Origin of the sequence: Flavobacterium sp. AG291, from assembly GCF_003350375.1 — a bacterium.
In the GTDB taxonomy this organism is placed as follows: Bacteria; Bacteroidota; Bacteroidia; order Flavobacteriales; family Flavobacteriaceae; genus Flavobacterium; species Flavobacterium suzhouense.
Genome location: NZ_QQAR01000008.1, coordinates 115343 through 173013, shown reverse-complemented (window position 1 = coordinate 173013; position 57671 = coordinate 115343). Strand labels below are relative to the sequence as shown.

The window sequence follows — 57671 nt, the reverse complement described above, 5'->3', positions numbered from 1 at the left end:
ATATTTATCACTAAAACAATAAATATCTAACAAATAATATAATTTAAAATTATTTTTTAACATTTAATGCAAGAATAGAAAATAAAATGTAGGAATTAATCTCGAAGATTAATATTAAGTTTGCGGCCTTAATCCGCTTAAAATGAACAAACTTTATTTCTCTCTTATCCTGCTTTTAGCAGGTCTCTTTTCTAATTTGGCGTATGCCCAGCCTAAAAAGGGTGAATTTATTAATGTGTCTGCAGGAATGGGTGTGGTGGCTCCTAATGATGAGGCAGATGTAACGGGTAGTGGCTTTTATGCGCAGGGCGAGTATGTCTGGGCGCCACGCACCTGGTTTGCCCTAAGGCCGTATGCAGGAGTGATTATTGCATCGGGCGAATCGGAAACTGTAGAAGTAGCACCGGGTGTAAAAGAATATATCAAATCGAATGCTTTCCTGATTGGAGGGAAAGTGCGAATTGCAGCACCAATACCTTATGTTGCGCCTTTCCTGGAAACAGGTGTGGGTATGTCTTTCGGTTCTTTTGAGACATCCACGCAGTTTGTCCAGCTCAAAAAGAGTGGTGCATTGGTTCATATTCCTTTTACATTGGGACTGGCAATAGGGAAGAGACATGGCACAGAGGTTAAATTCACTTACTACTACCATAATAGTGTAGAGCAGTTCTCTGGAGCTGTGGCTGTAGGTTTCTCTATCCCGTTAAATGAGGATTAATCCGGTTACTTTTTTTAAGATAAATTATAACAAGCTTAGCATTTCTTTACCGTTAAGACGTTGTGGTATTTGGTACTTTTGAAATACCACAAGCCGTAATCTTTTGCAGAAACGTAGATGACGGGCTGTCAGGCTGCTGAGGAGGCTGTAAAGGGTTCATGTGCTTTCCGCCCGTTCGTACATGAAATACAACCTACGCCGGCGCATTTTGCGGAAACCGGTCAGCAACACAGCGGTATTGTATAATGATTACGGCTTTTTTAACCAACACCAATAAAGGCGACCATCAGGTCGCCTTTATTGGTTATTTAAGCTTACGTTCTTTTAAAAGAGCTTCTACTTCTTTGTTCTTGTATTTGGAATTATTAATTAGCTTATAGGCTAAAAATAAAGGGATAATTGTAAGAAAGCCCCAGGTATTCTTCATTACACTGTAAAATACGATTCCAAACAGGAACCCAACAAGTACAGCATTGATTACCGCTGCCGTTTTAAGTTTTTTTGATTCCTGTAATAATTCCAGGTCGTTTAGTTCGTTTAGGTTTTTCATTTGTTGGTTTTGTTTGATAAACCAAATATAGGAAATTACTTGTTTGCACGTAAGTTTGTGACCGGGAGTGTGATGTTAGTGCCGGGAGGTGTCGATTAATGATCTGATGTTTTTATTATGCTGTCATATTCTAATCTCATATTAAAAACCCTGTTTTCATTTATCCAGGTGTTTGTGCCAATCTTGTAACTATTGGCAACAATATAATAGATGCCTTCGTTACATTTGAATTCAAAGACTTTTTCATGTCCTTTATAGTGTGCGAATTTTTCGGGTATGGCTTCAATAAGTTGCCTTATTTCTATGTTGCTCATAGTCCACGGGATGTCGAGATAGGTGACTGAATCAAATTCAATGTCGATATTACAGGTATGATTTTCATCAAAATCGTCCTGATCTGGAAATTTCATCGGACTCCTGAGAATAAGGATGTGATGACTTATTGTACATACCCATATTCTAAAAACCCTGTCTGCTAATTCAGTCATAATGTTAAATTTTATATGTCACTAGCGTAAAGGTTGCGTAAACGATGTGTTGTCAAATAACCCATCTGCAAATAACCAAACTACAACCTCACATACCCCGCCAGCTGAATAATACTGTTGGAAATATCAAGGCTTCTGCCTACTACATATTGGTTCATGTAACCGGCTTCAAGGTCAAATTTAGAGGAGAAGCGCCATCCTAAAGCTACATAAGCCCTGTTTTGGTCAAAAACCTTACCGTTAGTTATCTTATCGTTGTTCTGTATATTAAAAAGAAGCTCATCCTGAAAGGCTACAAAAGCGCCTTTTGTAAAGTTATCAGTTTTTTGCAGCGGCATAACCATACGGGCAAAGTAGCGCAGCCTTAGGGCAAACTCAAAATCATCGCGCACCAGCTCGTTATTTTCAGCGACACCCATACCCACAAAGCGCTCCTCTAAACGTAAACGATGCTGTAATGATGTATTGCGTCCATCAAGGTTAAAGCCCTGCTTGTAAATGTACTGCTGCCAGATGCGGTGTTCCGGAATCCATCCAGCGATACCATCCTTACTTCTTTGTGTGTCTATGTAAGCATAACCCACAGTTGCAATACTCTTGCTGTTTATATTATAATTAAGTCCCGGACGCAACAACACGCTTTGGAATTTCTCCCATTCGTCTGAACTTCTGAGCTGTGCATCAAAGTGAATGCTCAACTTATCGTTAAGCTTATAAGAAGCAAAAACAGCTCCCCAACCGGTAAAATCCTTTCTGGTTTGAGCCGTTAAGGCACATAAATTCAATAAGAGTAAAAGGGATAAAAAAATCTTTTTCATGAGCAATAGATAGGTAATATCCGCAAATATAACCTATTTAAAACTTACAGAAAAGTTCGTACTATGGGGTTTGTATTACCTGAATTTCTGCTGCTTTTTTCTCTGCCGCTTTTCGTTCGGCTTTTCCCTTACCTATCGGAATGCCCACATTCAGATATAAGGAACGGTTGTAAATGTCAGGACCGTCGCCTTTCATTACCGGTACCAGGCCCATGTAGTAGGTAACGCCGATGTTCATTCCGTGGCCTTTCATTAAATGGTAGCCGGTTCCTACTGTAAAGCCTGCGTCTAAAAAGTTAACTTCGTCTTTAATCTTGTGTTTGTAGGTTAGTTCCTGTCCGTCTATTTCTTTTGTGAACATATCAAAAGCTTTGGCGCGGACACCAAGCTCGGGTCCTGCTTTAAAATAGATGTTGTTCTTAAATCGGTATTTTAGTAATACCGGAATATTGAAATAGCGAAGTTCACGGTTTACATGCCCACCTTCAAACGAGGTATCGAGTGTTTCGTTGTTTAAAGAGTAAACATCAAGATCTTTAGCTCCCATTGGAGATTTTACCAATACTCCTGTATTGATCATCCACTTAGGGTTTTTCTTCATCAGGAAATCAAAATAAAAACCAAGATTAAATCCAGAGTTCATTTTTGTGTCATCCAGATTCGCCAGATATGAAAAGTTAGCCCCTCCTTCCAGGCCAAACTCAATATATTCTGAATTAAGCTTGTCGCCAAATATCAACGAAATGAGTATTTGGGAGTGGGCGGTATAAAATCCCGAGAGAGCAATGATCAGAAGTAGTTTTTTCTTCATAAAAGTATTTATTACAGTCCAAAACGATATTGTAGGCTACCCAAAACCTGTGTTCGGCTGCCTAAAAAACCCACTTCGGCCCTAAACATATAATGCCTGTTAAACTGGTATTGGCTCCCTATGATAAAATTCCACATGTCTTTAGGTGATTTATGTAAGCCATACTGAACTGTTGAACTGCTTGCTGTGCTTAAAGCACCGTCCAGGCCATTAAGGAAGTTGCCGGCAGTTTCCAGCGCTCTGTTAGCAGCTGCATGTTTGGCAATGTTAGCAGGATTTGCCTGCTGTATAGGGGTTAATCCTTCCCACCAAGTATCTACGGATTCCTGCTTTTGTGCTACGGCTTCCAGTCCGTTGTCTACTTTTTCCTGCGCATTTTCAAGCGAAAAAATATCGGATAGTTTTATATTACCTGTAGTTTGCCCGTTGATATGCACCCTGAAGGCGCCTACCCAAACAACAATATTACTTTCAGGTTTGTTCAGTTTAAAGCTTTTTCCAAAACGGGGACCAAAAACATAGCTAAAAGCAGGTTTGTCCAGTTCGGGTATATCTGTCCACATCATATTCATGTCAAGGGCAAACCATCCTCCGGCAACACCTATTGTTGGGGTTATTCCCAGCCCCATACTTACCGCATCAAAATTGGCCTTGGTTTTAAAATTAGCTACTTCACTCCAGCTGTTGTTGCCGTCGGGAACCCAAATACCGGCACCAATATTGGTTTCCAGATGCGATTTTCCAAAAATTCCATATATGTTAAGAAATGGCAAAAGCCATACATCAGGCCTTACAGTTATGGCGGCGGCAGTGGCGCTGGCATCATTAAAGCGGACTACTTCGTCCAGATTGAACGTAGGTCCGTTGTTAAAACCAACTCTCAGGTTTTCTATGAGCAGATCCGACTTCGACCAAAAGTAGTTGACAGATACTCCGGCAGAGTAGGGTAACTGAAATCCTTTTTTAGTTGCTTTTTCTCCCCATATTGGCAAAACATAAGGGTACTCGCTGGTTTGAAGGCTGTCGATAAGGGCTTCGTTTTTTTTACCTACTACCTTATCGGTATATACCTGTGCAAAGGTTTGGGCAGAAACAATAAATAAGAACAAGGTCAGAAGTTTGGTTAGTTTCATGGTTGTAACATATAATTGTTGGTAAATGGCAAATAAACAGCTACATAAAGATAAGTTTTTTAGAATGGTTGTATTTTTTTTGCCTTTATTTCATGTATCAAATTATAAAACGCAACACATTTTATTCTTTTGGGTATCACAAAAATTAAATTTTTATGGATGAGGTAGCTTTGTTTCAGATTGAGGGTTATCTGAATTGTTTAGTAATAGGATAGAAAAAAAATAAGCTTCCGGAAGGAAGCTTATTAGTAATTATGTAATTGGATTTTACGGATGGTCTAACCTTGCATTTAAAAATGGTTGGTTGGGATATCGGCAAATCTATAACATGTGTTTTGATAAAAAACAGGTAAAAATACCTGATTTTAGTACATACGTTTATTTCTTACTCAAAAAACAGAATGTTATGTGTTAAAGCTCAAAGCGGTATTCATTTTTGCCTGTATTTCATTTAGGCACAAATTGTTTATGCTTCCTTCGTGAGAGTGTTTGGTGGCTTTTGGAGAGACAAAAGAATTGTTTTCTACCTGTTCGCCTACAATTTTGTATGCATCCCTGAATGGCACTCCGCTGGAAACCAATTCGTTTAGGGCATCTACGGTAAAGAGATAGTCATATTTTTTGTCGTCAAGAATGTCGTTGTTGGGTTCTATCTCCTTAATACTGAAAATAGCCATCTCCAGACATGATTTCAGGTTTTGCAATGCCGGGAACAAGCCTTCCTTTAATAGCTGCATATCACGATGATAACCACTTGGTAAATTGTTGGTTATAAGTGTGAGTTCATAAGGTAAAGCCTGTATTTTGTTGCATTTACCTCGTATTAGTTCAAAAATATCCGGATTTTTCTTGTGCGGCATAATACTGCTTCCGGTTGTAAGGTGCTGTGGCAGCTTGATAAAACTAAAGTTCTGGCTTAGGTACAGGCAAATGTCCATTGCAAGTTTAGACAGCGTTCCTGCTACCGAAGCCATGGCAAAAGCAGTTGTTTTTTCGGCCTTTCCTCTGCTCATTTGGGCTGCAACAGAATTGTATTTCAAGGTATTGAATCCCAGTTCCTGGGTAGTTAGCGTCCTGTTGATGGGGAACGAACTGCCATATCCGGCTGCCGATCCTAAAGGATTCTGGTCGACTACATTGAGTGCAGCATTAAGCATAACAACATCATCAACAAAACTTTCGGCATAAGCCGAAAACCACATGCCAAAAGATGATGGCATAGCTACCTGAAAATGAGTATAGCCGGGCAGTAAAACATCTTTATGCGTTTCAGCCTTAGCCATCAACAGCTCAAAAAGTTCTTTAGTTTGTTGTTTTATGGCTATAAGTTCAGCTTTAAGGAACAGGTGTACGTCTACCAGAACCTGATCGTTCCTGGAACGTGCTGTATGTATTTTTTTTCCTGTGTCGCCAAGCTTTTCAATAAGCAGGTATTCAACCTTGCTGTGAACATCCTCAAAAGATTGTTCAATTGTAAAGTCGCCTTTTTTTATGTCGGTCAGTATATCTTCAAGCGCCATTACAAGGTCCTGCACTTCATCTTCGGTAAGCAATCCAACGCTGCCCAGCATTTTGGCATGGGCCATCGATCCAGTTACGTCATATTCTGCAAGAAGCAGGTCAAGTTCACGATCATTACCCACCGTAAACATATCGGTTTTTACATCGGTAGGTATTCCTTTTTCCCAAAGTTTCATGGTAATTCTTTTAATGCGAAAGCCAGGCTTTCGTTATATTTACTGTTTCAGGAATTTGCTCAGTATGGTTATATAGAGTTCAATTCCTTCTTCAATTTCGTTAATATATATAAATTCATCTGCCGTGTGCGACCTTGGCGAACTGCCCGGTCCCAGCTTCAGCGACTGGCAATATAATACCGACTGGTCTGACAATGTTGGCGAACCATAGGTGGTTCTTCCTAATTCAATACCGGCCTGTACTATAGGGTGATTTTTGTCTATTGATGAAGAGTTGAGGTGTAGCGAACGTGCTTTTACAGTTGCTTTGCCTTCAAGTTCTTTTTGTATTATTTCTAATACCTCTGTATTAGAGTAGCAGTCATTTACCCGGACATCTACAACCAAATGGCATTCAGCAGGAATCACATTATGCTGTTTTCCGGCACTAATCCCTGTAACCGTCATTTTCATGGGGCCTAATACTTCGCTTACTTTTTCAAAACGGTAATCGCGGAACCATTCCACCACGCCCAGTGCATTGTAAATAGATACATTATCATTAGGGTGGGCAGCATGCCCCGGAGTTCCTTCTACAATCACATCCAGCACTAATAATCCTTTTTCTGCGATGGCGAGCTGCATTTCGGTTGGTTCACCTACAATGGCACAATCAAGAGTAGGCAGATGTTTTAATACACTATTCAGCCCGTTAGGGCCACTACTTTCTTCTTCGGCAGAAGCTACCATTACAATGTTGTAAGGCAGGTTTTCAGCGTCATAAAAATAAGTGAACGTAGCCATAAGCGATACCAGACATCCTCCTGCATCATTACTTCCAAGTCCGAAAAGTTTACCCTCTTTCACGATAGGTTCAAAAGGGTCTAATGTATAGCCCTGATTTGGTTTAACCGTATCGTGGTGAGAATTCAACAGTAGGGTAGGCAGTGCTTCGCTATAATTCTTGTTGAATGCCCAGATGTTATTGTTTTCGCGATTAAAAGGAATAGCATTAGCCGTAAACCAGGCTTCAATCAACAATGCCGTATTCTGTTCTTCAGATGAAAATGAAGGTGTAGCTATGAGTTGTTTTAGCAAAGCAATGGCTTCATGCGTAAGTTTCTGTATGGATGTATTGGCCATAAAATGTTTTGGTTATAAAGTGATAAGGGTATGGGTTTCTCCGGTTATCATTGCCGGACTCCCAATCCCTATTTGGGTTACACCCTTACTCAGGGCATCAAAACAGTTTTCGAGTTTGGGCAGCATACCACTATGTATGGCTCCATGTTCTCTAAGTTCACTGTATTGCTCAAAAGTAAGGCTTTTTATAACCGATTCTTTATCGTTTACATCAAGCAGTACTCCTTTTTTCTCAAAGCAGTATAACAGTTTTACATCATAATAACCAGTGCAGGCCACTGCCAATGGACTGGCAATGGTATCTGCATTGGTGTTCAGGAGCTGTCCGTTTCCATCATGTGTTACAGCACAAAAAACGGGAGCTATATCCTGAATTAAAAGGGCATTAAGCAATTCTGTATTTACCGAGACCACATCGCCTACAAGGCCGAAATCTATGGTTGTATTTTCTCTTTTTTTAGCACGGATGAGGTTGCCATCGGCTCCTGTAAAGCCCATGGCATTTTCCCCCAGAGCCTGTAATTTGGCCACGATGTTTTTGTTTATCCATCCGGCATAGGTCATTACCGCTACTTCAAGCATAGGGGCATCGGTAATTCTGCGTCCCTCATGAAAAACAGCTTTAATGCCCAGACTTTCTGCGGTTCGGGTAGCCAGTTTTCCACCGCCGTGTACCAGTATTTTGGCACCTTTTATAGTTGCAAAATCTTTAAGAAAGCTGTCCAGTGCTGTAGCATCATCAATTACATTGCCTCCTATTTTTACAACGGTAAGCTGTGGCTTATTTTTCATTTTCAAGTATTTTGGTAAGTATTGCCTGTGCGGCATACGTACGGTTATTCGCCTGTGGGATTACTATAGATGCATCACTGTCAAGCACCGCGTCGTTCACGATCATATTTCTTCTCACCGGCAGGCAGTGCATGAATTTCGCATTGTTGGTCAGTGCCATCTTCTCAGGTGTAACAGTCCACGATGGGTCTTTGCTGAGAATCTGTCCGTAATTATCATACGAGCTCCAGTTTTTAGCATAGATAAAATCGGCATTGGCAAAAGCCTCATCCTGATTGTGGGTAATGGTAACCCCTTGAGTAAATTCAGGGTTCAGGTTATAGCCTTCAGGATGCGTGATCACAAAGTCTACATCGGCTTTTTTCATCACTTTTACAAACGAGTTAGGCACAGCATGCGGCAAAGCCTTAGGATGCGGAGCCCATGTAAGTACCACTTTAGGCCTTGCAGTAGTTTTATATTCCTGTATCGTAAGGGCATCGGCTACAGCCTGAAGCGGGTGTTCGGTAGAGCCTTCAAGGCTTATTACCGGAACACTTGCATATTTTAGAAAAGCATTTATAACATACTCTTCCTCGTCTTTTTTCTTGTCGGTAAGAGTGGGGAAGCTTCTTATGGCTACGATATCGCAGTACTGCGAAACTACCTGTGCAGCTTCTTTAACGTGCTCGGCACTATTACCATCCATAATGGCGCCGTCTTCAAATTCTAACGACCATCCCTCTGTGTTAAGGTTCATTACTATGGCGTTCATGCCCAGGTTAAGCGCTGCTTTCTGGGTACTTAGCCTTGTTCTCAGGCTTGGGTTAAAGAACAAAAGCCCTAGGGTTTTATTTTTACCTTTTTCGGAATCGGAAAAGGGAGCCGCTTTTATTTTTTTTGCCAATGAAATCAGTTCGTCAAGATCCTGAATATCATCAACAGAAGTGAATTTTTTCATTGTATTTGGTATTATAATTCTGCATTTGCCTCAACAGCAATGGCTGTCAAAGCGTTCTTCAATCCTTTAAAAAATACATCTACATCTTCTTTTGTTATCGATAGTGGTGGCAGTATACGAAGCAGGTTCTTTTGCGAAGCATTGCCTGTAAAGATGTGCTCATTATAAATGAGTTTCTTTCTTAGTTCGCCCACTTCAAAGTCAAATTCAAGACCCAGCATCAAGCCACGGCCTTTTATATTTTTTACTTCAGGAATCTGGTTTGCCAATTCCTTAAAATAAGCGCTTACCTCGTTTACATTGTCGATAAGATTCTCATTTTCGATAATCTCGAGTACTGATAATGCTGCCGCAGATGCCAAATGGTTTCCGCCAAAGGTAGTGCCCAGCAAACCGTGGGACGCTTTAAACTTAGGAGAGATCAGTATTCCACCAATAGGAAAACCGTTGCCCATACCTTTTGCAAGGCTGATAATGTCCGGCTTTATGTCGTGGTGCTGATGTGCAAAGAACTTACCCGAACGGCCATAACCACTTTGTATTTCATCTAAAATTAATACGGTTCCACTGGTGTTACAGACTTTTTCTATATGTTTAAAGAAAAGGGTAGTGGCTTCATCAAGTCCGCCTACACCCTGTATGCCTTCAATAATTGCAGCGCAGATATGACCTTTAGAGATTTCTGCATCAAATGAGGCTGTATCATTAAGAGGCAGGAAAACCACCTCATGGCCTGCATTAAGCGGAGCTACTATAGATGGATTATCTGTAGCGGCAACAGCTGCCGATGTTCTACCGTGAAAAGCTTTTTTAAAAGCAATCACTTTTTTCTTCTGTGTGTGAAAAGATGCCAGTTTTAGTGCATTTTCGTTGGCTTCAGCCCCCGAGTTGCACAGAAAAAGGGTATAATCAGGGTAGTCGCACTGTTGTACCAGTTTTGTTGCCAGTGCCTCCTGTACAGGATTAGCAATGGAGTTAGAGTAGAAGCCTATTTTACCTACCTGTTCGCTCACTGCCTTTACGTAATGAGGGTGAGAATGTCCTGCAGATATTACGCCGTGGCCACCATAAAAATCCAGGTACTCCTGTCCTTTATCGTCCCACACTTTAGCTCCCAGTGCTTTTACCGGAGTTATATTATATATTGGATATACGTCAAATAAATTGCTCATTTTTCTTTGTTTTTTTGTGGTTAAAACCCTGCCGGTTTCAATTTCAGCCCTGTATTTTCTTCAAGGCCAAACATCAGGTTCATGTTTTCAATGGCCTGCCCCGATGCTCCTTTTACCAGGTTGTCTATTACAGAGGTTATCAGCAGGTATTTTCCTTTTTGCTCCAGACTGATAAAACATTTGTTGGTCTGAACGGCCAGTTTCAGGTTTATGCTGTCAGTTGTTACATTTACAAACGGCTCATTAGCATAGTACTCTTGGTATATGTGTAGTACTTTATCAAAATCAGCAGTAAGCGGAGTATAAAGCGTAGCAAATATGCCTCTCGTAAAATCCCCTCTGTTAGGAATAAATAACAACTCGCTTTCAAAACCGCTTTGCAGTTGCTTAAGGCTCTGGTTGATCTCACCCAGGTGCTGGTGCTCAAAAGCCTTGTAGTGCGACATATTGCCGGTACGCCACGGATGGTGCGATGTTGCCGACGGCTGAACTCCTGCGCCTGTACTTCCCGTGGTAGCATTTATATGTACATCGTTTTGTAATAAGCCCTTTTGTGCCAAGGGTAAAAGTGCCAGCTGTATGGCAGTGGCAAAACACCCGGGATTAGCAATGTAATTAGCTTTTTTAATAGCTTTTCTGTTTAGTTCAGGTAAACCGTAAACAAATTGTTTTCCGTCAAACAGGCTATCGCTTTCGAGTCTGAAATCATTACCCAGATCAATTATTCGGGTGTTTACAGAGAATGGATTTGCAGCTAAAAATGCTTTCGACTGGCCATGACCAAGGCATAGGAACACTACATTTACATTACTATTTATGGTGTCTGTAAAATTAAGGTGCACCTCTCCCAGCAGATCCTGATGCACAGATGTTACCGGTTTTCCGGCGTTTGTGGTACTGTATACAAAATCAATTCCTGCCTGAGGATGGTAAGCCAAAAGCCTTAACAATTCACCGGCTGTATAACCTGATCCTCCAATGACACCTGCCTTAATCATAACTCTCTGAGTTTACGTGAGCATAGATATTCTGGGCGTTGCCCACAATCTTGATGAAGCCTTTGGCATCGTCGGCTGTCCAGGCGTTGTTAATCTCTCCATACTGACCAAAACCACTATTCATAAGGTCGTGTTCCGATGCTATACCGTCAAGCGAAAAATGGTAAGGTTTCAGCGAAACAGTTACCGTTCCGGTTACTGTTTTTTGAGTGTCAGTAAGGAAAGTTTCTATGTTTCTCATAACAGGGTCAAGGTATTGGCCTTCGTGAAAAAGCATTCCATACCAGTTGCCCAGTTGCTCTTTCCAGTACTGCTGCCATTTGCCCAGTACGTGTTTTTCAAGCAGATGGTGTGCTTTTATGATGATAAGCGGAGCAGCGGCTTCAAAGCCTACACGTCCTTTTATACCTATAATAGTATCGCCTACATGAATGTCCCTACCTATGGCATAAGCCGAAGCAAGTTCTTCAAGCTTCTGGATGTTAAGCGACGGTTTTTCAAAAGTACCGTTAAGGCCAACAAGCTCTCCTTTCTCAAAGTGAAGCGTAACTTTTTCCTGTCCTGCTTTTGTAAGTGGGGAAGGATAGGCTTCTTCCGGTAACGGCTGACCAGACGTAAGCGTTTCTTTTCCTCCTACGCTTGTTCCCCAGATACCCTTGTTGATAGAGTATTGTGCTTTTTCCCACGAATATTCTACACCATTCTGCTGAAGGTACTCCACCTCCTGCTGACGGGTTAGCTTCAGGTCACGGATAGGAGTTATGATCTGCATTTCGGGAGCAATAGTCTGAAAAACAAGATCGAAACGTATCTGGTCGTTTCCTGCTCCGGTGCTTCCATGAGCAATAGCATCTGCGCCTAGTTTTTTGGCATGCCTAACGGTTTCCAATGCCTGGAAAACCCTCTCAGCACTTACTGAAAGCGGATAAGTGTTATTTTTAAGCACATTGCCAAATACCAGGTATTTGATTGCTTTTTCATAATACTTATCTATTATATCTAGATTGGTATGCTGTGCAGAGCCCAATTCATAGGCTCTCTTTTCAATATTAGTCAGTTCCTCGGGGGTAAAACCTCCGGTGTTTATAAGCAGGGTATGCACTTCATACCCAAGGTCATTTTTTAAATATTTAAGGCAGTAAGAGGTGTCAAGACCTCCACTGTATGCTAAAACTACTTTTTTCATGCTACTTTTTCTTTTTTCAGGAATAGTGCCTGCTTAATGCTCTTAAGCCTGCTAAGCACTTTTTGGTTAAAATTGTATTTCTCTTCTTTTTGTTTCTTGTCGTTGGGGTCATATAACATGCCCGTGCACAGGCACATTTTATATTCCTTACGTTCAAGTATGTCAAAATTGGTACAGCCACGACATCCGTTCCAAAAGGTAGGATCGTCAGTCAGTTCGCTAAAAGGCACCGGCTTATACCCCAACTCACTGTTTATTTTCATGACAGCCAGCCCGGTAGTTATACCAAATATTTTGGCACCCGGAAACTTTTGTTGTGAATACTCAAATACGCGTTCTTTTATTTTTTTGGCCAGGCCAAGGTTACGGAAGTCGGGATGAACTATAAGTCCGGAATTAGCCACAAACTTACCGTGTGACCAACTCTCGATATAGCAAAAACCTGCAAATTCTCCGTTAGCGATTGCAATTACGGCATCGCGGTTTTCCATCTTTTTGATGATATATTCAGGGCTTCTTTTGGCAATGCCAGTACCCCTTATGATGGCCGAAGCTTCCATTGTATCGCATATCTGCTGCGCAAATTTGTAATGCCCTTCATGGGCTATCACAATAGATACATCCATTGAGAAAATATAATTAGTTGTAAAACAATAGTGTAAAACGTGGAGGGAACCGTGCGGAACGGTTCAGGAATAACTATGCAGACCTATGGCCGGAATGACCGCGGACTAAAAAGAAAATTAAGGGAAGCAATGATAACTATGCCTGTATGTACAGGGCTCCCAAAAAAGGATTGTGATTTCAATTCAGGAAAATAAATAAAAGTGAATATTCGGGCAAAAAACGAGCGGTACTAGATAGACCGCACCATCCGGCTGGTAGCCTGGTTTTTTGTCCGTGACATATTAGTTATATGTAATTCAGTTTTATTCATCGGGTGCAAATGTATGATATTTTAAAACTACTGCGTGTTAAAATCCGTACATACCCTTAATTTTTATTAAAAACGAACTATATGTTCTTATCTGTTTCAAATTTAAAATCAAAATGAAGGAAAATAACGTGTTTACTATGATTTATTTCATAACATTCTATTATGTAAGGAAATAGCTTTTTACTACTAATGAGATTCTGATTTATCTTATAACTAACTGAAGTGTATTGTATTGATTATTTAAATTATTTCTAGTATGCTTTTGTAAGAATAGTTATCAACATTTTTATAAACTATTTTTTTGATCTCACATAGTATTCAATTTCCAACTAAAAATTCTTAAGGAATAATTATACGGAAAAATCTCATTAATTAATAAAAAAAGTTAATTTAGTATAAAGCTTTTCTGCCAAAAATTATCCCCCGGTTTTTTGCAGGTTCTTCAGTTTTTTGTGTTTAATGTGTTGATTTTCAGCTTGTATTATTGTTAATAACTGTATTGATAAAAAATATGGTTTTGACGCATTATAAGTGTTAAAATTCGCCTTTTTATGCACTTTACTAAAAAAAACTTACATTTTTTCGGGGTGTTTAATATTTAAATATTAAATAATTTAACATAAAATCGGCATAAAGTCTATCTGAAAAAATACAACAAAGAGTGTGAAAAAATGTAAATAAATCAAAAAACAAGTCATTTTTGTTATATATATAACATTAAAGAAAATGCTCATAGTTAATTAAATTCTAAAGTTTTGTAAAAAAACGATTTATAAAGTAATTATGTGGCATGATTTGGTCGTGTTTTTATTTCCTTTTATCGAATTTAATTTTTGATAAGAATTTGTTTACATAGGTTTAGTCTCGAAAGTTGATATTCGTGCAATGATCAAATACTGAAATGAAGAAAGGAATGAAAATAATTTATTTAATATTTAGCTTATTGGTAGGGCTCGGCTTTAGCGTATGCGGATATTCGCAGGTTGTGCTTTCCAAACCTACATTCAGTTTTACACAGGCATGCGCATCTGCTTCATTTAATAGCTTTTCTTTTAGCCTTACAGTTGCGCCAATTTCAAACCTTGGTGCAAACAACCAATTTATCGTAGAGTTGTCTAATGCTACAGGTAGTTTTGCTGCTCCTGTTACGGTTGCAACATTACCTAATCCGTCAACCACAGTATTAAGCGGTAGCTTTAGTGTGCCTACCAATGTATATGGTGAGGGGTACAGAATAAGAGTAAGAAGTACTAACCCTGTTGCAACAAGTTCTGCGAGTAATGCCTTTCCTGCTTATTATGCAGTGCATAACCAGCCTTTCTCAATTAATAATAACGTTGGTACAGTAAATATATGTTCAGGTACCAGTTATACACTAAGTATAGATAATACAGGAACGCCGGCTTCTCCACTTTATTATCCACAGCTTACTTATATATGGTATAAAGATATGGTTGCCATATCGGGTCAGACAGGGTCTTCACTTACAGTTAACCAGTCAGGAAGCTACCATGTGGTTACTAATTATGGAAGTTGCGTTTTAAATTCATACTCTAACATAGTAACAGTAAACATTCAAAGTATATTAACTCCGGTTATAAGTACTAATGATGGTAATAATACTATTTGTGCCGGCTCTACGAAAACACTTTCGAGTGATGTAACGGATAGCGGATTTACATATACCTGGTATAGGGATAATGTTGTTATACCTGGAGCAAACCAGCCAACTTATGCTACAAATCAGGGTGGGATATACCATCTGGTAATAACCGGAAGCGGCTGTACTTTTGTTACAAATGATTTAGATCTCGATGTTATAGACTTTAATCTTGATGTCGACCCTGCCGGGCCGGTTGTTATCATTCCGGGGCAATCGGTAACGCTTACCGCAATTAACGATGCTGTAAATCCAACGTATCAATGGTCTAAAAATGCAACGGCTATTTCCGGAGCAACCCAAATGACATACAACGTTACCCAGGCGGGTACTTATAAGGTAGCGGTAAATGAGCCTACACCTTGTAATACAACTAAAGAAGATACAGTTGTTGTAAATTATCCTAATAGTTTTAACCTGGCTGTTCAGCCAAATGTGGGTTATACTGCCTGCACAAGTTCTACTGTAACCTTGAGTATATCACAATTTGAAGCTGTAACAGGGACAGGAAATGTAAATCTTATTGGTAATTCGTATGGTTATGGCTATCAATGGTACAAAGATGGTGTAGCTGTTTCGGGAGCTACCACTAACCAGCTTATCGTTAATAATGCAGCAAATAATGGTAGTTATACATTACAGGTAACTTTGCCTGATTATGGTGTTCTTACATCTAATGCAGTTGCGGTAGGATTAGGAATTCCTAATGTTACAATCTCAGGACCAACAAGCATTTGCCAGGGAGGTATAGCTGCATTGACATCAAGTATTACCGATGCATCCTTAACTTACGAATGGTATAAAGACGGAGTGTTGATACCTGCTATCACGACTCCAACACTTGCTGCTGATGCTGCGGGTGATTATTACTTAAAAATAAGTTCAGGTTCGTGTAATAAACAATCAAACACTATCCATATTACGGTAACAGGTATAACTGTTAGCAGTAGCAACCCTACTACAGATGTTATTATTCCGGGACAGCCTAAAACTCTTACGGTTACTACAAGTGCTGCGGGTCCGCAATATGTGTGGTACAGGAATAATGTTGTAATAGCAGGAGCTACTTCGGCTTCATATACAGCAACGCAGGATGGAACTTATAAAGTAGTGGTGACACAAAGCATAGGCTGTAACGCTACTAACGAGGCTACATTTGTACTTAATTATCCATCAGGGTTTACACTTACCATTGCGCCTGCTCCGGGTTATACTGCCTGTACAAGTGCTAACGCTACTTTGGTTATATCAAGCTTTACAGCACAAACACCGTCAGGAAATGTGAATGTTGCTTCAATGGGATATGCTTATCAATGGTACAGGAACAATGTAGCTGTACCGGGAGCAACTGCTGCAACGCTTACTGTAAACAGTTCATCACTTAACGGTACGTACAAGCTGGTTGCAACAATACCTAATGTACCGGTAGTAAACTCTAACGATTATGTGCTTAATCTGGCAATGGAGCCTATTACTGTGAGTGGAAACACTGTTTTTTGTACTGGTTCTTCGGTAGTTCTGTCTGCCAGTGTAAACAGCCCGACCTATACCTATCAGTGGTATAAAGATACAGTGCTTATTCCTGGTGCTACAGGAGCAACTTATACTGCAAATGCAATAGGTAATTATTATGTTGCAGTAACAGGAGGAACCTGTTCTACACAATCTCCCGTATTTACACTTCAGGAGGCTACCATCTCAATCAGTTTAAATGTAACGGCTACCGATGTAATTCTTCCGGGACAGCCTAAAACAATAAGTGTAACAACAAATGCTGCTTCGCCAACGTATGTATGGTACAGAAATAACGTAGTAATTTCGGGTGCTACTTCTGCCAGTTATAGCGCTACACAAGATGGTACTTACAAAGTAGTGGTAACTCAAACTGTGGGCTGTGCTGCTACTGCCGAAAGTACATTTGTATTAAATTATCCGTCAGGTTTCAATCTTTCAATTGCAGCAGATGGGGCTTACACAGCCTGTAGTAGTACTATAGCAACTGTTAGTCTTTCTGCATTTACGGCGACTACACCTTCGGGCAATGTAAACGTTGCAGGGTTAGGTTATGCTTATCAGTGGTATAAAAATAACGTGGCTGTACCAGGAGCAACATCGGCATCGCTTATTGTAAGCAGTGCTTCAGACAATGGGACTTACAGGCTTGAAGCTACGATTCCTTCTTTTGGTGTTATTGTGTCTAATAATGTTGTCGTAAATCTTGCAGTTGAAGCTGTGGTGATAACAAATGCTTCAGGTCTTTGTGCAGGGGGCAGCGTTGCCATAACTTCAAATGTAACTAATCCGGGATATACTTATCAGTGGTTTAAGGATACTGTTGCAGTAACAGGAGAAACTTCTCCGTCTATAACAGTAAATACAGCAGGTTCATACTATCTTGTGGTTATCGGAGGTACCTGTACAGTACAGTCTAATACGATAAACATGGTAGTTTCCGGTATTACTGTAAATACTACCAATCCGGCTACAGATATCATTATGCCGGGTCAGCCTAAAACACTTAGTGTTACTACCGACGCTGTTTCGCCAGCATACGTTTGGTACAGAAACAACGTGGTTATACCTGGAGCTACAGCTGCTACCTATAGCGCAACACAGGATGGTACTTATAAAGTAGTGGTAACACAAACCGTAGGTTGTGCGGCTACTGCCGAGAAAACATTTGTACTTACTTATCCGTCAGGATTTAACTTAACTATTACTACCAATGCGGCTTACTCACCATGTGTGAGTAACTCGGTAACATTGAGTATAAGTTCGTTCACAGCAACAACACCTTCGGGGCCTGTAAACGTTTCGTCGCTTGGGTATACTTATCAGTGGTATAAGGGCAGTAATCCTGTTCCGGGTGCTACAGCATCAACCCTGTTCCTGAATAATGCTTCACAAAACGGAAGTTATAAAGTAGTTGTAAATGTACCTGATTTTGCCCCGGTAAATTCCAACAGTATTAATGTTAATATCGCAATACCAACAGGAGGTCTTACTATTGTTAAGAGTGGAACGCTTTGTGAGGGTTCAACGATTGTATTGTCATCAAACATAACTGACGCGGCTTATACTTACCAGTGGTCTAAAGACGGTGTAGCTGTTGCAGGGGTAAATGCTCCTACCTATACTGTTAGTGAGGCAGGTAATTATCAGCTTGTTGTTACTTCAGGTAGTTGTACAGCTCAGTCAAACGTGTTGAATGTAACCGTTTCAGGAATCACTGTAAGTAGTACTAACCCTACTATAGATACTATACTTCCGGGTGCTACTAAAACTCTTACAGTTACTACTGATGCTGTATTGCCGGTTTATGAATGGTACAGGAACAATGTGCTGTTACCGGGTGAAACTTCAGCATCAATTACCGCAACACAGGATGGTGATTATAAAGTAGTGGTAACACAAACAGCCGGATGTGCTGCAGTTGAAGAAAAAATATTTACGCTTCAGTACCCTCTGGGCTTCCAGATTACTGTTGCTGCCGATGGAACGTATACACAATGTACGAGCGCTTCTACATCAATGCTTATTACGGCCTTTACAGCGCAAACTCCTACAGGAGATATTGTTGTAAACGTACCGGGTTACTCATACCAGTGGTATAAAAATGATGTTGCTATTGCAGGAGCTACTTCGGTTACCCTGGCACTGAATGGTGTGACAGATAGTGGAGATTATAAACTACAGGTTACCATACCGCAGTTTAGCCCAATATTCTCTAATACAGTAACTGTTAAGCTCGCTATAGATCCGGTTGTAATTACAGCAGCTGGGCCATTGTGCACGGGATCTACAGTAGCGCTTACATCAAATACAACAAACCCCGCTTATAGCTATCAATGGTATAAAGATGGTGTTGCTGAAGCAGGTGCTAACGCATCTTCTTATACAGCTTCGGCGGCAGGTAGTTATTATCAGACAGTAACATTTAACGGCTGTACTTACCAGTCGAATGCAGTTACACTTCAGATTGCAGTTATAGCAATAAACAGTACCAGTCCGGCAACAGATATTATCCTTCCGGGACAAACAAAAACAATTACAGTTACTACAGATGCTGCTGTTCCTACTTATGCTTGGTACAGAAATAACGTACTGCTTACCGAAACATCGGCAATGCTTACAGCAACTCAAAATGGAACTTATAAAGTGGTGGTAACACAAACATCGGGCTGTACTGCTACTCAGGAAAAAACATTTATCCTTAATTACCCTACAGGCTTCCAGCTGTCAACTGCTACAGGGCCTTCTTATACGGCATGTACAAGCAGCACTGTAACACTTAGCATATCTAATTTTATTGCGGTAACACCATCAGGTAATATTAATGTGGCTTCGATAGGATACCAGTATCAGTGGTATAAAGATAATGTGGCAATACCTGGAGCGACTTCGGCAACGCTAACACTAAACAATCCGTCACAAAATGGAGTTTACAGGGTAGAGGCTACCATACCTGATTTTGCACCGGCTGTATCAAATAATATTACTGTAGCGCTTGGTCTTGGTGCGGGAGCTGTGAGCATAACTTCATCAGGAACATTATGTGATGCAGGTTCTCAGGTAACTTTTACCAGCAGTATTAGCGATCCTTCATATACATACGAATGGTTTAAAGATGGTGCTTCGGTTAGCACAGGTACAAACCCTGTTTATACCGCAACAGAGCCGGGAACTTATTCGGTAAAGGTAACTGCCGGAGGATGTAATACTACATCTAACGCACTAACTATTGAGCAAAGTACATTTAGCCTTACAGCTACTTCTCCGGTTACTGATATCATTATACCAGGCCAAACCAAAGTACTTTCGGTAACTACTGATGCATTACAGCCTACATTCGTATGGTATAGGAATGGAAATGTTATTACCGGAGCAACAACTTCGTCGCTTACGGCAACACTTGCAGGAGAATATAAAGTGGTAGTAACGCAAAACCAGGATTGTATCATTTCTAAAGAAGTGACTTTTGATCTTACTAATCCTTCAGGGTTTGCGCTTACGATTGGTTACCAAAATTATCAAAGCTGTGTTAGCACACAGGTAAATCTTTCTATTACTGAATTTAAAGCCGTTACCGATACAGGAATTGTAGATTTGATAAATAACAATTTTGGATATGGTTACCAATGGTATAAAGATGGTGGTATTATTCCGGGTGCTACACAAACAACCTATCTGGCTACACAAACGGGTATCTATACGCTTGAAGTAAATATCCCTGATTTTGGTATCGTTACTTCAAACGGGGTAGCTATTCAGCTGGCATTTGTTGAGGATGTTACAATATCGATGGATGAAATATTTTGTACTGAAGGTACTGAGGTAACCATTTACAGTAATGTTACTAACCACGATTACCTGTATACCTGGTATCGTAACAACACCAGTATTCTTGCAGGAACGCAGTCTTCTATAACAGTTAGCGAAGTGGGAACGTATCACCTGGAGGTTGTATATAATGGTTGCACCATTTCTTCTAATGATCTTGTTCTTGCACCATTCGACATGGAGCAGATTACCATAAGCGTTGGTCCTGAGGTTGACCTACCGGAAGGAACAAGTATGACAGTTACTGCTTATGGGGCAGATGAATATACATGGTACCAGAATGGTGTAGTGATAGGGCATGATGACCATATTGTAATTACCGAACCTGGAAGCTACGAAATGAAAGTGGTAGTAGGCGAATGCGAAGTTACTAGGGCATTCTTTGTATCAATTGTTGAAAATACACTTATTGCTATACCTAATCTTATCTCGCCTAATAATGATGGTATTAATGATAAATGGGCTATCCCGTTAAAATACCTGAATGATGATACAGAAGTAGTGGTATATGGAACAGACGGTACAATTGTGCTTAAACAAACGCATTATAATAATAACTGGCCGGAAGAAGATTTTGAATGGTCAAGAAAGAGTTCAGTGTATTATTACACGATTATGGAAAAGAATGTAGTAACCAGAAGAGGTTCGATAACCATTGTGAAATAAAGAATGATAAAAAACTACTTTGCTTTACTTCTTTTGGTTTTTCTGACCGCTTTTAATGGGCTGTATGCACAGGATGCCCCTGTACTTACATTTAGCCCGCAGCCGCAAAACAATTTAAAATTCAACAGGTTTTTATTAAACCCGGCATTTTCGTTTGTGAGAGAAGATAACAGATATGTATCGCTTTACCACCGTAACCAGTGGGTTCAGTATGACGATTCACCTAAGGTGTATATGCTGGCCTATACCGGAAAATTTACCGAAAGAGCCGGATTTGGTTTCGGGCTTTTCCAGCAAACCATTGGGGTAATAAACAGTTGGGGTGGTGTTGCCAACTATGCGTATAATGTAAAAATCAAACAAAAATTTGACGTTACCCTGGGTTTTAACGTAGCTTATTATAATAGTGGGATTAATAAGAACAGAACTATTACTGCCGAACCTGATCCGTTAGTAATGGCAATGCGAAATAATTCGCTTGTAAGTATCAAGCCCGGTATTAACGTGCAGTATAAACAATTTGATTTTGGTTTTTATGCTGAAAACCTTATCGAGTACGATTTTAAATCGGCTGATATGTCTGAAGAATATACTAATAAAACATTCTCAGGGCATGTAATGTATACGCACCCGATGGCTCTTAAAGACTTGTTTCAGGATAGTGAATTCAGAGTAATGCTACGTGCTAAAAACACAGAACTTGACGGTTTTGGACTTGGAGGTTCATTGTTGATGAATATCCCAAGAATAGGATGGGCACAGGCAGGTACCGATCCTTATTATGGTATAGCAATAGGGCTTGGTTTTCACTTTACAAAAAAGCTTTCTCTGGGGTATACCTACGAAACTATCACGAAAGAAGGGCTGGTAAACCTTGGGCCTACCCACGAAATCACAATGGTATTTTGCCTTAAGGACAGGGATGTGGCAAGAAAGGAATTGCTAAAGGAAAAAGCGGGAAAACCAAAAGATACCCTTGCCGAACTGGAAAAAGCAGCTACTCTTAAAGATAGTTTGGCAGATGAAGAGGAAGCTATAGCAGCCAAAGAAAATGCTGCTGATAAAATTGCTAAAGCCGACTTTGACAATAAAGCTGAAATTGAAAAACTAAAGATGGATCTTGATCCTGAGAGTATGCACTTGTTGGAGTCTCTCATCAAAGAAGACTCTCTGAATAAGATTAAAAAAGCGGAGTTCGACAAAAAAGTTAAAAACCTTAAGGAATACGCAAAAAGAGAAAAGGCCGCCAAAGAGAACGCAGGTGAAAATAAGCCTGTTGAACTTAAAAATATAAGACAAAGTAAAAGATTAGCAGACCCGAAAACGGTAGAAGAACTGAAACATGCCGAAGATGGTTATTATGTAGTGTCTAAGGATGCTAAGGCTAAAGACAACGATAAGACGGTAGATATTGAAAAACATAAATCGTTTACCGAAGCGGCAAATGCATCGGAAAAGAAAAAAGCTTCAGGAAAAAGGAAAGGGGTATACATAGTGCATGTAGACAATAACCCTAATCCGGAACTGGAAGAACAGATTGAAACCAAAGAAAAACCTAACACCTTACAAAATGAAAAAGATGCTCAAAAAAATACAACGGATGCCCCGGCGAACATAGCTGAGGAGCCAAAGAGCGAGAACCTGAAGACAGAGGAAGATATCAAAGAGTTTTACTCGGATAAAACTTCAAAACCAAGGGAAACGATCAAAAAAGTTAATAGGGCTAATGTAGAAGGGATGGACTCCGGATATTACATTATCGCGAACGTTTACTCTACTCAGGAAAACGTAGAGAAGTTTATAAACAAAATGAGCGAGAGAGGTATTAAAGCAGGAGTGTTCCTGAATCCTAAAAACAACATGTGGTATGTATACCTGAAAAAACATGCTACATGGAGAGAAGCCCTGATTTCTTATTATTCAAATGTTGACAATACTTATTTTGACTCCATCTGGATTATGAGTATCAATAATTAAGAAAGAATTTACTAAAGAAGAATACCAAAATCAACTAAAAACAAAAAAAACCAATGCGTAACTTTACATCACACAAGCGAAGGATTGTTTTCGTGCTCGGGTTATTTTTAACCTGCTTTACCTTGCTCGCACAAACCCCAGTTCCGCCTGGGTTTTCGGCAAGGCTTGCTGGTGGAAGCATAAGAGTAAAAGGAGATGTTGTATTTGTTGGGAACAACATATTGAACAGGTCTCCAAATCCTAACACTGCATATGACGGGAATACTGATAATAACAGTTTTACGATGGAGTATATCGATATTGATGGCGATCCGTCAACAAGAAACTCCAGTAGTGCTAACCTTACTTTAGCAAGTTGTGATCGTGTAGTTTATGCCGGTTTATATTGGGCGTCAACCTATCCTTATGAAAGGAGCACGGATAATAACAACCAATGGAACCCTTCGGATGCTAACAGGTATAATGATTTTAATCAGATAAAATTTAAACTGCCTACGGGGGGGTATGTAGATATTACCGGGACTATTCTTTTTGACGGTAGGGCTCCGGTACTTAACCAGTCGTTTAAGGATGCACCTGCAATATGTTACTACGATGTTACTAGTCTTGTTCAGGGATTGGGAACACCAACCGGAACTTATACGGTTGCCAATATGAGGTCTTCTAAAGGGCAACGCAATGGTTCGAGTTCTGCGGGTTGGGTTATGGTAGTAATTTATGAAAACCCGACACTGCCTAGTAAATTTATCTCAACATTCGACGGATATGCGGGAGTTTCCAGTGGTTCGGTGGATATACCTATTAATGGTTTCGTGACACTCCCTTCTCCAAATCCGGTAAATGCACGCCTTGGTGTTGCAGCACTTGAGGGAGATAAAGGATTGACAGGAGATAAACTTCAGTTTAAGGGTAACCTTAATACGGGTTATACCGATATAGGTAATAACTTAAACCCGACAACTAACTTTTTCAACTCTACAATAACCAACAATGATGCTCAGGTTCCGGGTCGTAATCCCTATGGACAAAATACCCTTGGTCTTGACCTGGATATGCTTCCCATAAACAATCCTAACAATAGTATTGTTAAAAATAACGAGACTGGAGCTACTTTAAGACTTAGCTCGAGCGGAGATGGTTTTGGAGCTTTCCTTGCCACTTTTGCGGTTGATATTATCGAGCCAAAAATTAAGCTTGTAAAAACGGTTCAAAATTCTGCGGGTAGCGATATTTCAGGACAAAACGTAAATCTGAGTTCGGTACTTGATTATGTTATTACTTTTGACAATGAAGGTAATGACGATGCACAAAACTTTGTAATTAGAGATATACTTCCGGTTAATACTTCTTTTGTATCTATATCAATGCCTACAGTTACAGCTGCAGGGGGAACTTATACTTATAATGCTGCTACGGGTACTCTAACAATCAATATACCAAACAGCCTTGTAAAAAAGGATACCCAATCGGTTCCTCATACCATTAAAATACGTGTTCAGGTAGCATCAAGCTGTAACGAACTTACCGATGCATGTTCTAGCATCATTCGTAATACTGCTTATGCAACTTACAGAGGTGTAATTAATACAACATTAATATCTGATGATCCGAGTTCTGCCGGTGTAACTACCTGTGGAGCGCCTATAGCGGGTCCTGCAAACTTCCTGGTGGATGTAAGTGCTTGTGTTTACAGTCGTACAGAGGTTATCTGTAACGGCTCTTTGGTGCTTACAGGTGCCGATGGTTATGGTACTTATACATGGTATAAAGAGAATGGTGCAGTAGATATACCTATGGGTACAACTCAGACTATCACGGTATATGATACAGGAGAGTACTATTATGATGCTACTCCTATAGCTCCATGTATTGTGCCTATAAGGGAAACGGTTTATGTAACAGATTTCCTTAACTCTACCATGACCAATCCGGTTATTCCTTATGCAGATACTACGCCGATATGTCCAAATAATGGTACAGTATTACCTAAGATTTTCCTTTGTGGTCTTAACGATTCGCAGTTTATACCAACAGGTATAAACACAGGTATTGTAAGATGGCAAAAACTGAACAGTACATGTACTACTACAGTTCCTACAGACTGTCCTCACAATACATGTCCTGCATCGGCATGGGATACTATATATACAGGTCCTAACTTTACGGTAACAGATGCGGGTGAATACCGTATTATGTTTGACCCTAACGGAACCGGAGCCTGTCCGATGCCTTTCTATTTCAACGTTTATAAAAACAACTATGACCCTCAGATTGCTGTTAAAGACATAGTATGTAATACAAATGGAGAAATTAAGGTGTTAAATGCTCCTGCAAACTACGAGATAAGACTAATTAACCAAACTACAAATGCGGTTATTGTTGACTATCCGAATACTAATCCGGTATTCCCGATAGCTACTTCAGGAGCTTATATTATTGAGATCAAACAAACAGGTGTGCCAAATGGCTGTATTTTCAGAGTTACTGATATTACAGTGACTAACAAAACCCTTACGGTAAACACTACTCCAACTCCTAAAACATGTGCTACTCCGGGAAGTATAAACGTTCAGGCCTTGGGTGTAAATCCTCAATATACGTTTAACCTTACCGGACCGGGCGGTGTAAGTATTACTCAGGGGCCATTTGCAAGTAATAACTTTAATTTTACAGGTCTTAACCCAGGCACTTACAACGTAACTGTTACTACTCAGGATGGTTGTACCAATACCAGTGCAGTAACGGTTACAGATTCTAGTCAGCTAGTTCTTAATGCTGTTGTATCTCAGCATATATCTTGTAGCCAGGGTAATATCCAGATGAATAGTTCAGGAGGTAAAACACCATACTCTTATGCTATTTACAGTTATAACGGAGTACTGCAAAACCCAACTCCGGCAGACTATCAAACCAGCGTAATTTTTGACGTTCCTATTGGAATGCAGGGAGATTATGTGTTTATTATGATAGATAGCAATAACTGTACAGTATTGTCTAATCTGGTAACCATTAATCTTGTTCCAAATGTTACGTTTACTACTACCGTACAAAACGTACTATGTAATGGGCAAACTAACGGGTCGATATCATATAATGTTACCAATGCTAATGGTTACAATGTATCATACGATCTTCAGGATAGTAGTGGAACCGTTATAGCGACCAATGCTTCCGGTACGTTTACGGGTCTTGCTCCGGGCGACTATACGGTTGTTCTTCACCAGACAAAAGGAAATAAATCTTGTGACTTCCCAACTACGTTTACTATTACACAGCCAGCTGCTATTACATGGGGAGCACCTACATTAACACAGCAATATACCTGTACTACCACAGGAACAATAACTATTGATCCTTCGGGAATATCAGGAGGTACTGCACCATATACTTATAGTATAAACGGTACGACCTATGGAACAGGTACAACATTTACAGGACTTACTGCAGGTACATATTCAGTAAAAATTAAAGATGCAAGCGGATGTGTGGCTACTACATCAACCATTACAATTCCGGCACTTACACCGCCTACAGATCTTGCTTTCTCGGCAACACCTATTACTTGTGCGGCACCTACAGCAACTGTTACGCTTACAACCACAGGAGGGTCAGGAGCTCTTAGCTATGAGATAACTGCACCATCAGCGGTGAACAATGGTACAAGCAATGTATTTGCAGGTCTTGCACCGGGCACATATACTTTTAAAGTTACTGATGCTAAAGGATGTTCATATCAGGAAAACTACACTATTAATAGCATAACACCTATAAGTGTAGTTGGGTATATGATGAAACCGGTTGCCTGTATTGGTACTTCTACAGGAGCAATACGCTTTAATCTGAGTGGTTATGGGGCCAACTATAATTATTCGATAGCATCTTCTGCCGGAGCAACAGTAATTTCACCGGCTTCGGCAACGGGAGTTACTCAAAATCCAATATTCTTTAATAACCTTGCTGAGGGTACTTATACTATAACTGTAACCGATCCGGTAACAGGTTGTACTGCTACAAATGCAGTTACGGTTACTGCTCCTGCAACGGCAATGACAGTTACCAAAACGGTTATTCAGCCTACTTGTACAACAACTACAGGTAGTCTTTCTGTATCGGCTTCAGGCGGTTGGGGAAGTTACCTGTTTAGACTTACAGGTGCTGCGACTGTTGGGCCTCAGTATTCATCAAACTTTACAGGTCTTGCAGGTGGTAATTACACCCTTACTGTAACCGATGCTAACGGCTGTATATTTACAGATAATTTCACTATTACGGTTCCGGTTCCTCCGGTACTTGCGGTAACAGCATCTGATATCTGCCTTCCGGGTACATCTTTAACAGTAGAGGTTAATACAGGAACAGGACTTGCTCCGTTCCAGTTTAGCCTTAATGGAGGCCCTTATGCAAACGGTACAGCGGCCAATGGCACTACCTATACTAACCTGGCAGCAGGAACATATACTATTACGGTTAGAGACGCTAACGGTTGTACAAATACAACTGCTGTAACAAGAACAATTAGTCCTCAGCTTACGGCTTCGGCTTCGGTAACAAAAGGATTAACATGTACTGCTCCTGCAGATGCGCAAATAGCTGTAACTATAGGTGGAGGTCTGGCGCCTTACCAATATCAGATATCTTACAATGGAGGTGCTTATTCTGCACTTACAGCTACAGGAGGAACTTCATTTACTTACAATGCTGCTACAGTGGGAACATATCAATTCCAGATTACAGATGCAGCAGGATGTACAGTAACAACTCCTGTAAGAACAATTGCGCCATTGGTACAACCTGAATTTGCTTTCGGTACAACCACTAACGTTTTATGTAACGGATCTAATACAGGTGCGCTTACAGTAAATATAGACAACACAAAAGGACTTGCTCCTTATACTATAGCTGTTACTAATACAACTACTTCTACATCTTATGGTACACAAACGAGTGGACTTCCTGCAGGTAACTATTCTGTTGTGGTAACCGATGCTAATGGTTGTACAGTAACTCATACAGCTACTATTACCCAACCAAATCCAATTACTTTTAGTTATGATAAAACCGATATATCGTGTAACAATCCGGGAGGTATTGCTTATGGTCAAATTGTAGTAGGCTTTGGAGCTGGAATAACCGGAGGTGTTGGTCCTTACAGCTATACTGTAAGTAATAATTTTGGAGATGTACTTCCGGTTCAGACAAATATGTCGGGTTCACCGTATACGTTTATGATTGTAAACTATGGTATTTATACCATTGAGGTAACTGACGCTAACGGATGTACATCGACAATAGATGACATTGTTATTGCTTCTCCTCCAAATGCTTTGGACATAAATGTTAATGGAACTGCTGACTGTACTAACGGTGGAACTGCTACAGTAGAAGTTGGCGCAGTTATTATTGGTAGCTCTTATAAGTTTGCAATACTAACTCAAAGTAATCTTCCTTTTGTTAGTAACGTTGCTACAGATTATAAGGATGCTGATTCAGGAACTCCTACTATTGCTACATTTACTAATCTTATACCGGGTGTTGTTTATACTTTCGTAGTTTGGGATACAACTACCGATTGTTATTATTTTGAACAAGCGGATATTCCTATCCCTACTAACTCTACAATTACTACAACTTCGGTTATACCTAACAATGTGACTTGTACTGGCGCGGCCGATGGTAATGTGGCGTTTACATTTAGTGGATACAGCTCAACAACAACTCAGGTTAAATATGAGATTTTTAGATCGCCTTCTAACCTTACAACAGGTATAACTGATACCATATCTACAACAGGAACATCAACTACGGTTAATAACATACCGGGCAATTTAGCCCCTGGTGATTATATAATCGTTTATACAGAAATTGATGGTTCAGTTGCAGGTTGTAGTCAGGCATCCGCAAGTTTTGAAATCAACCAGTCTCCATTTATGCTTGCCATATCAGCTGTTGTAACTAAAAATGATAACTGTAATGTAAATGCTGGTATCATAGCTGCTACTGCTCAGTTTGGTACAGCTCCATATACTTACCAATTGCTTCCTGATACTTCGATAGCGCCGACAGAAGCTACATGGGCAGGTCAAACATCATCGGTATTTAACGCTGAAGGTGGTGATTATATAGTATATGTAAAAGATGCGAATGATTGTATCAAACCTTTTTCTATAACATTACCTACAGATGTTTCGCCTGCTATTACAGCAATAATAACTCCGGGAACACAGTGTACAGCTGCTGAAGGTAGCTTTAGTATTGATGTAACCAGAACAGCGGGTGATGCGGGAGGCTATACTTATAGTCTTGATGGTGGTTTGTTTGAAGCTCAAACGGCACCGTTTACTTATACCGATCTTACTTCGGGAACTCACACTGTTCAGATTATGGATGCAAATGGGTGTACTATGACAACAGCTACATCTGTAACCATTTATCCTCCGGTAGATGTAACGGCTCAGCCAACTGCCCAGCCAACATGTCTTGATACAGATGGCTCTATAACGGCTGCCGGAACAGGGGGTTCAGGAAACTATGAATATGAACTTTTAGGTACTGTTGCAGTAGCTGCACAGGCAAGCCCGATATTTAATAATCTTCCTCATGGTGCTTATACCGTAAGGATTCATGATACTACTACAGGATGTACTCAGGATGTGGCAATTACGCTTGAAGAAGCTATCCAGATACTTCCTGCGACTGTAACTATAGACAGAGAAAATGTAAAATGTAACGGAGGTGCAGACGGGTCTATAACCATTACGCTTGATACAACTGTAAATACAGATATACCATATACTTATACTGTAGATGGTACATTAAGTGCTGCTATAACCCAAAGCACTCCTTTATTTACAAATCTTGCGGCAGATACTTACGATGTTACCATAACATCGGGTAAAAACTGTACTTATACCACTCAGGTAACTATTACAGAGCCTATAGCATTGGGTGTTACTGCTACCGCTACAGCATTTGATTGTGCTGCAGATAATTCGGTGAATACATCTACTATTGCTATAACTGCAACTGATGGTACACCTGCTTATATGTATAGTATTGATGGTACATCATACTTTACAACAGATACATTTGATGTTGTAAATGATGGTACTACACAAAATATAACGGTTTATGTAAAAGATGCTAATAGTTGTGTGGCAACTTTCCCATTAACTATAAACCCACTTCCTGAAATAACTGATTTCGTTGCTTTACAGCAAACAGCTATTACCTGTACTAATGATGAGACAGTAACACTTACAGTAACAGGAGGTTCAGGGAATTACAGCTTCGAACTGCTTCCGGCAGGATCTCAGCCGGTACAAACGCCGGGTGCGGGTGTATTTACTGCAAATTTTGACCTTACGGCTGTTGGAAGTTATACGTTTAAAGTAACTGATCTTGGTACAAGCTGTACAGAAATTACAGATCCATATACTATTGCTCCTTTTGACCTTATCGCAGCTATTGCAACAGCATCAACTCCGGTAACATGTTTTGGAAGCAATGATGGAACAATTATCATAGATGTACAAAACTATTCAGGCGCTTATGACTATGAAGTGTTTGACGGAACTACATCTGTAACTACAGGTACTGCTGATTCGTCAATAACGAATCCGTTTGTTGTACCAAATGTAACTGCCGGTAATCTTTTTGTAAGGGTTACGGCTACAGCAACACCTTTCTGTTCGGCTGATACTAATACAATTGTTGTTGATTCACCTGCCGATCCGTTACTTGCTAATGCTGTAATGACGGCTAATGTAACCTGTACAAATGACAAGGGTGAAATTATTGCCCAGCCTACAGGCGGATGGGGTGATTATGAATTTGAACTTGTAAACAATACTACCACTACGACAATTCAGCCATACGGTGCTAACAATACCTTTACAGGTCTTGCAGCAGGAGATTATACTGTTTTTGTTAGAGATTCAGGAGGTTGTATCGTGAGCCAGGATATTACTTTAACTGTGCCGCCTTCAATTACAGCTTCTATAAGTGCATCTACAACAGGATTGCTTTGTAATGGCGATACTACTGCCAGTGTAACTGCTACTGGTGTAACAGGTGGTCAGGGTACTTATCAGTATGTGTTAAATATTTATGATGCTGCGGGTACTACTATAGTAACGAGCACAGGAGAACAGGTAAGCCCAACATTTGATAATCTTGGTGCGGGTATCTACAGCATCACGGTTCTTGACGGATGGGGTTGTGACCTTCCGGAAACGGTTCAAATTACAATTACAGAGCCAACTCCGCTAGTAGGAACACTTTCGCTTACAAAGAGCTTAACATGTACTACTCTTGCAGAGGTAACTATATCTGCAACCGGAGGTACTGCGCCATATTATTACAGTACTGACGGAGGTACTAACTATCTTCCGTTTACAGCCGGAACAGTATTCCAGGTAGCTGCAGGAACGTATGAATATCTTGTAAAAGATAATAATAACTGTACTGCAGTTCTAACTAACCAGGTTGAGATTTTTGTTATAGAGCCGCTAACTGTAAATCTTACTGTAAACGGAGTAAGCTGTTACGGTGGTACTAATGCGTTAATTTCTGCTGTTGCAACAGGCGGATTGGGTAATTACCAATATAGCCTTTTAGATGCTGACAATGCTTATGCAGTACTTGCAGGGCCTTCAGCAAACGGAGATTTTATAGGACTAAGCTCAGGTAACTATGCCGTTAGAGTAACTAGTGTAGACTGTAATACGACTTCGGCAAATGTACTGATTGAAGATCCGGATGAGCTTATCGCTACTCCTGTAATAAATAATATCCTGTGTTTTGGAGATGCTACAGGTAGCATTACAATCAATACATCAGGTGGTACAGGAAATGTTCAGTTTGCAATTGCACCATTATTGAACCAGTTCTTTGATGATAATGTATTTGATAGCCTTCCTGCTGGTCAGTACGATATCCTTGTTCAGGATGAAAACGGATGTTTCATCTTCTTTGAAGATCTTGAAATTACAGAACCAACTGAAATTACAGCCAGTATAGTTAACGTAACAGATGTAACCTGTGAGGGCGAATCTGACGGTACTATCAGTGTAACGGTTACAGGTGGTACAGGACTATATTCTATCAGTACCGACAATGTTAACTTTACACCTTTTGATCTGGCATATCCAAATACATATCTGCTTGAGGGATTACCTGTAGGAACAACAACGGTATATGTAAAAGACCAAAATGGTTGTAGTCTTGACCCTCCAATGGATCAGCCTATATTACCAGGTGTAAGTTTAACTCCGGAAGCTACTGTAGTAACTACCTGTGTGGCTAACGCACCAAGTAATACTGTTACTGTAGCGACTACACTTTCGGCTAATGCTCTAGGAACTTTAGATTACTCGCTGGATAACCTTACATGGCAGTCGTCAAATGAATTTACGATTGTAGATGCTGTAGGCGGAACTTATACGGTTTATGTAAGACATACAATGCCTGTTACACTGTTACAGTGTACACAAACAGATACATTTACGATTGACGGTCATACACCAATTGATGCTATTGCGACAATTACCCAGACAATTGACTGTTTTGGTGATATGGGTGAGATTACCATTGATGTAACAGCAGGAGCAGGTACAGCACCTTTTGAATATGCGATGGGCCCAGCCTTTACGTATGGCTCTTCTAACGTGTTCAGTAACCTTGCTGCCGGAACATACGACTTTAAAGTAACGGATGATTTAGGTTGTGAATTTGACATAACAGGAGTTCTGCTTAGTCAGCCTTCTGCTGCAGTTACTGTAGTTACAGCATATACCGATGATATATGTCTTGGAGATAACGATGGTACCATTATTGTAACACCTTCGGGAGGTACTCCTGATTATAAGGTGAGTATTGATGGTGGAACCACATTTACAGGACCGGCTGCAGGGCCATTTACATTTACCGACCTTGCACCAAATACATATCAGATTGTTGTAACGGATGCTAATAACTGTGCTCCGGCTACAGCGCCTGCTGATATTGTTATCGCACCAGGTTTGGATATTGAGCCTGTTGCCGATATACAACCAACATGTATTAATAATGTTATTGGAAATTACGTATTCATTGTTGATGATAACGGAAATTCTAACTTGCAATACTCTCTTGATGGAGGAGCTTATGATTCAGTAGGTTTATATATGGATGTTCCTGCGGGAGCCCACACAGCTACAATATTAGGAGATAACGGCTGTATACAGACAAGAAACTTTACCGTACCAACATTAAGCCCTATTTCAGCTTCAGTTTCAGCGACTACAGATATTGCCTGTTTTGGTGATGCTACAGGAGCAATCACGGTGACTGCGACGGGTGGTACAGGAACACTTAGCTATGCGATTGCAGATGCAGATGTTCTTCCGCTTGCCTTTGGAGCAGATCAGGCATCAGGACTGTTTACTGGTCTTATTGCAGGAAACTATGTTGTGAAAATTGTAGATGACAACGTGGGTTGTGAAACCCAGGTAACAGCTACGCTTGCTGAACCTACTGCACCACTTGTTGCTACAGCAGGAACTCAGACAGATGTTCTTTGTTATGGCGATGCTACTGGCGATGCTACAGTAAACGTAACAGGAGGTACAGGAGCCTACAACTACAGCTGGGATACTACTCCGGTACAAACTACCGCTACGGCTACAGGCCTAACGGCAGGTACATATACAGTAACGGTAACCGATGCTAACGGATGTACTACTACGCAGTCGTTCACAATAACAGAGCCTACTGCGCCGCTATCAGCTGCAACAGGAGCAACCCAAACAGATGTTCTTTGCTATGGCGATGCTACAGGTGAAGCTACGGTAAATGTAACAGGAGGTACAGGAGCCTATAGCTATAGCTGGGATACTACTCCGGTACAAACTACCGCTATGGCTACAGGCCTTACAGCAGGTACGTATACAGTAACCGTAACCGATGCTAACGGATGTACGGCTACACAGTCGTTCACAATAACAGAGCCTGCTGCAGCGCTTGTTGCCACGGCAGGAACTCAGACAGATGTTCTTTGTTACGGTGAAGCTACAGGTGAAGCTACGGTAAATGTAACAGGAGGTACAGGAGCCTACAGCTATAGCTGGGATACTACTCCGGTACAAACTACCGCTACGGCTACCGGCCTAACGGCAGGTACATATACAGTAACGGTAACCGATGCTAACGGATGTACTACTACGCAGTCGTTCACAATAACAGAACCTACTGCACCGCTATCGGCTGCAACAGGAGCTACCCAAACAGATGTTCTTTGTTATGGCGATGCTACTGGCGTTGCTACAGTAAACGTAACTGGCGGGACAGGAGCCTACAGCTACAGCTGGGATACTACTCCGGTACAAACTACCGCTACGGCTACAGGCCTAACGGCAGGTACATATACAGTAACGGTAACCGATGCTAACGGGTGTACGACTACACAGTCGTTCACAATAACAGAACCTGCTGCACCACTATCAACTGCAACAGGTAATACTCAGACAGATGTTCTTTGTTATGGCGATGCTACTGGTGATGCTACGGTAAATGTAACAGGAGGTACAGGAGCATATACTTATAGCTGGAATACTACTCCGGTGCAAACTACCGCTACGGCTACAGGCCTAACGGCAGGTACATATACTGTAACGGTAACCGATGCTAACGGATGTACGGCTACCCAATCGTTCACAATAACAGAACCTGCTGCCCCGCTATCGGCTGCAACAGGAGCAACCCAAACGGATGTTCTTTGTTATGGCGATGCCACAGGTGAAGCTACGGTAAATGTAACAGGGGGTACACCAACATACAGCTACAGCTGGGATACTACTCCGGTACAAACTACTGCTACGGCTACAGGCCTAACGGCAGGTACATATACAGTAACAGTAACCGATGCTAACGGATGTACTACTACACAGTCGTTCACAATAACAGAGCCTGCTGCTGCACTTGTTGCCACGGCAGGAACTCAGACAGATATCCTTTGTTATGGCGATGCTACTGGCGATGCTACAGTAAATGTAACAGGAGGTACAGGAGCATATACTTATAGTTGGGATACTACTCCGGTACAAACTACTGCTACCGCTACAGGTCTAACGGCAGGTACATATACAGTAACAGTAACCGATGCTAACGGATGTACGGCTACACAGTCGTTCACAATAACACAACCGGCTGCACCGCTATCAGCTGCAACAGGAGCTACCCAAACAGATATTCTTTGTTTTGGAGACGCTACAGGTTCAGCTACGGTAAATGTAACAGGAGGTACAGGAGCATATACTTATAGCTGGAATACTACTCCGGTGCAAACTACCGCTACGGCTACAGGCCTAACTGCAGGTACATATACTGTAACGGTAACCGATGCTAACGGATGTACGGCTACGCAGTCTTTCACAATAACACAACCTGCCGCAGCACTGGCTGTAACGGCAGGGACTCAGACAGATGTTCTTTGTTATGGTAATGCTACAGGTTCAGCTATAGTAAATGTAACTGGAGGCACTCCAACATACAGCTACAGTTGGAACACTACTCCGGTACAAACTACCGCTACGGCTACAGGCCTAACGGCAGGCACATATACTGTAACGGTAACCGATGCTAACGGATGTACGGCTACCCAATCGTTCACAATAACAGAACCTGCTGCAGCACTGGCTGTAACGGCAGGGGGTCAGACAGATATCCTTTGTTATGGTAATGCTACAGGTTCAGCTACAGTAAATGTAACAGGAGGTACGGGAGCCTACAGCTACAGCTGGAACACTACTCCGGTACAAACTACCGCTACGGCTACAGGCTTAACTGCAGGTACATATACTGTAACGGTAACCGATGCTAACGGATGTACGGCTACGCAGTCGTATACAATAGCACAACCTGCTGCAGCGCTGGTTGCAACAGCAGGTGTTCAGACAAACGTACTTTGTTATGGTAATGCTACAGGTTCAGCTACGGTAAACGTAACTGGCGGTACAGGAGGATATACTTATAGCTGGAATACTACTCCGGTGCAAACTAGCGCTATGGCTACAGGCCTAACGGCAGGTACGTATACTGTAACGGTAACCGATGTTAACGGATGTACGACTACACAGTCGTTCACAATAACACAACCGGCTGCGCCGCTATCAGCTGCAACCGGTGCTACCCAAACAAATGTTCTTTGTTTTGGAGCAGCTACAGGTTCAGCTACGGTAAATGTAACTGGAGGTACTCCAACATACAGCTACAGCTGGGATACTACTCCGGTACAAACTACAGCTACGGCTACAGGCTTAACGGCAGGTACATATACAGTAACGGTAACCGATGCTAACGGATGTACGACTACACAGTCGTTCACAATAACACAGCCGGCAACAGCGATAGCTGCTACGGCAGGTGGTCAGACAGATGTTCTTTGTTACGGTGCTGCGACAGGTACTGCAACTGTAGTAGCTACAGGAGGTACCGGAGCATATACTTATAGTTGGAATACTACTCCGGTACAAACTACAGCTACGGCTACAGGCTTAACAGCAGGTACATATACAGTAACGGTAACCGATGCTAACGGATGTACGGCTATGCAGTCGTATACAATAACGCAACCGGCAACAGCGCTAACTGCTACAACAACACATACTGATGAGCAGTGTTTAGGAGATAATAATGGTAGCGTTACCGTTACACCTCAGGGAGGAGTTGGGCCATATACAGCAAGTCTTAATGGTGGTCCGGCAACACCGGCACCTGCAGGAACACCAATCGTGTTTAACGGACTTGGTGGAGGTACTTATAACATTGTAGTTACAGACGCTAACGGCTGTACTGTTACTTCAACAGCTACAGTACTTACAGGTATCGTGATTAACCCAACTGTTTCAACAACACAGGAGTGTGATATGGTAACAGTAGTGGTAAGTGTAGATCCATCGGTTGTAGGTCAGGTAACCTACTCACTTGATGGTGGAACACCTCAGGCATCAAATACTTTTGTTCAGCAACTTGATCCTGCAGTACCTCACACTGTAACAGTTGTACATACTCAGGGATGTTCGAGAACAACGGCACCGTTTACAATTGCTCCGGTAATACCTATTAACCTTACTCCGGCTGATGTAACCGTAACTAATATTGCGTGTCACGGTCAGGATGTTGGTTCTGCTGTAGTTAATGCAACAGGTGGTACAGGTCCGCTTCAATATGCAATTACATGGGATATATGGCCTACAGCATTCTATGGCCCGTCGAATACATTTACCGACCTTTTAGCCGGTGATTATGAGATTCATGTTAAAGATGCTATGGGATGTCACACTTCGGTATGGATTACCATAACTGAACCTGCTCAGCAACTTGTTATTGCAGCAGCAGTAGGACAGCATGAAAGCTGTGTGAATGCTCACGATGGTGCTATCGATATTACGTCGATTACTGGTGGTGTGCCTCCATATTATGTGGCACTAGACTCTCCTGCTAACTTCCAGTCATACAATGCGGGTGCAACTCCTGACTTCGCTGGTCTGTACGGTCGTGCATTACCATATGATGTTTATGTAAGAGATGCTAATGGTTGTTATGCTAAAGTTCAGGTAACTATAGAAAAAGGCGTAAACCTTGTTCCTAATATCCAGACTGTATTAAGCTGTGTAAACAATGCACCGGTAAATACGGTAACAGCCACTCTTAATGCGATTATCAACGATGTGGAATACAGACTTGAGACATCTACAGGAACGCTGATTCAGGATTTTGATCCTAACCATACATGGGAACTTGCGCCAGGCAGCTATGTTTATACTGTGAGACATATTAACGGATGTCAAAAAGACTTTGCATTTACAGTTCAGCCACGTGTGCCTATTACAGTAACTTCGGTTACACCTGTAGATGCAACATGTAACGGTAATGCAGATGGTACGCTGACAGTTGTAGCAACAGGAGGTACAGGTGCACTTAGCTATGGAATATCTCCGGATTATGTAATGACAAGCAACCCTGTGTTTACAGGATTACCTGCCGGAACTTATATTGTCAGGGTACAGGATCAGTACGGATGTTATGTAGACTTTACTAACTTCCCTGCAATAGGCGAGCCGGCAGTAATAACGGTTACTGACGTAATGAACCTTCCTGAGACTTGTGTTGACGATAACGATGCGGCATTCGAGATTGCCATAGCGGGTGGAAACGCTCCTTATGCAACCAGCCTTGATGTTAATGGTCCGTTTGTTTCGGGTCAGACATTGTTTGATAACCTTGACGGAGGTACATATACTGTATATATTCAGGATGCAAATGGCTGTACGGCTACACATGATGTTGTGTTGGTTTCTCCAAATGATATCGATGCAAAAGCAGAGGTAGTTTATAATTGCGATCAGAACACGGTTACTATTGTTACTAACAGTGCTATTAATCCGGCAGAACTTAATTATAACATAGTAGGTCCTAAAGATGGTAATAGCCCTACGCAAACATCAAACGTGTTTACTAACCTGGAGGATGGTAACTACGAAGTAGAGGTTGTAAATACAGTAACAGGATGTACGGATATTGTATCATTCAATATTACAAGTGTTCCGGATCTGGCATTATCAGTAGCAGAAAGCGGACTGAATGAGGTTAAAGCTACTGTAGTAGGTGGCGAGGGTCCTTACCAGTATACTTTTGACGGTAACAGCATGGGTACTAAAAACACATTTGTATACTATGCGAGCGGTACTTATGAAATAACTGTAACAGATGCCAGAGGATGTACACGAGTGGTTAATATAACTGTTGAGTTTATTGATGTAATACTTCCGGATGTGGTTAGCCCTAACGGAGACGGACAAAACGATACATGGTCGCCGGGTAACACTGAAAATTACCCAGACATCAAGTCGGAGATCTTTGACCGTTACGGACGTAAACTTGTTACACTAAGACAAGGCCAGGAATGGGATGGTACTTATGACGGACATCCGATGCCAACAGGAGATTACTGGTACCTTGTTAAACTTGGAGATGCAGACGACAGAAGCTTTGTAGGACACTTCACTATTTACAGATAAAAATTAATGACGGCCACGCTTACTACATGGCGTGGCCTGATTTAAAAATTTCAATTTGGACAAAAACATAAGGACACAATGAAAAAAATAATTACCCTGCTAGTACTAATCATAGCTTTCCCGTATGTAAATGCGCAGGAGCTTAACATACCTACATTTACACAATATCTGGCAGACAACCCATTTGTTATTTCTCCTGCCTATGCCGGGATTGGGGACTATGTTAAAATAAGAGCCAATGGCCTTACGCAGTGGGTAGGTGTAAAAGACGCTCCCGATAACCAGTCGCTGGCTGCCGACGCAAGGATAACGGCACACGATGGGGTAGGGATATTCTTTTACAATGATAAGAATGGTTATACAAGACAATATGGTGGAAGGATTTCGTATGCTCACCACCTTATTCTTGATGATTACTATGAGCAGTATCTTTCGTTAGGATTATCGTATAACATGAACCAGTTTAAGATTGATATTGAAGACATGCAAACTCCTGATGGTTCGGTTAACAACAACCGTTATACAGTAAACCACAACTTCGATGTGTCGGCACTATACCGCCAGGGCGCTTTTTATGCAAGCTTCACTGCCGGTAATATCCTAAACAAAGACATTGATATTTACGGAATCAATGAGCCTAAGAAATTAAGAAACTATCAGGTATATACCGGTTATACTTTTAGAGGAAGCAGTAATTTTGAAGTTGAGCCTTCGGCTTACTTCCACTATTTTGAAGCTGATGGAAGGTCGAGTACCGACTTTAACCTTAAGTTCCGTTATATGGATAATGAGAATTATTACTGGGCGGGTATCAACTACCGTTTCCTGAATGACCAGTTTGGAGATCCGTTAAACATAGGTCCAATGGTTGGGCTTAAATACCATAACTTTTATTTTGCCTACTCTTACCAGGTAACTACCAACGAGCTCTTAGCTTATAACAACGGAACACACATGGTAACCATAGGTCTTGACATCTTCCAGGGTATTAGCGACTGTCCTTGTACCAATGGTACACACTAAGATATAGCGATATTAGATTCCCCCAAGTTTCTAATCCAAATCACACTTGTGATTTATGGAAAAAGCCTCACTTTCGTGAGGCTTTTTTATTTGAAATTGTAAAGTTGAACTAAGCTTTCTTCCTCAATCCCCAAACCGCAATTACTAAACACGCAACACACCATAACAGTAATTGCCAGGTAACAACAGGCCATCCTCCGGCATCCCAACAACGGATACCTACAAATGTGCCCAGTGCACCACCAATAAAATAAGTGGTCATATAAGCAGTATTGATACGGCTATGCGCAGTGGCATCAAGGGTATATATGGTTGCAATATTGGTTACCTGTGTAGCCTGAACACCTACATCAAGCAGCAATACAGTTATAATGAATGCCACTACCGATTCGGGCATTGCCATTACAAGCAGTATTGAGATAAGTACAAGGCTAATGGAGATTGCCTGCGAACGTGCCGGGTCTCCTTTGTCGGCCAGTTTTCCTACCAATGGGGCTATCATGGCACCACCTATAGCCAGTATACCAAATAGTCCGATGATATCTGTACCAAAGTTAAAAGGTGCTCCGCTGAGGTGAAACGTTAGTGTCGTCCAGAACGAACAGAAGATACCAAAGGCAAGTCCGCCTAAAAGAGCCGTTCTTCGCAATAAGGTAAAACGTTTAAACTGCTGCAATGCTGAGCCTAAAAGCTGTATATAATTGCCTTCAAACATAACCTGTTTTCGGTCAGGAATCGTAAACTGGAAGGTTAATGCGCCAAGCATTACCATAACAGACGATATACCATATACCCAACGCCAATTGGCCCATTCGGCGATAAGGCCGCTAAATACCCTTGCAGCCAGTATACCTACAAGTATACCGGTAATAATAATGCCTACGTTACGCCCACGATTCACGCTGTCCATACTGGCAGCTAACGGCAGTATTACCTGTGCTGCTACGCTTAGCAAACCAATAAGAAGGCTGAAAACACTCACCCAGAAAAAGTTTTGAACAAAGGTTGTACCTACTAAAGTACCAACCAATATTAACTGTAGCAGTAGTATGAGTTTCTTTCGGTTTACCTTGTCACCAAGAGGGGTGATGAAGAAGAGCCCAAGTCCATAACCGGCCTGCGCTAACACTGATAGAATTCCGGCGTGACTTTCGCTAACGCTAAAATCATGTGCTATGTCTTTAAGTATGGGTTGGTTGTAATAAATATTGGCTACGCAAATACCTGCTGCAGCCGACATGACCAAAAGCTGCGTTTTGGAGATAGGAGTATCCTGCATAAAATTGTGTGTGTTTTTTGGAACTATAAAGGTCGGGAATTTATCAATGTTCCCTGTTAGAAATATCCACAATCATACCATAAGTACTGACTTCACACCTCTTGAACTTTAGCTACCCTACCTTCTTAATGATGTAAGTGACTATACCCCAGACGACAAACTGGTTGTCTTCGGTAACTTTTACCGGTGGGTAGTCCGGATTTTCGGGCATAAGGTAGAGGCAGTCGGTATCAATTTTTAAACGCTTTACCGTAAATTCACCATCAATAAGGCAAACGGCTATTTTTCCGTCGGCGGGTTCAAGGCTACGGTCGGTAACTAAAATATCGCCATCATCTATACCCGCTCCGGTCATGGAGTTTCCATCAACTTTAATATAAAAGGTAGCCAGGGGATTTCGGTCTGAAACCACTTTATTAAGATCGATCTTGTATTCCATAAAATCCAGTGCAGGAGATGGAAAACCGGCCTTTACCCCATGAGATACAAAAGGCTGCGACGTACCACTCTCAAAATCGGGTGGATGTACAGAAACTTTAGGGATATGATTTTTCTTTATCGACATTGTACTACAAGTATATCATTAATATCAGTGGTATAGCGGGGCGATAACATTTTCTGGTTCATGTCCCAGGTTTTTTTTGCCTGAGTGGCCAGTCGTATTTTGCGTCCGCCATGTTTTGTGTTTACTTTGTCCATGGCCTTCATCAGGGCCTGGTGCCTTGGATCTTCGTCATCGAACATGTTAAACTGTTTTGCATTGTCAGGAATCAGTTCCGTAACTACAACTCCGGCTTTTTTAAACCGTATCGTATCGGTGTTTTCCAGCATATTTTTTAGCAGTTCTACCGCGGCATTGCTAATGGTAAGTGCAGAGGCTGTGGCATAAGGCAGGGTAACCGATCTGCTGTAATAGTATTTTGGATTATTGATGCTGTGCTTATCGGCAACAAGCATTACAATAATGGTGTGGCATAGTGAGTTTTGCTTGCGTAACTTCTCGGCTGTAACGGTTGCAAAAGTGGATACGCGTTCACGGATAAGATCATAATCCGTAAGTTGTTTTGGGAAACTGCGTGTAGTTGCAATGCTCTTTTTCTTTTCCGGAACTTCTCCGCTGCCCAGGGTAGGTGTGCCTTCAAGTTCGCACTTAATGCGTTTGCCTACCACGCCCATTTCATTTTGTATCCACTGCTCCATATGAGGCTGTACAAAATCATAAGCCGTAAGTACATTACGGGCTTTGAGCTTTTTTCCGGTGCGGTATCCAATGCCCCAGACATCCTCTATTTTAAGCCATTTTAGTGCCTTTATGCGTTTTTCTTCAGAGTCGATAACATAAGTGCCCAGCGTTCTGTCAGGATATTTTCGTGCAATGCGGTTTGCAGCCTTGGCAAGGGTTTTTGTTGGTGCGATGCCTACACATACCGGTATGCTGAGCCATTTCATTATACGCTTTTTCATTGCGGTGCCATAGGCATGGTAGTCTTCAATAGAAACCCCATAAAAATCCAGAAAGGCTTCATCTATGCTATATTCTTCCACATTTGGGGTAAAGGTGCGCAGGATGCCAAAAACACGGTCGCTAAGGTCGCCATAGAGCGAGTAGTTGCTTGAGAATACTTTTACGTTGTCTGCTTTAAGCTGTTCTCTTACTTTAAACTCAGGGGCTCCCATAGGTATGCCCATAGCTTTAGCCTCATCGCTTCGGGAAATGATGCAGCCGTCGTTGTTAGACAATACCACAACAGGTTTACCCTGCCATTGCGGCTGGAAAACCCTTTCACAGGATACATAAAAGTTATTACAGTCTACGAGGGCATACATAACTACAAAGTTAATTCAAAAACGGATTGTTTGTGCTCTGAAAAAGGATTGTGACTTTGCTATTGGTATCGTTGAATTCATTATTTTTGATCTTATAAGATTTTAATTACATGAAACAGCTACTGGTTTTAGTTTTATTCTGCTTAACAGTTAAAGGTGTTGCACAGGACATGCAGGTGGCGGACAGCCTGCAGTCAGGTTACGTAAAGTATATTTTTAAAAGACAGGTTTCTCCTTTTAGCCAGGAGTACGCTGATGCTCCGGCTTTTCTCAATTTCAATTCTAGCGAAACTGTTTTTGTTGCCGGAAGATTTGGCATGGAAGAGAAACATAATACGGGTGAATTAATGGGTGATTCGGCAGCAATAGGTTATGTCGGCCCGACATCATCTGAAAAAGGGTTTATGGTCTACAGGAATTTCATAACTAAAGAGATTACCTATAACCAGCTTAAACTTGCCAGTTTTCCGCCCTATGTAGTTAAGGATAACTGGGTAGAGATGAAATGGGAACTGTCTGAAAAAACCAAAGTGATTGCCGGTTACAACGTTAAGAAGGCTACGACTATTTTCAGGGGGACAAAATATACCGTTTGGTATACTGATAGTATACCATTGCCGTATGGGCCTTTAAAGCTGTTTGGTTTGCCGGGTGTGATTCTGGAAGCCACCGTGCATAATGTAGGTATGAATGGCAGAGATACTACATATAAAGCCTTTGAAGTTTGTTATCCGTGCAGCAATAATCAAACAATAGAAGCGCCTGTGGAAGATGTGGTGAAAACGATCGAAGAAGAAGTTCTATTCAGAGATAATTTTCAATACTATTTTGTTAGCGAATCGAATGAAAAATTTAAACCGTTTGGTGGGAAAATGTTTTTAAGCGAACTGCCTTCTGAAAGGGCAATTCTTAATAAAAGAAAAGAATCACATGAGAAGGTATACGAATGGGAAACCAAAGATACCAAACGTGTTTTACAGGGAATTGACTATAAAAGCCTGTTGGATCCGAATAAAAAAGGAGGTGAAGATTTAACGCTTCCTGACTTCAGTAAATTTTGATTTGTTGCCAGTTTTAAAATGCTGTACAGGTTCGTTAAAGTAGTGTTAAGTAACCTCTGGGTAACAGGCTTTTGGCTGCTTTATTCGTAAATTTAAGATACATTTTAAAATTCATACATTATGTCATTATTAAAAGATAAGGTAGCTGTAGTATCGGGTGCCGGATCGGGTATAGGGCGTGCAGTTGCAGAAACATATGCACGTGAAGGCGCTAAAGTGGTAATCACAGATATTAACGAAGAACACGGTAATGCTACCGTAAAAGCAATACAGGAAGCCGGTGGAGAGGCTTTTTTTGTTAAAGCTGATTCGTCTGTTGCCGAAGAGAACAAAAAACTGGTTGAAGCTGTTGTTGCTAAATACGGCAGATTGGACATAGCCTGCAATAATGCTGGTATGGGCGGACCTGCAGCGCCAACAGGAGAATACGATCCTGCTGCATGGGACAGGGTAATTGCATTGAACCTTAATGGTGTGTTTTATGCCTGTCGTTATGAGATTGAACAGATGATGAAGAACGGAGGAGGAAGCATTGTAAATATAGCTTCTATACATGGTAGTGTGGCTGCCCCTAACAGTCCGGCTTATACGGCTTCTAAGCATGGGGTAGTGGGTCTTACTAAAAATATTGCATCTGAATATGGCGAGAAAAATATCCGCTGTAATGCTGTTGGGCCGGGTTATATCGAAACTCCGCTGCTGACAGATCACCTTAATAAAGATATGATGCAGGCAGTTGCCGATAAGAGTACTATGAAAAGGCTGGGTACACCTCAGGAGATTGCAGAGCTGGTATTGTTCCTGAGTTCAGATAAATCCTCATTTACCACAGGCAGTTATGTTATTGCCGACGGAGGATATACTTCTATTTAATTCAGGTTAGTTATAAAAGAAAAGGCCACCGGGGTAAAACGGTGGCCTTTTAGCATTATGTTAGTTTTTGTTTTATATTTTTAATAGTCCAAGTACAAAGTCGGGCTGAAGTCCCATAGCAATATTAAGAGCTATAGAAAGTACAGCTACGATTGTATACATAACCGGTGTAGGCTGAACCTCAGAAGTAGCTTCTTTAGTATACATGGCCAGAATCAGTTTGAAGTAGTATCCAACACTCACGATAGAGTTAAGAATCGCTATGATAACGATTGCCACATGGCCTGTGCTTAAAACCTGGTTGAACAGGAAGAATTTAGCAAAGAAACCTGAGAAAATAGGAATCCCCGCCATTGATAATAACGAACACGTTAATACCGCAGCCATAAGAGGGTTGCGTTTTCCAAGTCCGTTAAAGTTATATACCTCTTCGTTTCCTTTATCACCACAAACCGAAAGGATAACAGCAAAGGCAGCAATCCCTGCAAATGCATAAGCAGCAGTATAGTATAACAGCGTACCAGGAGTTTCGATAGGGTTAAAGAATACCATTAGCATGAATCCGGCATGTGATATACCCGAAAATGCAAGCATACGTTTTACGTTAGTCTGTACTAAAGCGGTAATGTTACCCACTGTCATAGACAGTATCGAAACAATACTTATTATTGTAATATAAGTACCCGGAACGGTTAGGTTCAGGCTTGTCATAAGCTTAAAGAAGGCAGCAATGGCAGCAACCTTTGTAAGCGTGCTCATTGTTGCTGTCGTAAGTGCAGGTGATCCTTCATATACATCCGGTGCCCAGAAATGGAACGGAACAGCTGCAATTTTGAATAATAAACCTATTGACATCATTACAATACCGATAAAGTACCATGCAGGCATAGGTTGGTTTTCAAGAATCTTACCGTAGATAACAGAAGTGTCAAATGAACCTGTTGCACCATAAATAAGTGCTATACCAAAAAGAATGAAACCTGAGGCAAAAGCTCCCATAAGGAAGTATTTCATACCAGCTTCGTTACTTTTCAGGTTTTTAGGCTGGCTGGCTGCCAGTACATAAAGTGCGATAGAAAGAATCTCAATTCCAAGGAAGAACATCGCAAGGTTTCCAAAACATACCATTGCAATAGCTCCTGTTAAAAGGAAAAGTTTTATGGCTACAAAATCGGATAGTTTGGCTTTATGCTCTTTGTGGAAATCCGGAGTAAGTGCAATAAGGAAAATCGTAAGTATTATGAATAAGCACGAAAATGCTGCCGAAAAATTATTGGTGATTACCATGCTGTTAAAATAGCGGTAGTAATGTCCAAAATCCGGCACTGTAAGCGCAAGCGATCCTAATAATCCCAAAATAGTGATAGGAACGATAGCCTTTCTTAAGTTAAAAATCTCAGCTATAAGGCATATAATCCCTAATCCTGCAATAGCTATTAATGTATACATCTTATATCGGGCTTAATTAAATCTGTTTATAATTCGAACAAGTCTCTCAAGTTCCGGAGTAATAAATTCGGTAATTGGTTTCGGATAGATACCAAAGAATATCAATACGGCGATAATTGCTATGAAAACAAAAGCTTCGCCAAAAGTAACATCTGCAAACGGTTTAGCATTTTGCTCACCAAGCATTACCTGCTGGAACATTTTTAGCATGTAAAAAGCACCCAGTATAATTGTAGTTCCTGCAATTACGGCAAACCATATATGCGTTTGTGCCATACTGTACAGCAACTCGAACTCTCCAATGAAGTTAAAAGTTAACGGCATGGCTACCGATGCCAGTACCAATATCATGAACATTGAAGCAAACTTAGGCGTCTGTACTCTTATTCCCCCCATCTCGCTAATCTCTCCTGTAGCATATCTGCGTGAAATAATCTCAGCAGCATAGAAAAGGCCTACGACTACGAAACCGTGAGCAAGCATTTGAAGGAAAGCACCACGGATACCATCAAGGGTAAGTGTGTAAGCACCGGCAGCGATAAGTCCTACGTGAGCAAGCGATGAATAAGCAAGTAGTTTTTTGATGTCTGTCTGTTTCAGTGCGAGGATGGATCCATATATAACACCGGCAATACCAAGGCCTACAAAAACATACATGTATTCAGTTGCAGGTTTAGGGGCAATAGGCAATTGCCATCTGATGATACTGTAAATAGCCATCTTAAGCATGATACCCGATAAAAGCATAGTACCTGCGGTTGGTGACTTTTGGTATACATTAGCCTGCCATGTGTGGAATGGTATAATTGGAATTTTGATAGCATAAGCTAAAAAGAATGCCAGGAATATAAAGAACTGTTCTTTGTCAGTTAATATAGCTCTGTATAGCGTTGTGTTTAGGAAGTTTCCTCCTTTTTGATACAGGTATATAAAGGCTACCAGCATGAAAAGTGAGCCTGCAAACGTGTAAATGAAGAACTTTACAACAGCCTTTTTTCTGCTTTCCCAGTCGCCATTACCCCACAGAAGTGAAATAAAGTAGATTGGAATTAGCGAAAGCTCCCAGAATATATAATAAACAAAACCATCAACGCTTACAAATGTACCTGCCATGGCAAATGCCATGAAAAGGATAAGTGCATAAAAAGTTCTTGAATTATTAATCGAATTTCTGAAGGTTGCCAGTATGATTATTGGGGTAAGCGCTGTAGTTAGCAAAAGCATGGTAAGCGATAGCGAATCTGCCTGAAATCCTAAAATGATCATAGGATTTTCAACCCACGTTTTAATGTAGCTAACAGAGGCACCCCCTGTATATTTATAAGTAAGGTAAGCAGTCGCAGCAAATGCAGCCGTACTGAAAATAAGCGCTGCCTTAGAGGCCCACTTGTCGCCTACAAAGTAACTTGCTGCTGCCCCGAATAATAAGATAATAAGTACAAATGATATGTCCATCAGTTATGAATTATTTTGCCAAAAATATATAAACTACTATTGAGCAGATACCCAGCACGAATGCAAAAAGGTAAAAGCCGATACTTCCCGTCTGAAGGGTTTTTCCTTCGCTGCCCAGCATATTTGCCACTTTACCCAGACCGAATATAAAGCCTGAAAAAGCTGCCTCGGTAACATCTCTGAAGAAGCTTCCGATTGCATAAATTGGGTTTACAATTATGGCAGTGTAAATCTCGTCTACATAAAATTTGTTATACAATACTTTAGCAAATCCTGTAATCTCACTATCCTGTGCAGGTACAGCCGATTGCTTGATGTATTTTGAATAAGCTACTCCGATACCGATTAGCGCACCTACTACAGCAATACCCATAAGCATGTATGCAGTGCCGTCAAGTTCATGGTGATGCGCCGGCTTAGCAAGAACAGGAGCAAGATAATGATTTAGCCAGCTGTTGCCCGGAAGGCTGATAACTCCTCCAACTAAAGCAAGAATTGCTAAAACGATAAGAGGGAATGTAATTAGTCCCGGAGATTCGTGTAAATGGTGTTTTTGCTCTTCTGTACCTCTGAAGTCTTTGTAGAAAGTAAGGTATAGTAAACGGAACATATAGAAAGCCGTCATGATTGACGCTAACGATCCGATTACCCAAAGCACTTTATTTTGGTGGAAAGCCGTCATCAGGATCTCATCTTTAGAGAAGAAACCTGAGAATGGAGGTAATCCTGAGATAGCAAGTGTTGAGATAAGGAATGTAATGTAAGTAATCTTCATTACACCTTTAAGCCCACCCATATTGCGCATATCCTGCTCGCCATGAAGTGCGTGGATAACAGAACCTGAACCAAGGAATAAACATGCTTTAAAGAATGCGTGTGTTATTACGTGGAAAACAGCAATTTCATAAGCACCAAGACCAAGAGCAAGGAACATTAGTCCTAATTGCGATACTGTAGAGTAAGCAAGCACTTTTTTGATGTCATTCTGAACAAGGCCTATGGCTGCAGCAATTAGCGAAGTAATGGCTCCTACCACTGCAATTACAGTTTGTACATCAGGTGTTAAGTTAAACAGGAAGTTCATTCTCGTAACCATGAAGATACCGGCTGTTACCATCGTAGCTGCGTGAATAAGGGCTGAAACCGGTGTAGGTCCTGCCATCGCATCCGGTAACCATGTATATAATGGTAATTGTGCACTCTTACCACAAGCACCTATGAAAAGGCATAATGCAGCAATGCTTAACCATGTTGCGTCTACCTCTGCGCCGGAAGAAAGGGCAGTAGCGATAGTGGTATAGTCTAATGAGTGGAATAAATATCCGATGATGAAGATACCGATAAGGAAACCTAAGTCACCAATACGGTTCATAATGAATGCTTTTTTAGCCGCATCGTTATAGTCCTGATTTTTGTACCAGAAACCAATTAGCAGGTAAGAACAAAGTCCAACACCTTCCCAACCGATAAACATTATAAGAAGGTTGCTTCCTATAACAAGCGTAATCATAAAGAATATGAAAAGGTTAAGGTAAGCGAAGAATTTGTGCATGTTCTCATCGTCATGCATATAGCTTATAGAATATACATGGATAAGCGTACCTATACCGGTAACAAACATTAACCATAGTAGCGAAAGCTGGTCTAATTGGAAACCGAAGTTTACATTGAAGTTCGCTAAAGTTAGCCATTCAAACAGATCAACCATTACCGGTTTTCCGGTATTTATTACCTGTAAGAAGAACGTTAGTGTTACAACAAATGATGTTGCCACTGCAAGGGTTCCTAATGTGCCCGATGCACCTTTGCCAAGTTTTTTGCCAAAGAAAACGTTAAGCAAGAAACCTGCAAACGGGGCGAATAATAATAGTAAAGCCAAATTTGTATCCATCAGGCGTTATCCTTTTAAATTTTTCAAATTATCAATATCAATGTTGTTCAGGTTCCTGTATACTGCTACAAGTATAGCAAGACCTACAGCTACTTCTGCTGCGGCTACTGCCATAGAGAAGAATACGAATACCTGTCCTGTGGCGTCCTGGTGGTAGGTAGAAAAAGCTACCAGCAAAAGGTTAACCGCATTAAGCATAATCTCTATTGACATGAACATTACGATAGCATTTCGTCTGTAAAGCACACCGAATATACCAACACAAAACAGTAGTGTAGAAAGGTAAATGTAGTTTTCGATGCCTATTTGCTGTAATATATTTTCCATACTAGTTGTTGATGTGTTGTTTTTTAGATAGCAATACGGCACCAATCATCGAAACCAATAGCAGTACTGACGCAAATTCAAACGGCAGCATATACTCGTTAAGTAATACCTGACCCAGTACTTTGATAGACTGGTAATCCTTACCTGAAACAGCATATTCGGTTATCGTTGGCTGTGCTTTGATAAATGTCGCTAAAAGTACAAATGCCACAAGGCAGAATGATACAACAGCAGCAATCCTGCTTAGCATTGATTTGTTTTTTTCGTCTTCCTTATTAAGGTTCATAAGCATTATCGTAAAGAGCATCAGGATCATGATAGCACCTGAATAAACAATAATATGCACTATTGCCAAAAACTGCGCATTAAACATAAGGTAATGCCCGGCAATTGAGAAGAAACATAATACAAGGTAAATAGCACTGTGAATTGGGTTTTTACTAAGAATAGTTAAAAACGCAGTTGCTAATGTAATGGCCGATAGAATATAGAATATAGTTAAAAGCATCTTAGTTCGCCATTTGTTTAGTGTTATTAATAGCCATATCAAGCGGCATTACAAGTTTGTCTTTACCATAGATAAAGTCTTCCCTGTCGCTGTTCGATTTTACCATAACCCTTGATTTGGTAAGGTAAATTGCCTGTTTAGGACAAGCTTCTTCACACAGTCCGCAGAAGATGCAACGAAGCATGTTTATCTCGTAGATAGAAGCATATTTCTCTTCCCTGTACAGGTGCATTTCGTCCGGTTTTCTTTCTTCAGCTTTCATGGTGATCGCTTCGGCAGGGCAAGACAGCGCACATAGTCCGCAGGCGGTACAACGCTCACGGCCTTCATCGTCACGCATCAGCATATGCTGTCCGCGGTAAACAGGGCTAAGTTCCCTTGTTTGTTCAGGATACTTAATAGTTACCTTCCTGGTGAATAAATGTCGGATCGTGATCATCAAACCTTTGAAGATCGCTACAAGGTAAAGGCTCTCTAAAAAGGTCATCTTTTTGTTAGATACCTCCTTTTTCCTTCCCGATAATGATATGGTTTCTATTGACATTTTGTATTTCTTTTTGCCCTAAGGCGTTCTTTTCGTACTTAATTAAAGTTTTCCGTCGCTTAACAGGATTACAATTCCCGTAATGATAATGTTTGCAATGGCAAGCGGAATAAGCATTTGCCATCCAAGTCTCATAAGCTGATCGTAACGGAATCTTGGTATTGTCCAGCGTATCCACATATAGAAGAATATGAAGGCACATATTTTAGCAAACAATACAAATATTCCGATGATGTTTGAAACATTAGCTCCTGCATTTTCAGCAACCCAGTCCATACCCGGATAGTTGTAAGCACCAAAGTACAATACCGCAAGGATAGTTGAAGAAATGAACATACTCGCATATTCAGCAAACAGGTAAAAGCCCATTCTCATTGAAGAATACTCAGTATGGTAACCACCGATTAGCTCGGCCTCACATTCTGCAAGGTCAAACGGAGTACGGTTGGTTTCAGCAAACGAACATACCAGAAAGATAAGGAAACCTACCGGCTGGTAGAAAATGTTCCAGTTCATTCCGTGCTGTTGTAAAGCCATGTCGCGAAGGCTCAATGTTCCTGTCATCATTACAAGGGCAATAAGTGAAAGACCCATCGCAACCTCGTATGATATCATTTGTGATGAAGCACGCATGGCACTCATCAGCGAGAATTTGTTGTTAGAAGCCCATCCACCGATCATGATACCGTATACACCCACAGATAGTACGCCAAATACATAAAGCATGGCAACATCAATATCAGTAGCCTGAAGGATAACATCACGTCCGAAGATATGAAGCTTATCACCCCACGGAATTACCGCGCTTGTAATAAGGGCTGTACTCATAGATATGGCAGGGCCTACTATGAAAAGAAATTTGTTTGGCGTATTAGGCATGAACTCCTCTTTAGAGAAAAGTTTCAAACCATCGGCCAGTGGCTGAAGGATACCACCTTTTCCGGCACGGTTCGGACCTATACGATCCTGAAGCCATGCAGCAATTTTACGTTCTGCAAGGGTTTCATACATGGCAAAAAGCATGGTGATCGCGAAGATTACCACTATGAAAATGCCTTTTTCTATAATTATTGCCTGATCCATAGTTATATATTTCCTTCTTTAAATACCTGAACTTCGTCTTTTTTTAGCGGAACGGCAGGCATACTTATTTTCTTCCTGTCCTGTTCACGGCCTAAAAGTATCTGTTTTTCTGTTTCAATAGTAACCGTATCAAGTTTCCTTGTATAGTTGTTCTGGTTGATAACAGAATCTTTCTCAAATTTACGCGGACCTTCAATTACCCAGTCTTTAGTGTCTTTGTGGTCAAAACGGCACTCGTTACAGATAAACTCTTCCACTTCGTGGTATTCATCTTTACGTGCAGTAACCCTTTGAATCTCCTCACCAAACATCCAAAGCGTAGTTTTACCACAGCATTTGTCACAATCCCTGTGAGCATTGTATGGTTTGTTGAACCATACCCTTTGTTTGAATCGGAAAGTCTTATCGGTAAGCGCTCCTACAGGGCAAACATCGATCATGTTTCCTGAGAATTCGTTATTGATAGCTTTAGAGATAGCAGTAGAGATTTGTGAATGGTCACCACGGTTAAGAACGCCGTGAACACGGTTATCCGTAAGCTGGTCAGCTGTCATAACACAACGGTAGCAAAGGATACAACGGTTCATGTGAAGCTGAATATTGTCACCAATATTTTCAGGTTCAAATGTACGTTTCTCTTCAACAAAGCGTGTTTTTGCAGAACCGTTCTTAAAGCTTAGGTTTTGCAGGTCACACTCTCCGGCCTGGTCACATATAGGGCAATCCAGCGGGTGATTTATAAGTAGGAATTCCGTAACCGATTTACGTGCATCAACAACCCTTTCAGAAGTGATGCTTTTAACCTCCATACCATCCATAACACCGGTAACGCATGATGCTACCAGTTTAGGCATAGGTCTTGGATCGGCCTCGCTACCTTTAGAAACTTCTACAAGGCAGCAACGGCATTTACCACCGCTTCCTTTAAGTTTAGAATAGTAGCACATTGCCGGCGGCACGGATTCGCCGCCTATCATTCGCGCAGCCTGGAGGATGGTAGTCCCCGGTTCTACGTTTATTTCCTGTCCGTCTATTGTTACTTTCATTATTCTATATGTTTGAAAGTTGAATGCTATACTGTTTTAAAGTTTGTCGCCTTTCAGGCTTTCGAGAGAACTTTTAAACATTCAACTTTATAACTTTTAACTTATACTGTTTGTTTTGCCACTAAATGCTTCACTTTTTCAAAAGGCTCAGCTACAAAGTGATCTCTGTTCTTGATTTTTTCAGGGAAACGAACGTGGTATTCAAACTCATCCCTAAAGTGGCGTATCGCTGCTGCCACCGGCCATGCTGCCGCATCACCAAGTGGGCAGATGGTATTTCCTTCGATCTTACGCTGAATATCCCAAAGCAACTCGATATCTTCTTCACGGCCGTGACCATTTTCGATACGGTGCAGTACTTTTTCCATCCATCCTGTACCTTCACGGCAAGGCGAACACTGTCCGCAGCTTTCGTGGTGGTAAAAACGAGAGAAGTTCCATGTGTTTCTTACGATACAGGTAGTGTCGTTATATACGATGAAACCACCTGAACCCAGCATCGAACCTGTAGCAAAACCACCTTCAGAAAGTGATTCGTATGACATAAGTCTATCTCCACCTTCAGCATTTTTATAGATAAGATGCGCAGGAAGGATTGGCACCGAAGAACCTCCGGGAACCAAAGCCTTTAATGGCCTGTCATTCATCATACCGCCTAAGTATTCGTCAGAGTTCATAAACTCATCTACGCTAAGGCCTAATTCTATTTCATAAACCCCAGGGTTTTTAATATGTCCTGAAGCTGATATCAATTTTGTTCCTGTAGAGCGTCCTATACCAATTTTAGCATAGTCTTCTCCGGAGTTGTTTACGATCCATGGCACAACAGCGATAGATTCTACGTTGTTTACCACAGTTGGATTAGACCAAAGTCCGCTTACCGCAGGAAATGGTGGCTTAATCCTTGGATTGCCTCTTTTACCTTCAAGCGATTCGATAAGTGCAGTTTCCTCACCACAGATATAAGCACCGGCACCACAGTGAACATGAAGATCCAGGTCAAAACCGGAACCTAAAATGTTTTTACCTAACCATCCTGCTGCATAAGCTTCTTTAATAGCTTTTTCTAATATGCGGAAAACCCACATATACTCACCACGGATGTAGATGTATGACAGGTTAGCGCCAAGAGCATAGCTCGAAGTGATCATACCTTCAATCAAAAGGTGAGGGATGTACTCCATCAGGTAACGGTCTTTAAACGTTCCCGGCTCCGACTCATCGGCATTACAAACCAAATGTCTTGGCTTGCCTGATTTTTTATCTATGAAACTCCATTTCATACCGGTAGGGAAACCTGCCCCTCCACGGCCTCTAAGTCCTGAAGTTTTTACTTCTTCTACCACTTCGTCCGGAGTCATGCTTTTCAGCGCTTTCTCTACAGAGCGATACCCACCATGTTGGCGGTATACTTCATAGGTTTTTATCCCCGGTACGTTTGCGTGTTCTAATAATATTTTCTGTCCCATCGTTACTTGGTGTAATGGTCTCTAATTAGTGTAATTTAACCTGTCCGTTTTTGCACTCTTCAATAAGCGCATCCATCTTCTCTTCTGTCAGGTTTTCTCTGTAATAATCACCCAGCTGAAGCATAGGAGCATATCCACAGGCACCAAGGCACTCAACGCCTACTACGGTAAACATACCGTCCGGAGTGGTTTCACCTTCTTTAATGCCCAGTTTGTTGCAGGTATAATCCATAAGGTTTTCAGCTCCGCGGATAGCGCAGCATGAAGTTCTGCAAAACTCAAACATATACTTGCCTATAGGCTGCTGGTTGTACATGGTATAAAATGATACCACCTCATATACCTCAATCGGTTTGATGTTAAGTATTTCGGCAACTTTATCCTGAAGCTCAATGCTTAGCCAGTTGTCATGTGCATCCTGTACTTCATGAAGCACCGGTAGCAATGCCGATTTTCTTTTGTCAGCAGGGTAGTGGCTTATCAGTTCATCAATCCTTGCCTGAAGCTCGGGTGTGATGTTTATATCCTGTTTTACGTGTGAAATTTTCATAATCTTAAGCGTCTAGTTCGCCTGCAATAACATTGAGGCTTGATAATGTTGCAATGGCATCAGAAAGCATCTGTCCTTTTACCATGTCGTTAAAGGCCTGGTAATAAATAAAACACGGCCTGCGGAAGTGTAGCCTGTAAGCAGTACGGCTTCCGTCAGTTATAAGGTAAAAGCCAAGCTCACCGTTACCGCCTTCTACCGGATGGTATACTTCGGTCTTAGGTACAGGAACTTCACCCATTACAATTTTAAAGTGATAGATAAGTGCCTCCATGTTTGTGTACACTTCTTCTTTTGGAGGAAGGTAATAATCAGGCACGTTAGCGTGGTATGGTCCTTCAGGCATTTTATCAAGTGCCTGGCGGATGATTTTTAAACTTTCCCAAACCTCTGCGTTACGAACGCAGAAACGGTCATAAGTATCTCCTGATTTACCTACAGGAACATCAAATTCAAAATCTTCGTATGAGCTGTATGGCTGCATAACACGAACGTCGTAGTCAATACCGGCTGCACGAAGGTTTGGTCCTGTAAATCCGTAGCTCATAGCTTTTTCGGCAGAGATCGGACCTACATTGATGGTACGGTCCATAAAGATCCTGTTACGGGTAAGCAGGTTTTCGAATTCCGTCCATATGGCAGGGAATTCTTCTAAGAAAGTATGTATTTTTTTGAAGGCTGCAGGGCTCCAGTCTCTTTCGAAACCGCCAATTCTTCCCATGTTAGTGGTAAGACGAGCACCGCAAATCTCTTCATAGATCTCATATATTTTTTCTCTGTACTGGAAAACGTAAAGGAAACCTGTAAGCGCTCCCGTATCTACACCCAATACTGAGTTACAGATAATGTGGTCAGCGATACGGGCCAACTCCATGATAATTACCCTCATGTACTGTACCCTTTTCGGTACTTCAATATCCAGTGCTTTTTCAAGTGTCATCCACCAACCCATATTGTTGATAGGAGCCGAGCAGTAGTTCATCCTGTCGGTAAGTGGTGTTATTTGGTAAAATGGCCTGTTTTCGGCAATTTTCTCAAAAGCACGGTGAATATAACCTACAGTACCTTCGCCATCAAGTATTCTCTCACCATCCATAAGCAGGATATTCTGGAAAATACCGTGGGTTGCAGGGTGTGTAGGCCCAAGGTTTAGTATTGAAAGCTCGCTGCCGTCTTCATTCTGCTTCTGTTCGATCATCTTGGCATAACGATGCTCTGGTGGTAATAACAGGTCTGACATTTTATATAAAAATTTTTCCTTGTTCTTTATTATTTAACAGTCGAGTTGTCCGGAGTACGTCCAAAGAAACGGTCGTCCTTATCGGTTCTTCCTCCATCTTCCATTGGGAATTCCTTACGCATCGGGAAAGATATCATCTCATCCATGTTCAGGATTCTTTTCAGTTGTGGATGTCCTTTAAATATGATTCCGAAGAAATCATAGGTTTCACGTTCCTGCCAGTTGGCACTTAAAAAATGCTCAGTTGCCGATGCTACTTCCGGATTTTCACCGTTAAGGTAACATTTAAAGCGTATCCTTACATTGTCATACCAGTTGTGCATGTGGTATACCGTCGCAAACTGTCTGTCAACTTCATTGTCAGGGTAGTGCACGCCACAAACATCGGTAAGGAAATTGAAACGAAGCAGAGGGTCATTCTTTAAAAAGCCCATAACTTCAGAAAGAGAATCTGAAGCTACTTCAAAAGTGAACATATCTTTGATCTGGATAAAATCAGAAACCTTATCGCCAAACTGGCCGGTAAGTTTATCCTGTATAACTGTTGTTTCTAAAGCCATTTTTAACTTATGAAATATTATAAGAAGCTAATAGTTCTTTGTATTCTTCTGAGCTTCTTCGTCTAACCGATTCGTTTCTCACGATATCCTGAAGTGTCATGATACCGTCAAGAATTTGCTCTGGTCTTGGCGGACATCCCGGAACGTAAACATCTACCGGTATTACCTTGTCAATTCCCTGAAGAACAGAATAAGTATCGAAAATACCACCTGAAGATGCACATGCACCTACAGCGATAACCCAGCGTGGCTCAGCCATCTGTTCGTATACCTGACGCAAGATAGGCGCCATTTTTTTAGCGATGGTTCCCATTACCAGGAGCATATCGGCCTGACGCGGAGAGAAACTCATACGCTCTGATCCAAAACGTGCCACATCATAATGCGACGCCATTGTAGCCATGAATTCGATACCACAGCAAGAAG

36 protein-coding genes (1 of these 36 cut by a window edge) are annotated in these 57671 nt (G+C 41.2%); 7 read left to right on the top strand and 29 right to left on the bottom strand.

Translation table 11 applies throughout. The annotated features are described in order from the left end of the window. Positions 1-142: 142 nt before the first annotated feature. Positions 143-718 (top strand): hypothetical protein, encoded by a 576-nt coding sequence (locus DEU42_RS10310; RefSeq protein ID WP_114758216.1) that lies wholly within the window; start codon positions 143-145, stop codon positions 716-718. A 304-nt stretch (positions 719-1022) separates the two neighbouring features. Here DEU42_RS10310 and DEU42_RS10305 read toward each other — a convergent pair whose 3' ends face one another. The 13 genes from DEU42_RS10305 to DEU42_RS10245 all read right to left on the bottom strand — a co-directional run bounded on the left by DEU42_RS10305 (position 1023) and on the right by DEU42_RS10245 (position 13051). Beyond that, complete coding sequence (locus tag DEU42_RS10305; protein ID WP_114758215.1) at positions 1023-1268, bottom strand: FUSC family protein; 246 nt, start codon at positions 1266-1268, stop codon at positions 1023-1025. Between the two features lie 95 nt (positions 1269-1363). Then, the gene (locus DEU42_RS10300) at positions 1364-1756 is read right to left on the bottom strand and encodes a hypothetical protein (RefSeq protein ID WP_114758214.1); all 393 of its coding nucleotides are present in this window, start codon (positions 1754-1756) and stop codon (positions 1364-1366) included. A gap of 80 nt (positions 1757-1836) precedes the next feature. Next, a complete protein-coding gene (locus DEU42_RS10295) occupies positions 1837-2574 on the bottom strand; it encodes a DUF2490 domain-containing protein (RefSeq protein WP_114758213.1) in 738 nt (245 codons plus the stop codon). 61 nt (positions 2575-2635) lie between these two features. Further along, entirely contained in the window at positions 2636-3385 is a 750-nt protein-coding gene (locus DEU42_RS10290; RefSeq protein ID WP_114758212.1) for a porin family protein, read from the bottom strand. An 11-nt stretch (positions 3386-3396) separates the two neighbouring features. Beyond that, entirely contained in the window at positions 3397-4518 is a 1122-nt protein-coding gene (locus DEU42_RS10285; protein WP_114758211.1) for a hypothetical protein, read from the bottom strand. Positions 4519-4922: 404 nt separating this feature from the next. Then, positions 4923-6215 carry an argininosuccinate lyase gene (gene argH / locus DEU42_RS10280; RefSeq protein ID WP_114758210.1) on the bottom strand — a complete coding sequence of 431 codons (1293 nt, stop codon included), beginning with the start codon at positions 6213-6215 and terminating at the stop codon, positions 4923-4925. 39 nt (positions 6216-6254) lie between these two features. After that, positions 6255-7337 carry a M20 family metallo-hydrolase gene (locus DEU42_RS10275; RefSeq protein ID WP_114758209.1) on the bottom strand — a complete coding sequence of 361 codons (1083 nt, stop codon included), beginning with the start codon at positions 7335-7337 and terminating at the stop codon, positions 6255-6257. 12 nt (positions 7338-7349) lie between these two features. Next, the gene (argB, locus tag DEU42_RS10270) at positions 7350-8129 is read right to left on the bottom strand and encodes an acetylglutamate kinase (protein ID WP_114758208.1); all 780 of its coding nucleotides are present in this window, start codon (positions 8127-8129) and stop codon (positions 7350-7352) included. Next, entirely contained in the window at positions 8119-9069 is a 951-nt protein-coding gene (locus DEU42_RS10265) for an N-acetylornithine carbamoyltransferase (RefSeq protein WP_114758207.1), read from the bottom strand. Before DEU42_RS10265 ends, argB begins: the two co-directional genes overlap by 11 nt. 11 nt (positions 9070-9080) lie before the next feature. Then, a complete protein-coding gene (locus DEU42_RS10260) occupies positions 9081-10241 on the bottom strand; it encodes an aspartate aminotransferase family protein (protein WP_114758206.1) in 1161 nt (386 codons plus the stop codon). A gap of 20 nt (positions 10242-10261) precedes the next feature. Beyond that, on the bottom strand, positions 10262-11239 hold the full coding sequence (gene argC, locus DEU42_RS10255) for an N-acetyl-gamma-glutamyl-phosphate reductase (RefSeq protein WP_114758205.1): 978 nt from the start codon (positions 11237-11239) through the stop codon (positions 10262-10264). After that, the gene (locus tag DEU42_RS10250; RefSeq protein ID WP_114758204.1) at positions 11232-12425 is read right to left on the bottom strand and encodes an argininosuccinate synthase; all 1194 of its coding nucleotides are present in this window, start codon (positions 12423-12425) and stop codon (positions 11232-11234) included. The genes argC and DEU42_RS10250 overlap by 8 nt, the downstream gene beginning before the upstream one ends. Next, positions 12422-13051, bottom strand: coding sequence for a GNAT family N-acetyltransferase (locus DEU42_RS10245; RefSeq protein WP_114758203.1), 630 nt, complete (start codon positions 13049-13051; stop codon positions 12422-12424). The genes DEU42_RS10250 and DEU42_RS10245 overlap by 4 nt, the downstream gene beginning before the upstream one ends. A 1224-nt stretch (positions 13052-14275) precedes the next feature. Between DEU42_RS10245 and DEU42_RS10240 the strand changes: the two genes are divergently transcribed. The 4 genes from DEU42_RS10240 (at position 14276) to DEU42_RS10225 (ending at position 40083) form a co-directional block, all read left to right on the top strand. Next, on the top strand, positions 14276-21028 hold the full coding sequence (locus DEU42_RS10240) for a gliding motility-associated C-terminal domain-containing protein (RefSeq protein WP_158537875.1): 6753 nt from the start codon (positions 14276-14278) through the stop codon (positions 21026-21028). Positions 21029-21031: 3 nt separating this feature from the next. After that, positions 21032-23005, top strand: coding sequence for a type IX secretion system membrane protein PorP/SprF (locus DEU42_RS10235; protein ID WP_114758201.1), 1974 nt, complete (start codon positions 21032-21034; stop codon positions 23003-23005). Between the two features lie 122 nt (positions 23006-23127). Next, on the top strand, positions 23128-39060 hold the full coding sequence (locus DEU42_RS10230; protein ID WP_158537874.1) for a T9SS type B sorting domain-containing protein: 15933 nt from the start codon (positions 23128-23130) through the stop codon (positions 39058-39060). Positions 39061-39138: 78 nt separating this feature from the next. Further along, positions 39139-40083, top strand: a complete 945-nt coding sequence (locus tag DEU42_RS10225; protein WP_114758199.1) for a type IX secretion system membrane protein PorP/SprF — start codon at positions 39139-39141, stop codon at positions 40081-40083. Positions 40084-40192: 109 nt separating this feature from the next. Here the strand turns inward: DEU42_RS10225 and DEU42_RS10220 are convergent, their stop codons facing one another. The 3 genes from DEU42_RS10220 to DEU42_RS10210 all read right to left on the bottom strand — a co-directional run bounded on the left by DEU42_RS10220 (position 40193) and on the right by DEU42_RS10210 (position 43189). Beyond that, positions 40193-41362 carry an MFS transporter gene (locus DEU42_RS10220; protein WP_233506656.1) on the bottom strand — a complete coding sequence of 390 codons (1170 nt, stop codon included), beginning with the start codon at positions 41360-41362 and terminating at the stop codon, positions 40193-40195. Between the two features lie 112 nt (positions 41363-41474). Then, complete coding sequence (locus tag DEU42_RS10215) at positions 41475-41927, bottom strand: LexA family protein (protein WP_114758198.1); 453 nt, start codon at positions 41925-41927, stop codon at positions 41475-41477. Beyond that, positions 41918-43189, bottom strand: coding sequence for a Y-family DNA polymerase (locus DEU42_RS10210; RefSeq protein WP_114758197.1), 1272 nt, complete (start codon positions 43187-43189; stop codon positions 41918-41920). Before DEU42_RS10210 ends, DEU42_RS10215 begins: the two co-directional genes overlap by 10 nt. Before the next feature lie 110 nt (positions 43190-43299). On the opposite strand from DEU42_RS10210, the gene DEU42_RS10205 reads away from it, so the two are divergent. Both DEU42_RS10205 and DEU42_RS10200 read left to right on the top strand, forming a co-directional pair. Beyond that, positions 43300-44250 carry a GLPGLI family protein gene (locus DEU42_RS10205; RefSeq protein WP_114758196.1) on the top strand — a complete coding sequence of 317 codons (951 nt, stop codon included), beginning with the start codon at positions 43300-43302 and terminating at the stop codon, positions 44248-44250. A gap of 120 nt (positions 44251-44370) precedes the next feature. Then, a complete protein-coding gene (locus DEU42_RS10200) occupies positions 44371-45123 on the top strand; it encodes an SDR family NAD(P)-dependent oxidoreductase (RefSeq protein ID WP_114758195.1) in 753 nt (250 codons plus the stop codon). A 72-nt stretch (positions 45124-45195) separates the two neighbouring features. Here the strand turns inward: DEU42_RS10200 and DEU42_RS10195 are convergent, their stop codons facing one another. The 13 genes from DEU42_RS10195 to DEU42_RS10135 form a co-directional block, all read right to left on the bottom strand. Next, positions 45196-46572: an NADH-quinone oxidoreductase subunit N gene (locus DEU42_RS10195; protein ID WP_114758194.1), complete on the bottom strand. Its 1377-nt coding sequence runs from the start codon at positions 46570-46572 to the stop codon at positions 45196-45198. A 12-nt stretch (positions 46573-46584) separates the two neighbouring features. Next, positions 46585-48027, bottom strand: coding sequence for a NuoM family protein (locus DEU42_RS10190; RefSeq protein WP_114758193.1), 1443 nt, complete (start codon positions 48025-48027; stop codon positions 46585-46587). Between the two features lie 10 nt (positions 48028-48037). Beyond that, positions 48038-49918, bottom strand: a complete 1881-nt coding sequence (nuoL, locus tag DEU42_RS10185) for an NADH-quinone oxidoreductase subunit L (RefSeq protein WP_114758192.1) — start codon at positions 49916-49918, stop codon at positions 48038-48040. A 6-nt stretch (positions 49919-49924) separates the two neighbouring features. Further along, on the bottom strand, positions 49925-50245 hold the full coding sequence (gene nuoK, locus DEU42_RS10180; RefSeq protein WP_114758191.1) for an NADH-quinone oxidoreductase subunit NuoK: 321 nt from the start codon (positions 50243-50245) through the stop codon (positions 49925-49927). A 1-nt stretch (position 50246) separates the two neighbouring features. Further along, positions 50247-50753, bottom strand: coding sequence for an NADH-quinone oxidoreductase subunit J (locus DEU42_RS10175; protein ID WP_114758190.1), 507 nt, complete (start codon positions 50751-50753; stop codon positions 50247-50249). Between the two features lies 1 nt (position 50754). Then, the gene (nuoI, locus tag DEU42_RS10170; RefSeq protein ID WP_114758189.1) at positions 50755-51297 is read right to left on the bottom strand and encodes an NADH-quinone oxidoreductase subunit NuoI; all 543 of its coding nucleotides are present in this window, start codon (positions 51295-51297) and stop codon (positions 50755-50757) included. A gap of 42 nt (positions 51298-51339) precedes the next feature. Continuing rightward, entirely contained in the window at positions 51340-52380 is a 1041-nt protein-coding gene (gene nuoH / locus DEU42_RS10165; protein ID WP_114758188.1) for an NADH-quinone oxidoreductase subunit NuoH, read from the bottom strand. A gap of 2 nt (positions 52381-52382) precedes the next feature. After that, the gene (locus DEU42_RS10160; RefSeq protein ID WP_114758187.1) at positions 52383-53426 is read right to left on the bottom strand and encodes a 2Fe-2S iron-sulfur cluster-binding protein; all 1044 of its coding nucleotides are present in this window, start codon (positions 53424-53426) and stop codon (positions 52383-52385) included. A 101-nt stretch (positions 53427-53527) separates the two neighbouring features. Further along, positions 53528-54895, bottom strand: coding sequence for an NADH-quinone oxidoreductase subunit NuoF (gene nuoF / locus DEU42_RS10155; RefSeq protein WP_114758186.1), 1368 nt, complete (start codon positions 54893-54895; stop codon positions 53528-53530). A gap of 25 nt (positions 54896-54920) precedes the next feature. After that, complete coding sequence (nuoE, locus tag DEU42_RS10150) at positions 54921-55445, bottom strand: complex I 24 kDa subunit family protein (protein ID WP_114758185.1); 525 nt, start codon at positions 55443-55445, stop codon at positions 54921-54923. Between the two features lie 4 nt (positions 55446-55449). After that, positions 55450-56685 carry an NADH-quinone oxidoreductase subunit D gene (locus DEU42_RS10145; protein WP_114758184.1) on the bottom strand — a complete coding sequence of 412 codons (1236 nt, stop codon included), beginning with the start codon at positions 56683-56685 and terminating at the stop codon, positions 55450-55452. Between the two features lie 29 nt (positions 56686-56714). Continuing rightward, positions 56715-57245: an NADH-quinone oxidoreductase subunit C gene (locus DEU42_RS10140; protein ID WP_114758183.1), complete on the bottom strand. Its 531-nt coding sequence runs from the start codon at positions 57243-57245 to the stop codon at positions 56715-56717. Positions 57246-57252: 7 nt separating this feature from the next. After that, positions 57253-57671 carry the 3' portion of an NADH-quinone oxidoreductase subunit B gene (locus tag DEU42_RS10135; RefSeq protein ID WP_114758182.1) on the bottom strand. 133 nt of this gene lie beyond the right edge of the window, so the window shows 419 of its 552 coding nt (coding positions 134-552); the start codon falls outside the window, past its right edge; its stop codon occupies positions 57253-57255.

Bases quoted from the DNA above. Each gene is read 5' to 3' on its own strand.
- nuoE (WP_114758185.1), bottom strand. From the start codon at position 55,445: ATGAAAATTTCACACGTAAAACAGGATATAAACATCACACCCGAGCTT.
- argH (WP_114758210.1), bottom strand. From the start codon at position 6,215: ATGAAACTTTGGGAAAAAGGAATACCTACCGATGTAAAAACCGATATG.
- DEU42_RS10220 (WP_233506656.1), bottom strand. From the start codon at position 41,362: ATGCAGGATACTCCTATCTCCAAAACGCAGCTTTTGGTCATGTCGGCT.
- DEU42_RS10290 (WP_114758212.1), bottom strand. From the start codon at position 3,385: ATGAAGAAAAAACTACTTCTGATCATTGCTCTCTCGGGATTTTATACC.
- DEU42_RS10235 (WP_114758201.1), top strand. From the start codon at position 21,032: ATGATAAAAAACTACTTTGCTTTACTTCTTTTGGTTTTTCTGACCGCT.
- DEU42_RS10240 (WP_158537875.1), top strand. From the start codon at position 14,276: ATGAAAATAATTTATTTAATATTTAGCTTATTGGTAGGGCTCGGCTTT.
- argC (WP_114758205.1), bottom strand. From the start codon at position 11,239: ATGATTAAGGCAGGTGTCATTGGAGGATCAGGTTATACAGCCGGTGAA.
- DEU42_RS10175 (WP_114758190.1), bottom strand. From the start codon at position 50,753: ATGCTTTTAACTATATTCTATATTCTATCGGCCATTACATTAGCAACT.
- DEU42_RS10250 (WP_114758204.1), bottom strand. From the start codon at position 12,425: ATGAAAAAAGTAGTTTTAGCATACAGTGGAGGTCTTGACACCTCTTAC.
- DEU42_RS10195 (WP_114758194.1), bottom strand. From the start codon at position 46,572: ATGTATACATTAATAGCTATTGCAGGATTAGGGATTATATGCCTTATA.
- DEU42_RS10225 (WP_114758199.1), top strand. From the start codon at position 39,139: ATGAAAAAAATAATTACCCTGCTAGTACTAATCATAGCTTTCCCGTAT.
- DEU42_RS10275 (WP_114758209.1), bottom strand. From the start codon at position 7,337: ATGGCCAATACATCCATACAGAAACTTACGCATGAAGCCATTGCTTTG.
- nuoH (WP_114758188.1), bottom strand. From the start codon at position 52,380: ATGGATCAGGCAATAATTATAGAAAAAGGCATTTTCATAGTGGTAATC.
- DEU42_RS10305 (WP_114758215.1), bottom strand. From the start codon at position 1,268: ATGAAAAACCTAAACGAACTAAACGACCTGGAATTATTACAGGAATCA.
- nuoK (WP_114758191.1), bottom strand. From the start codon at position 50,245: ATGGAAAATATATTACAGCAAATAGGCATCGAAAACTACATTTACCTT.
- DEU42_RS10140 (WP_114758183.1), bottom strand. From the start codon at position 57,245: ATGGCTTTAGAAACAACAGTTATACAGGATAAACTTACCGGCCAGTTT.
- argB (WP_114758208.1), bottom strand. From the start codon at position 8,129: ATGAAAAATAAGCCACAGCTTACCGTTGTAAAAATAGGAGGCAATGTA.
- nuoL (WP_114758192.1), bottom strand. From the start codon at position 49,918: ATGGATACAAATTTGGCTTTACTATTATTATTCGCCCCGTTTGCAGGT.
- DEU42_RS10245 (WP_114758203.1), bottom strand. From the start codon at position 13,051: ATGGATGTATCTATTGTGATAGCCCATGAAGGGCATTACAAATTTGCG.
- DEU42_RS10210 (WP_114758197.1), bottom strand. From the start codon at position 43,189: ATGTATGCCCTCGTAGACTGTAATAACTTTTATGTATCCTGTGAAAGG.
- DEU42_RS10265 (WP_114758207.1), bottom strand. From the start codon at position 9,069: ATGAAAAAATTCACTTCTGTTGATGATATTCAGGATCTTGACGAACTG.
- DEU42_RS10145 (WP_114758184.1), bottom strand. From the start codon at position 56,685: ATGTCAGACCTGTTATTACCACCAGAGCATCGTTATGCCAAGATGATC.
- DEU42_RS10260 (WP_114758206.1), bottom strand. From the start codon at position 10,241: ATGAGCAATTTATTTGACGTATATCCAATATATAATATAACTCCGGTA.
- nuoI (WP_114758189.1), bottom strand. From the start codon at position 51,297: ATGTCAATAGAAACCATATCATTATCGGGAAGGAAAAAGGAGGTATCT.
- DEU42_RS10285 (WP_114758211.1), bottom strand. From the start codon at position 4,518: ATGAAACTAACCAAACTTCTGACCTTGTTCTTATTTATTGTTTCTGCC.
- DEU42_RS10160 (WP_114758187.1), bottom strand. From the start codon at position 53,426: ATGAAAGTAACAATAGACGGACAGGAAATAAACGTAGAACCGGGGACT.
- DEU42_RS10310 (WP_114758216.1), top strand. From the start codon at position 143: ATGAACAAACTTTATTTCTCTCTTATCCTGCTTTTAGCAGGTCTCTTT.
- DEU42_RS10190 (WP_114758193.1), bottom strand. From the start codon at position 48,027: ATGGACATATCATTTGTACTTATTATCTTATTATTCGGGGCAGCAGCA.
- DEU42_RS10215 (WP_114758198.1), bottom strand. From the start codon at position 41,927: ATGTCGATAAAGAAAAATCATATCCCTAAAGTTTCTGTACATCCACCC.
- DEU42_RS10205 (WP_114758196.1), top strand. From the start codon at position 43,300: ATGAAACAGCTACTGGTTTTAGTTTTATTCTGCTTAACAGTTAAAGGT.
- DEU42_RS10300 (WP_114758214.1), bottom strand. From the start codon at position 1,756: ATGACTGAATTAGCAGACAGGGTTTTTAGAATATGGGTATGTACAATA.
- nuoF (WP_114758186.1), bottom strand. From the start codon at position 54,895: ATGGGACAGAAAATATTATTAGAACACGCAAACGTACCGGGGATAAAA.
- DEU42_RS10295 (WP_114758213.1), bottom strand. From the start codon at position 2,574: ATGAAAAAGATTTTTTTATCCCTTTTACTCTTATTGAATTTATGTGCC.
- DEU42_RS10200 (WP_114758195.1), top strand. From the start codon at position 44,371: ATGTCATTATTAAAAGATAAGGTAGCTGTAGTATCGGGTGCCGGATCG.